This is a genomic window from Bacillus sp. EB600 (assembly GCF_024494385.1).
Classification (GTDB): domain Bacteria; phylum Bacillota; class Bacilli; order Bacillales; family Cytobacillaceae; genus JAEVLT01.
Map to the genome: position 1 here is coordinate 1 of NZ_JAEVLT010000015.1, position 56,753 is coordinate 56,753.

The following is a 56,753-nucleotide window of genomic DNA, read 5'->3' on the forward strand; positions in this document are numbered from 1 at the left end:
ATCTCTTTAAGTTACCCTTTGCTCTCTTTTTCTGCTTCTCGGTCACGTAGACGCTCTCTACGTTACCCTGTCCCCTCTTTTCAAGCTTCTTCGGTCACGTAGACGCCCTTTACTTTACCCTGTTCCCTCTTTTACCGCTTCTTCGGTCACGTAGACGCCCTTTACTTTACCCTGTCCCCTCTTTTCAAGCTTCTTCGGTCACGTAGACGCCCTTTACTTTACTTTACTTTGTTCCCTCTTTTCAAGCTTTTTCGGTCACGTAGACGTCCTTTACTTTACCCTGTTCCCTCTTTTCAAGCTTCTTCGGTCACGTAGACGCCCTTTACTTTACCCTGTTCCCTCTTTTTCTGCTTCTCGGTCACATAGACGCTCTCTACGTTACCCTGTCCCCTCTTTTCAAGCTTCTTCGGTCACGTAGACGCCCTTTACTTTACCCTGTTCCCTCTTTTGCCGCTTCTTCGGTCACTCAGACGTCCTTTACTTTACCCTGTTCCCTCTTTTCAAGCTTTTTCGGTCACGTAGACGCCCTTTACTTTACCCTGTTCCCTCTTTTCAAGCTCCTTCGGTCACATAGACGCCCTTTACTTTACTTTGTTCCCTCTTTTGCCGCTTCTTCGGTCACTCAGACGTCCTTTACTTTACCCTGTTCCCTCTTTTCAAGCTTCTTCGGTCACGTAGACGCCCTTTACTTTACTTTGTTCCCTCTTTTGCCGCTTCTTCGGTCACTCAGACGTCCTTTACTTTACCCTGTTCCCTCTTTTCAAGCTTCTTCGGTCACGTAGACGCCCTTTACTTTACCCTGTTCCCTCTTTTGCCGCTTCTTCGGTAACGTAGACGCCCTTTACTTTACCCTGTTCCCTCTTTTACCGCTTCTTCGGTCACGTAGACGCCCTTTACTTTACCCTGCCCCCTCTTTTCAAGCTCCTTCGGTCACATAGACGCCCTTTACTTTACCCTGCCCCCTCTTTTCAAGCTTCTTCGGTCACGTAGACGTCCTTTACTTTACCCTGCCCCCTCTTTTCAAGCTCCTTCGGTCACATAGACGCCCTTTACTTTACCCTGCCCCCTCTTTTCAAGCTTCTTCGGTCACGTAGACGCCCTTTACTTTACCCTGCCCCCTCTTTTCAAGCTTCTTCGGTCACGTAGTGAAGTAAATTTTATCCCCCAAAAAAGAAGCTGTTACGCTTGAACAGCTTCTTTGGAGAAATCATTTAATTTGAGATATTCTAAAACATGTTGGACTGCTGCCTCACCTTGGTCGATGCAATCGGGAACGCCAATCCCTTCATAGGAAGAACCCGCTAAAAATACACCGGGCAATTCTTCAGCAACATGTTTTTTGATCGTTTCAAGCCGTTGCTTATGGCCGACAATATATTGCGGCATTGCATTTTTCCATCTGGAAATAACAGCAAAGTCAGGCTCCATTGATATATCCATCGTTTTGCTTAAGTCATCAAGGACGATTTTTATAATTTGGTCATCGGACAGGTCAACGATCGTCTCGTCACCAGCACGGCCCACATAACAGCGAAGCAGTACCTTGCCTTCAGGAGCAGAGTGTTTCCACTTTTTGTGTGTCCATGTACACGCAGTAATTGTATAATCACTATTTCTTGAGACAACGAACCCTGTACCATTAATATCCTTCTTAATTGCTTCTTTAGGGAAAGCAAGCGCGACTGTCGCAACAGAAGTTGAAGGTACATTTTTAAAAGGATCAAAAAAGGAATACTGCTTAAAAATCAACTGGGTAATTTTGTGGGAGGTAGCAGCTATCACACTATCAGCCATCATGGTTTCCCCGTTGTTTAAAAAAATCTCGTATTGATCGTTCAATTTATAAATTTTGCTGACGCGATGTCCTTTTAAAATGGAATTAGGCTCCAATTTTGCTTCAATTGCCTCTGCAAACGACTGAAGACCCGTTTTAAATGTCAAAAAAGCACCTTTTGATTTATCGGCGGTTTCTTTCTTTTTCGGCTGAGAGGAACTAGATTTCCTCATTCCTATTATTAAGCTGCGATACTTTTGTTCAACCTCATAAAACTGTGGATATGTTGCCATTAAACTTAACTGATCAAGATCACCCGCGTAAATACCAGACAATAATGGCTCAATTAAATTCTCAACAACCTCATTTCCCAATCTTCTTCGGAAAAAATCTCCTAATGATTGGTCTTTGCCACTATCTGACTTTGGCAAAAACAGATCTGCTGCAGCCCTCAGCTTTCCCGGAATCGAAAATAAACCTGTTGTGATAAACGGCCCAACTTCTGTTGGGATCCCCATAACCGAACCGCCTGGCATAGAATATAATTTATTATTTACAAGAATATAAGACTTTCCTGTTGAGTTATGAACCAGCTGATCCTCCATGCCAACCTCTTTTGCAAGCCTTTTAATGCTCGTTTTACGCGCTAAAAATGAATCAGGACCCCGTTCAATTGTAAAACCGTCCCTTATAACCGTTTGCATTTTTCCACCCAGCCGATGAGAAGCTTCAATGAGCTTAACATCGAGTGGAAGATGTTTTTCTCGTGCAATTTTTTGAAGATAAAATGCTGAAGTCAATCCAGTAATCCCACCCCCAACAATTGCAACAACACGTCTGCCTTCCCTCACGGAAGTCACCTCTTTCACGAATTCTTGCTGTTTATTCAGATGATTTTACTATAGTCTTCAAAATGACAGTAGACAAAGCATCGATAAATGGTTCCTTTGCGTTTGGCATCTCTGGGCGATAATAGTTCGCCCCGACTTCATCTGTCACTGCTTTACATTCAATATCATTATCATAAAGCACCTCAAGGTGTTCACAAACAAAGCCTACAGGCGCGTAAACATACGATTTATACTGATGCTCTTTGGCTAATGCTCTTGTTAGTTCTTTAACATCAGGACCAAGCCAGGGTTCAGGCGTTCTCCCTGCACTCTGCCAGCCAACCGTGTAGGTTTTAATTCCAGCCTGTCGAGCAATTAAATCAGCAGTCTCCTGCAGTTGCTGTGGATACGGATCACCCGATCGCAGAATCTTCTCTGGCAGGCTGTGAGCAGAGACAATAAGCATCGATTGTTCCTTTTCATCCTTCGGCATTTGCTCATAAATTTGCTTTATTTTTTCAGCCCAAAAATCAACAAATTTAGGTTCATCGTACCAGCTTTCGACCGAGAAAAATCTTGGCCCTCCCAGTTTCTCTGCTTCTTCTTTTGCCCTGTCATTATACGACTTTACACTAAAGCTGGAGAAGTGCGGAGCAAGTACGATACTAACAGCCTCTTCGATCCCATCCTGATTCATTTGCTTAACAGCCTCTTCAATAAACGGATCAATGTGCTTTAGTCCAAGATACATTTTAAAATCAATTTCAGTTTGTAGTTGATTGAGTTGTCTTTCTAGTTTTTCCGCTTGTTCCATTGTAATTTTGGAAAGTGGGGAAATTCCGCCAATCGCCTCATAACGATTTCTCAAGTCCTCAATCATATCAGCTGATGGCTTGCGGCCGTGGCGAATGTGTGTATAGTAACGTTCAAGATCTTCTAATTTATATGGGGTTCCATATGCCATAACAAGCAAACCCATTTTCTTTTTTGTCAATTTGTCAGCACCTCGTTTCTAGTCCAAGTGGGTACACTTAAAAATGACCTTCTCTTTCAGCCGTCTTTAAGAATGGGCACTTGTGAAAAAGAGGGGTGTTTCGCATTTATCCCCTCTCGCAGACATTCTTCCTATATTGTGCCAAAAAATCCGATGGTTTGCCAACTTTAGCACTATTAAAATAAAAAATACTAATTGGGTTCAGTTTTACTTCGCAGCAGAATAGTCATGGATAAAAGCTGTTAATCTCTTTAAGATATCTGGATCAGCCTGAGGAAAAACCCCATGACCTAAGTTGAAAATATAACCGTTTTGCGCCATTCCCTGATCCAAAATTGCTTTTGCTTTCTCCTCAATAACTTCCCAAGGTGCTAAAAGAATGGCCGGATCGAGGTTTCCCTGCAAGGTTTTTTGAATTCCTAATTCCCTTGCCTGCTGAATTGGCATGCGCCAATCTAAACCAACCACATCTAGCGGCAGATCATTCCATTCTAAAGCTAGATGGCTAGCACCAACGCCAAACATGATAAGGGGGACGTTTTCTTCTCTAAGCGCAGAAAAGATTTTAGCCATTACCGGTTTGATAAAGTATCGATAGTCTTCTACATTCAATGCGCCGACCCATGAGTCAAAAATTTGAATAGCTTTTGCCCCAGCTTTAATCTGCGCTTTTACATATATAATAATCATCTCAGCGAGCTTATCCATTAAGGCAAACCATGCTTTAGGTTCCGTATACATGAACGCCTTTGTTTTATTGTAGTTCCGTGATGGACCGCCCTCGATCATATAACTGGCGAGTGTAAACGGTGCACCTGAAAAACCAATTAACGGGACAGACAATTGTTCTTCAGTCAAAAGCTTAATCGTTTCAAGTACATACGGGATATCTTCCTCAGGGGAAATTCCGCCTAGTTTTTCAACATCGGCTAAGGACTTGATTGGATTTGCGATGACAGGCCCTACCCCACTTTTTATCTCAACCTCTACTCCAATTGCCGGAAGCGGTGTCATAATATCTTTATACAGGATCGCGGCATCGACATCATAATTTTCAACCGGAAGTCTGGTAACATATGCACATAGCTCTGGTTGATGGGTAATTTCAAACAGAGAATATTTTTCTTTAATTACTCGATATTCCGGCTGGGATCGCCCTGCCTGCCTCATATACCAAACAGGTACATAATCTGTCTTTTCTCCTCGAGCTGCTTTTAAAAACGTATCGTTAATCGGTCTTACCATTTAAAATATCCACCTTTCGAGACATGTCTGCTTAACATTGTAATATATCTGATGATAAAGTAAAACTAGATTTCAAAAGGGATTCCACAGCTTCTCAAAAGAAGTTACAAGGATTTATTTTTATAAAAAAAAATATCTTAACAATATACAATGTCTTCACTATATCGATTTATTAAAATCTTGGGTAGATACCGTGCTTAACTGTCAAAAAAAAGTCGTTTTTAAGTTTACAAATTTGTTTAAATTAAAAGGTAAGAAAAGCAGAGTAAATTAAGTATGTATCAGATTTCCCCATGCGGGTAAATTACTCAAGTAAATATACCTTCCGCCCGCTAAATAAAAGATAAAAACTTTTTAAATGGGGATGATTACTATACAAAAACTAACGCCAGATTTCGTAAATAGAACCACTCTAATATCGTTGATGATATCCTCTCTAAAAGGTATTTCACAAGTAATACTGATTGAAAATGCAATAACAGGCTTCATTATTCTTGTCGCTATTATGATTTCATCTTTAGCTTTAGGCATCATTACCCTTTTATCGGCCATCATCGGAACCCTAATTGCTAAAATAGGTGGAGCAGATATAGATAGTGTTAATCAAGGATTATATGGATACAACTCTGTACTAACAGGGATGGCGCTTTCATTGTTTTTAAGCGGTGATGACCGCTGGGCAATTGCTTTAACTGGTGCTGCCATTGCAGCGGTATTTTCAGCAACGTTAATCCATGTTATGAAAAATACTGGACTGCCCGTCCTTACGTTTCCATTCATTACCCTTACATGGTTTTTACTGCTGACCTCTTATCGGTTGGTTACATTTCGGTTAAGCCCTAATCTTGTACCACAGTCTTTATCCAATTGGACACTGAATATTGAGGGTGAAACAAATTGGCTTGATGGAAGTGTAAATGGAATCGGGCAAGTCTTTTTTCTTGATTATAACTTATCTGGTATTTTACTTTTTGTCGCGATCTTTTGGGCAGGGTGGAAATTTGGTCTTTATGCCATCATCGGTAATGCTGCCGCTTTATTAACATCCTATCTTCTTGGGGGTGAACATAGTTTAATTTTTAATGGACTTTATGGTTACAATGCCATTTTAACCATTATCGCTGTATCGATTGTCTTTAAGGAAAACCAGCGTTTCTCACTGCTGACAGGGATTATTGCTGCTTGTTTGACGGTTCCCATTACGGCTAGTGTTGATACATGGCTATTGCCCTATGGCCTTCCCGCGCTAACAATGCCTTTTGTTTTATGTTCATGGCTGTTTCTAGGTGCAAGAAAGGTTCTCACATCTATTTGATAAAACGAAAAGCAACATCCCGGACGTGTACGGGATGTTGCTTTTTCGTTAATATTTAAAACTTTTTTGTAACAGCCATTAGAGCTAAATCCATTGCTTAAACAAACCTTCGTTAAAACCCAAATTATACATATAGTAAATTCCAAAAAGAATGCTTATGCAACCGGTAGTCATGATTAGCACCCTGCTTGTTACCATTTGTTTCATGCTTAAAACAAATGGAATTCCAATAATCGTTGTAAACAGCAACATGCCAGTTATGGTGCCAGCACCAAAGACTAAAATATATAAACCGCCCTGCCAAACGGAATTCACCGTACTCATCGTAAGCAAAACCATCGCCGCACTTCCTGCGAGTCCATGTATAAGCCCAATAATTAAAGATTTTAAATACGGTACATTTTTATTTACTTGAATTGTAGAGAGGCCGGATTCTTCTGAATGGTCAAGGTGAATATGATGTGAGTGCTTTCGATCCTTCTTAAAGGATAAAATACTGGTGGTCCCAAGATAAACGAGCATGATCCCTACTAAAAATTCTAATGACAGTGACCACTTTGCCGATATATCATTTTTCATCATAATTAAAATAATGCCAATAATAAAAAGAGTAGCTGTGTGCCCAATTCCCCAATAAATTCCGGCAAGTGATGCGTGCGATAATTTTTTGCTTTGGCTTGCAATGGTGGAAACAGCAATCACATGATCCGGTTCCATAGCATGCCTAATTCCTAATAAAAATCCCAAGGTCATAACTGAAAACAAGGTAATTTCCATTAAAATTCCTCCCCTATTATCCCTTTTCTCATTTAGAAAAACCCAGTAACCGTATAGATTACCAGGTATTATAACTTTTAATATTTTCTTAAAAAGCAAAGGCTGGTACTAAACCATTCTTTCCTAATTGTATGTAGACACTCCGCAAATATTCTCTCTATTACTTGAGTGGAATTTGCTAATACACGGATTGTAAACCCTGGTTTTGCTAAAAGCGAAATACCAGCCTTAAACGAGGCTGAATTATCATTTATTTCCTGAATTAACCGGTCAAGAAGAGCACTGCTCGTTTGTTCCCCTACGACAATCATCGAGCCTAAATGGGAAAATCCCTCCATTAACCCTAGTCCCCCTATATTTTGAACACCAGGTTTCAATTTAATATGGTCATAGGCTGCCAGTTCATTATCAATATAGACCTCATTCAGCAATTGCACACTTTCATAACTAAAACGAACTCCATCTGGTGACCAGCCTGGTGTAATAATATCGGTATAAATAAACGTCGCGTTTTTTTCCATTCGGATAACATTTTTTTGTTTATATCTAGCGTCTCGGTAAGCAATAAGCGGATCGGGTAAATATTCAAGAAAGCTGCCCTCTTTAAGAATGATCTCCGTTTCCTGATATACGTGATTATTTGGAGTTCTATAGACCTTCGTCGCTGATTGCGTGGTTAACGTAAGTTTGGCCTGTTTTTCCAAAGAGATTTGCAGTTTATAACGGTCGCCATCTAAATAGCCTCCACCGGGGTTCAATAGATAATAGCATGCTTGACCAGTATGATCATGATAAACCGGCCTCATGACCTTAAAAGCACCCTGGAAGTAAACGTTTTTCGCGACCGTTTTCCCTTTGCGTTCTTCGGCCGACAGTCTTAATTCACCAGTCCACCCCGCCATTTTAAGCTAATCCTTCTAAAAAAGCATTTTGTTTCAGCCAATCAACGACATCCCCTAGCCCATCGTTTTCTTTAAGGTTGGTAAACACAAAAGGTTTATCTCCGCGGAAAACTTTTGTATCTGATTCCATCACATCAAGGGATGCACCAACAAATGGGGCTAAATCAGTTTTATTAATAATAAACAAGTCAGATTTAATCATACCTTGTCCGCCCTTTCGGGGAATTTTTTCCCCTTGGGCTACATCGACTATATAGATCGAGAAATCAACTAATTCCGGACTAAATGTAGCTGCAAGATTATCCCCGCCGCTTTCGATAAAAATTAATTGAACGTCCGGGTGCTTTTCCTTTAGCTCATCAATTGCGGCGAAATTCATGGAAGCATCTTCGCGTATTGCCGTATGCGGACAACCACCAGTTTCAACACCAATGATTCGGTCTGCCGGCAATACACCATTTTGCATAAGGAATTTAGCATCCTCTTTTGTATAAATATCATTTGTGACAACCGCCATACTTAATTCGTCATTCAGATGTCTGGTTAATTTTTCCACCAGCATCGTTTTACCTGCCCCTACAGGTCCTCCAACACCAATTTTAATAACGCCCATAAAAAACACTCCCTTTCAATTATTTAAGACATAAAGATTCGTATAGTAACCCGTTCATGCATCATTTGTGATAGCTCTAATCCAGGAGAAACAATGCCGAAATCCTCTTCATCAAGTAGTTGAATTTTCTCTGCGGACAACACTAATTCACTTTGGAAGTCATGAATAATTTTCTGGCCAGCTGTCTGTCCTAATGGGATGGCCCTTACAGCATTTTGCACAAGATTTGAAACAACAGAGTACAAATAAAATAAAATCGCTTCGGTTTTCGATGCTTCAAGATTATGTGCAATCATGGTAAAAACGATTGCGGGGTGCCCAAAAGATTGCTTTGCCTTAATCCTCTTTCTGTAAATGGAGAGAATAGGAACATCATATAAATTTTCAACAAGACTTAACATTCTCTCCCCCATTCTTTGGGTGCCTTCTCTTGTTTCCCGTGGCAGATTTTGGACATTCAATATTCGGTCCAGCTTCCATACTTTTAGGTAATCTTCTTTTTCCAATGCTTGATAAATGAGATGACAAGCAAGCCCATCTGAATAGATGAGCTGTTCATTTAAATAAACATGGAGCCACTCTTTAAATGTATCCGGATTATGAACAATATTTTCTTGTATATAACTCTCAAGACCAAAGGAATGGCTAAAAGCCCCTGTTGGAAAATTCGAATCACATAACTGAAATAAGGAAAGGATTTTATTCATGGCTATGACCTATATGACGAAATGCCTGCTTTACCTTGCGTTCTTCACGGGTAAAAGGAATGTCCATCTCCCTTACTAACTCCTCCACAAGATAATCATATTGAACCATCATTTCATCATTCTCAAATTGGGCCGGAAGATGACGATTGCCCAGCTGATGGGCGATATTTCCCATTTCGTTTAGACTCCGCGGTCTAATCACCAATAAATCATCCGCCATCACATCAATGACAATCATATTTCGATCATCCATATACAAAACATCACCTGCAGCCAAGGCTCGCGACTCTTTCAAGCGAATGCCAATTTCCCGGCCGTGGTCTGTTTTCACCCGTTGAATCCGTTTCACCAAGTGAGCACTCTCAAGGTAAACCTTTTCAATATGACGGTTAATGATTTCTTCTTTTTCCATACTCTCAATATTTGCTTCAATTCTTTCAATGATCACTGTTCCCACCTCAAAATAGAAAATAGCGCTGTCCCATTGGTACCTTGTCCACCGGATCACAGGTGATGAGTTCACCATTTACTCTTACCTCATAGGTTTGCGGATCGACGGTAAGCTCAGGCGTTTCTGAGTTTAGCTTCATGTCTTTCTTCGTTAATTTCCGGATTCCATGTACAGGAAGAATCATCTTCTCCAATCCCAGTTTTTCGTGTACCTTATTTTCCACAGCTGCCTGGGAAAGAAAGGTAATCGAGCTCTTTGACAAAGCCTTTCCATAAGCGGCATACATTGGACGGCACACAACCGGCTGCGGTGTTGGAATGGATGCATTCGCATCACCCATCATGCCACATACAATGAATCCACTCTTTAACACCAATTCCGGCTTCACACCAAAAAATGCAGGATTCCAGATAACAAGGTCAGCAACTTTTCCTACCTCCACGGAGCCCACATAATCAGACACCCCATGGGTAATCGCAGGGTTTATTGTATATTTAGCTACATATCGCTTCACTCGATTATTATCGGAAAGTTTGCTGTCTCCTTGCATGGATCCTCTTTGCTTTTTCATTTTGTCTGCTACTTGCCATGATCGAATGATAACCTCTCCAATTCGTCCCATGGCCTGAGCATCTGAACTTGTCATACTGAAAACCCCCATATCCTGAAGGATATCTTCAGCAGCAATCGTTTCTTTTCGAATCCGGGAATCAGCGAAAGCAATATCTTCCGGTACTGAAGGGTTTAAATGATGACAGACCATCAGCATATCTAAATGTTCGTCTACTGTATTAACTGTATATGGCAGAGTTGGATTGGTTGATGAAGGGAGAACATTCATATAGCTCGCGGATTTGATTAAATCCGGGGCATGTCCTCCGCCTGCACCTTCTGTATGGTACATATGAATGACCCGATCCTTAATAGCTGCCATCGTATTTTCAACAAACCCGCCTTCATTTAGGGTGTCTGCATGAAGTGCTACTTGTACATCAAACTGATCTGCTACTCGAAGGGCATGGTCAATGGCAGAAGCCGTTGCGCCCCAATCTTCATGAACCTTTAATCCGATTGCTCCCGCGCGTATTTGTTCTGCTAAAGGCTCTTCAGCCGCTGCCTGTCCTTTTCCTGTGAACCCGACATTGATCGGCAGTCCCTCTGCCGCCTCAAGCATTCGATGAATATTCCATTCACCCGGAGCAACGGTTGTTGCTCTTGATCCTGCAGTAGGCCCAGTGCCTCCGCCTATGACAGTGGTGAGACCGGCAGAAAGAGCTGTATCAACCTGCTCAGGATTTATGAAATGAACATGGGTATCGAGACCGCCAGCCGTGACAATCATTCCTTCACCGGCAATGATTTCAGTTGAAGCCCCAATGATAATGTCTACCCCATCCATGACCAAAGGATTGCCGCTTTTTCCGATTCCGGAAATTTTTCCATCGCGGATCCCGATATCAGCTTTATAAATTCCTGTATAGTCTAGAATGACTGCATTTGTAATGACAACGTCTGGAATCCCATCCGCTCTGGTCACTAGAGGATGCTGTCCCATTCCATCACGTATAACTTTACCGCCTCCGAAGACAACTTCATCACCATAAGTCGTATAATCCTTTTCAATTTGAATAAATAAATCGGTATCCGCTAAGCGAATGGAATCACCTACAGTAGGTCCATACATTTCAGCGTATTGCTTCCTGGTCATTTTATAACTCATTGTTGACGCCCTCCTTTCACGGATCCATCTGTTTTATTATTAAAGCCGTACACCTTTTGTTCCCCGGCATAGTTAACTAATTCCACCTCTTTTTCATCACCCGGTTCAAATCGAACAGCGGAACCGGCAGGGATATTTAAACGTTTTCCAAAAGCTTCTTGACGATTAAATTGTAAGGCTTCGTTTACTTCAAAAAAGTGAAAGTGAGAACCAACTTGGACCGGCCGATCCCCGGTATTTGTTACATGAAGTTTTAAGGTTGATCTGCCTTCATTAATGATAATTGGTTCTTCTTTTAAAAATAATTGTCCTGGCTCCATTCCTGTCTCCATTTTTGTTTCCCTCCTGTTGCCTTATCGAATAGGATCATGTACAGTTACTAATTTTGTTCCATCCGGAAATGTTGCCTCTACTTGGATATCATCAATAATATCCGGTATACCTTCCATAACATCTTCTCTTGTCAAAATTGTTGCCCCATATTCCATCAATTCTGCCACGGTTTTTCCGTCCCGGGCCCCTTCTAACACCTCATATGTGATATATGCTACTGCTTCGGGATAATTCAATTTCAATCCCCTGTCTTTCCTTCTTTTAGCAAGATCCGCAGCCACCACAATCATGAGCTTGTCAATTTCACGAGGTAATAATTGCATCGTAAAGCCTCCTTTATCCAAGGTAATTTCTGGAAAATCAAAATAAACACACTTTAATAAAGTTACCTATCCAAATAAATTTAAACACTGTCTAAAAAATTTTCATAAAAAAAGACCTTCTTTACCGATCGCAAAAGGACACCATAAAAGAATAAGAGAATCGGATTTGGTTGAGGATTTGATGTACATGGCAATCGATGCAAACCTTCCGATTGTCCGCTAAAAGAACAGCCCCCTTGCTTCCTTACAGGAATAAAAGTTAAAATTGAAGAAAAGTAATGCATTTCATTGCAGTCATTGCAATGTTCCAAAAAGAACAAGTAATAAAGGAAATAAGGAAGGTTAAAAGATAGGATTAGAAAAGAGTTTTATTTTCTTTAAAAATAATTTAGAGGGGTTTTAATGATGTACGCTTACATAACGGCAGGAACATATGATTTTTTAAAAGCGATGAAAGAAAAGAATCCACAAGAAAAAATAGCTATGATGGAAAATGAAGACGGGGCATTATTGCTGCATGAATCAAATGGAGAAACCATTTTTAAAGAACCACGTGAATACGAAATACTCGATTCCGCAGGAACGATTGGGGAAACCGGCTTTGTTGTAATGAATAATATTCCTGTTACTGATGAAGGTCGGCCAATATTTGAATATCGATTCAAAGACCGGTCAAAACAGGTTGAAAATCAGCCGGGTTTCCTTGCTATTAGAGTCCTGCGGCCGCTTTCATCCAACACCTATATCGTTATCACAGTGTGGGAAACCGAAACAGCATTTACTCAATGGAAAAATTCAACTTCCTTCAAAGGAGCGCACAATAATCAACAGGAAGCAACAGTAGTCGAACCGCAGCCTAAAATATTCGCCAGTACTTCCTATACTAAAAAATACACATTGTCCGAATAACCAGAAGAATGAGGAAAGGATGGAGCAGTGCTCCATCCTTTTTTTCACTTTTTTCATCTGTCTTAGTAAGTTAAAATTACATACGCTCTCGAATGCTCTCTGCCATTTCCTGTAATTGCTGTGAAGAATAATCGCCTTGATTATCTTTCCAAACTGCACCAAAGCCATCGCCTTTTCCGTAGCGCGGGATTAAATGAAGGTGAAAATGGAAAACGGTTTGGCCGGCCTGTTCCCCATTATTATTAACCATATTTAATGCTACCGGTTCATACTCTGCTTTTAAAGCATTGGCAATGGACGGGACAGCCTCAAAAACGTTCCGTGCGATTTCAGGTGTTAGCTCAAACAAATTTTCTTTATGTACTTTAGGAATAACTAAGGTGTGCCCTTTCGTTACTTGACTGATATCTAAAAAAGCTACGACATGTTCATTTTCAAATACCTTGGCAGAAGGAATTTCCCCACTAACAATTTTACAAAAAATGCAATCGCTCATTTTGCACAACCTTTCCAAATAATGTTTATTATGTATTTTACCACATGGCATAAATGTAAGAAAGGCAGGATCCGCATGGAATCCTGCCTTCTTGAAGGGAAACGCTTCTAGTTTATCGTTCAATCAGGTCTCTTTCTTTGGTAAACACCTCATTTTAATGGTAGTGTTTTTATAAAGAGTGATCTCTGTTCAAGCTTACCATCCCCTACTCTTCTTCATATGTTTTCTCAACGTATAAAGTAATGAAACGGTCGATGGTCTTTGATAAACACCTCATTTAAGCTGTTTTCTCTAAAATAAGCTATTTGAACATCAAATGGTTACAAGGTACTTTGCCCAAAACAACCATCCCCTTATCTGAAACGTTCTAAAAGCTAATGAATTGAAAGGAACTTGTCTGCGACAGACACCTCATTTCAATTTTGGGATGAACTAAATCATCACTTTTGTTGTTCCCCTTCGAATATTATGATGTCCGATTAGGAAAAGAATATACAAAAGAAGTTCAATTTATTTCATTTTCTTTTGTACCTAAAAAGGATTTGCTAAAATGAAAGCATAAAGTATAGGAAGGACGTTGAAAATGTCTTTATTATCAATCGAAAATTTAACGGGGGGATATACAAGAAACCCCGTTCTAAAAGATATTTCATTTGAAATCAACAATAAAGAGATGGTCGGATTAATTGGCTTAAATGGTGCAGGTAAAAGCACCACGATCAAACATATTATTGGTCTCATGGAACCGCATCATGGAGAAATCAAAATTAATGGACTTTCATTTAACAAGGACAAAGAAGCTTATCGAAAATTGCTCACTTATATACCGGAAACACCTGTTTTATATGATGAACTTACCTTGGAAGAACACTTAAAGCTTACTGCTATGGCATACGGGTTGGATGAGGCAATATATCGGGGGAGAATTACATCCTTGCTAAAAGAATTTCGCATGGAAAAACGTTTGAATTGGTTTCCCGCTCATTTTTCAAAAGGGATGAAACAAAAAGTAATGATTATGTGTGCTTTCTTAGTTCAGCCGTCACTTTATATCATCGATGAACCTTTTGTTGGACTTGATCCTCTTGGCATTCAATCGCTGCTCGATTTAATGAACAAAATGAAAGACGCTGGGGCAGGCATCTTAATTTCGACTCATATTCTGGCTACAGCGGAAAAATATTGTGATCGGTTCGTCATCCTCCACGAAGGAAAAATTCGTTCAAAAGGGACATTGGGTGAGTTAAGAGAACAGTTTTCGATGCCCGCTGCCTCATTAGATGAATTATATATTCAACTGACAAAGGAAGATAATTATGTTTGATGATAATAAACTTTGGAGAGAGCGTTTCGGCCAACGTACAAAGGATTTAGGAAAATACCTTCGTTATATTTTTAATGGTCATTTAATGGTTGTTTTACTATTTTTGCTTGGTTCCGCAGCGTATTATTATCAAAATTGGGTAAAAGGGCTGCCAGATCACTTTCCATCAGAAATTATTATGGCAATTTGTATTGGTCTTTTTCTTACGTACAGTCCGGTTTATAATTTTTTGCTTGAGGCTGACCAAGTATTTTTACTGCCGCTTGAAAACAAAATGAAACGCTACTTTTATCGTTCAGGTATCATCAGCTTTATTTTTCAAGGATACATATTGTTACTTGTTCTTGCAGTGTTCATGCCGATGTTTGCTCGTGTAAGCAGCAGTGGCTTCCGCCCCTTTTTTCCATTTCTAATTGTTTTGTTAGTGTCTAAAGCTTGGAATTTAGCCAGCGGATGGCGAATACAGTATTTTATCCAGCCCTCTATTTACAGATGGGATGCGATTGTTCGTTACTTTATCAATACATCCTTTGCCTTTTTACTGTTTAAGCAAGCGAATCCACTGATTTTAGTTGCGATAGCTCTTGTAATGGTCCTTTATTTTCGATCTTTTTATATACGTACTAAAAATAGCAACTTGAAATGGGATTTATTAATCAACCAGGAAGAAAAACGAATGAATTCCTTTTATCGGCTGGCTAATCTTTTCACAGATGTACCGACATTAAAAGACACGGTAAAAAGAAGAAAATGGCTGGATTTTCTGCTTCAGTCGATACCCTTTTCTCAGGAGAAGACCTATCACTATTTATATACAAGGACGTTTCTTCGCTCTGGTGATTATCTTGGACTTTTTGTTAGATTAACGGTGATTGGCGGGATTGCGATTTATTTCCTATCCTTTGGTCTTGGACAGGTATTGCTTGCAGTTTTATTTTTATATTTAACTGGGTTTCAACTTTTGCCACTTTGGAACCATCATCAAAATAAGCTTTGGGTTGACTTGTACCCTGTACATGCAAACGATAAAAAGTCTGCCTTCTATTCCTTACTCATGGTTATTTTAATCGTCCAAACGATTATTTTTGCGATAATCCTGCTAATCAAAAGTCAATGGTCAAGTGCTTTATTAGAACTACTTGTTGGGGGTTCGTTCAGTTACTACTTTGTTTTTATTTATAGTAAAAAGCGCTTTAAAGCAGAATAGACCTCTTAAATTTGTATCACGAACAAAAATACAAGTAAAAGGTTGGGGAAATATGAATGATTATGAGGTAAAGGTTTATGAGGAAATTATTTTGTGGAAACATAAAATAAAAAAACGTTCCGGGATGATGGCGCGAATGTCCAAAAAAGCACAGAGTAAAATAACTGATTGGATTCCGGATAAGGTTCATCAGGCAGTTACAGAGAGCGTTAAAGCAATGGTCAAAGCAACATTAGTTGGCTCCCAAGTAACCACCCCGAGAAATCAGGCCCGTGGTTTTTCATTAGCTGAAAGAGATGATTTAGCAAGAAAAAAAATATCGGTTTATCAAAAAACAGCAATTGTGGAAGGTGCTGGAACAGGTGCAGGTGGAATTTTCCTTGGTCTGGCTGACTTTCCTTTATTGCTTACGATTAAAATGAAGTTTCTCTTTGAGATTGCCTCCATCTATGGCTTCGATACAAAGGAATACACTGAGAGGCAATTTATTCTTCATGTTTTTCAGCTTGCTTTTTCTAGTGATCAAACACGTGAGGATACCTTATACATGATTGAAAATTGGGAAAATCAGAAGAACGTCCAAGAAGATATGGATTGGCGCAAGTTTCAACAAGAATACAGGGATTATATCGATTTGGCTAAATTATTCCAGCTTGTTCCTGGAATCGGTGCGTTTGTCGGTGCATATGCAAATAACAACCTTCTTAATCATTTAGGTGAAACTGCGATGAATGCCTATCGTTTACGAATATTAAAATCACCCCCGGCAATCTCTGATTAAATAGACTGAATATTTTTATCTTTATTCTCTTATTTTACTATGCTATAATATTATCAAGTTTTTCGCTGCAGGCATTGAGCGCACTGCAGGAGAAACAAATTAGCTTAGTTAGCTGAGGAGAGATGAGAAATGAAAACGAAGAATTTAGTTGCTCTTGCACTTTTGGTGGGGATTGGGGCAGTGTTACATGCGGTAATTCCTGGAATTTTTCTTGGAATGAAACCAGATATGATGTTAGCAATGATGTTTTTAGGGATTATTCTTTTTCCAGATTTTAAAAGTGTTATGATTTTAGGGATTGTTACTGGCTTAATTTCTGGTATTACAACAACCTTCCCTGGAGGATTGATTCCAAACATTATTGATAAGATTGTCACATCCTTGTTATTTTTCGGTTTGTTTGTATCTTTAAAAAAATTCCGGGGTTCTATTATTAGCGTTGCTGTACTAACAGCGATTGGAACAATTATTTCTGGTGCAGCATTTTTAACATCTGCTTATTATATTGTCGGATTGCCAGGTCCTTTTGCTGGATTATTTGCTGCAGTCGTTTTACCAGCTGCAGTAATGAATACAATCACGATGATCATTCTTTACCCAATCGCCCTATCCGTTGTGAAAAGAACAAAATTGACTTCTCAATCACTTGCTCAAAAGTAGGTACAAAAGCGGAAGCGCCCGTTTAGCGATGTATGGACTGGAGCACATCGACTGAGATAAAGGATACACGAAGAGCACAAGCGATTCGATGTTGACTTATCGTAGGGGGAGGTGGGCGAAGTCCACTAGTCGCTGGGCGCTGGAGCTAGACGTTGCGGAAAAAGAACCTTTTTGAGGTTCTTTTTTTGTTTTTTTTTACATAGGTGGTAAAATTTATATAAAATAAAAAAAGATTGCTCCAATAAACAGTGAAAATCCTCCTGCACAGCCTAAAGTTAATGCCCTGCTTTTTAAAACTTTTTTCGGAGGATATACACCTGGCTTTATAAACGCCAGCAAAAAATACAGTGCTGCCGTTACTAATACTGCACTAATGAAAAACATACTGATTGCTGCAAGTACCATCAGCACACCCTCCCTTACTAAAAAGCTGCTCGTTCATTTATATGTATTTGTACGCATTCCTATGAGCCGCAGAGTATGAGAAACCAATCAAATAGGATGTGTTTTGATTTCTGAATATTGAATGTTAACAAAACTTTCAAATAAAGGTGGAAATATCGGAGAAAAGTATTTATTATTAAAGTGATAGCTATTTTAACATTAAATGTATCCACTCATTTAATAGATATTTAAAAATACATGGATGTTTTATAAGCTAAAATATTTTCTTAAAATTTTGTAAATTAACATCTTTATTAATCTTTGTTTTATTGGCATAATATTAATAGAGAAATTAAAAAGTAGGTGAGACGGGGATGGCGGAAAAACAGTATTCAATGAAAGAAGCGATGCTATTTAGCCAGCGAATTGCTCAATTAAGCAAGGCCTTGTGGAAATCAATTGAGAAGGATTGGCAGCAGTGGATAAAGCCATTTGACTTAAACATTAATGAGCATCATATCCTTTGGATTGCATACCATCTACATGGTGCTTCCATTTCGGACGTTGCTAAATTCGGGGTTATGCACGTATCCACAGCATTTAACTTTTCAAAAAAGTTAGAAGAGAGAGGCTTACTTAAGTTTTCCAAAAAGGAAAATGATAAGCGTAACACGTACATCGAACTCACTCCACAAGGAGAAGAGATCTTACTGCAGTTAATGGAAAACTTTAATCCAGACAACAATTCTGTGTTATCCGGAGCATTGCCGCTAAGAGAACTTTATGGAAAGTTCCCTGATATTATTGAAATGATGGCAATCGTCCGTAATATTTACGGAGATGATTTCATGGAGATTTTTGAAAGGTCGTTCAATAATGTTGACAGTGAGTTTACTGAAGAAAATAGTAAATTAGTAAAAACCCAGAAGTCAGAACAAGAATTCGTTTAGGAATTAAAGGTATTTCTTAAATTCCAGCATGAGAGACTCAAAAAGATTCTGGCGAAGGCAAGCTACTATTACTTCTTCTGTCTGGAGAGTAAGTGGCATGGAAGTAGAAAACTCATCGAAAAGCGGATAAAAATAGACAAACCCCTCCGCTTTTTGTTTAGCCATCTTATTGCACATTTCTTCACAAAGCTTAAAGAAGCTTTGTACTTCCTGCTCTGAAATCCCTTTTTCAATAATAAGTTTACTAAACTCAAGCTTCGGATTGTTTATTAACTTTAACAATAATTTTTGATGAAATTCAAGTAATTGAATTCGTTCTACAAGTTCACGTTCATTCATAAATGACAACCTCATTTCATACCTTTGCCGTTTCATATTTTCATTATTTACCAAAACTTAATCAAGGTAAATGATTTTTTCTTATCGAGACATTTTCTTCAGCGCTCTATTTACTGAGAATGATCTTTACCTTCAATTTTCTCACATTTCCACCTTATAATTCTACTAATTGGTATCGAAACCTAAGGCGGAAATCCTTTTGACTATCTTTTTTTATTTTTTTTTGTTATTGTAGAATTTATGAAGCAGTTGGCGAGGTCTTTCTGAGCAGTTTACAAGGTACTCTCCCCTATTTCTTCACCTTCAGGAAGAAATAGTGCTCTATAAAATATTCGTTCACAAGGGAGGGAATCTTTGATGATCTCCGTTTTTATTGTTATTGCTATTTTTATTCTATTTTATGTGAATAAATTGACCAATGCTCTTTGTATCCAAAAGGGCATACCTGAAGAGCGGCAAAATAAAGTATTTAGAACAATTAATGTCCTAGTTACTATACTACTTGTTTCCTCCTACATGGAAATCCTATTTACTTAAAATATGTATAGGAAAAAGCGGAGAGTCGATGCTCATCGCCTTTTCCTTTTTATCATTAGTAAACCCAAGAAGCTCCAATGATGATCAATAAGATAAAGAGGACTACAATCAAGGCAAATCCTCCACCGTAAGCACCAGACATATTTCCACCTCCTTTATCCTTTTTTTTATCATATGTAATTCGTAGTAAATTGGGATAGGCTAGTACCCATTTATGGCTAATACAATGAGTTTTCTTTAAAAAATCCGCTATAAATTTGGTTTAATTTTTTGAAGTCATTCTGGTTTATGTTATAGTAAAAATTGTATTGTACACGAATATTTACTTAGGAGAGATATGTTAATGAAAAAATGGATGTTGGCGCTAACTTTAACCAGCGGGGTTCTTGTGTTAGGTGCATGCAGTGGTGCTTCTGACAATGTAGCAAAAAGTAGCGCTGGAAATGTAACAAAGGACGAGCTTTATACGATGATGAAAGAAAAAATTGGAACTCAAGCCTTACAACAACTCCTCTATGAAAAGGTTCTTTCTAAAAAATATACTGTTACGGATAAAGAGTTAAACGATAAGGTTTCCCAGCTTAAGAAAGATCTTGGAGCAAATTTCCAAATGGCACTCGCACAGTATGGATACAAAAGCGAAGCTGATCTCAAAGAAACAATGAAGATTGGGATGCTTCAAGAAAAGGCTGCAATGAAGGATATCAAGGTAACGGATAAAGAGTTACATGATTACTACAATAACTATAAGCCAGACATTAGAGCCCGCCATATTCTAGTAGCCGATGAAGCTAAGGCAAATGAGGTCAAGCAAAAGCTTGATGCTGGCGCCAAATTTGAGGATCTAGCTAAACAGTACTCAACAGATACAGCAAGTGCACAAAATGGCGGTGACCTAGGCTGGTTTGGAACCGGAAAAATGGATCCTGAATTTGAAAAGGCCGCATTTGCCCTTAAAATTAATGAAATTAGCGCTCCAGTAAAGAGTCAATATGGATATCATATTATCCAAAAAACTGGCGAGAAGCCGAAGAAATCATTTGCAGCTATGAAAAAAGATATTATTTACGCTGTTAAATCTTCTAAGTTGACGAATGATATCATTAATAAAACCATGGAAAAGGAACTTAAAGCAGCAAACGTGAAAGTTGATGACAAAGACTTAAAAGATGCACTTAATCCTGCTTCTACTAGTGCTGGTGCTGGTGCTGGTGCTGGTGCTGGTGCTGGTGCTGGTGCTGCGCCTGCTGGACAATAAAAAAAGTGAAAACGCACGTTTACAATAAGCGTCACAAATAAAGGAGAGACTCAGGTTGATGAGTCTCTCCTTTTCATTCGGTTCCAGTCACTTTTTGTGTTTCTCGAATTTCTTTTTCTTCTTCCATCCGCTTCATATAGATTTCTCCTTCTCTTTCAATGTTCTCAAGCTCCATAACACGTTCTTCTCTGCCTGTTTTTAGCGCCATTACAGCACTTATAATAATCCCCGCTACAACTGCATAAATCCAAATTGGAATAACCATTCTAACCTCTCCCTTCAGCTTATATGGGTTGTCCTTTTTTATCAACATATTCCTAATCTAGTGAAAAATTACTTATTTTCTAAAAAACAAGTAAAAAAATAGCCCCAAGTTGGGGCTGGCTCCGTTATTTATGGAAAATAGGCTTGTAAAAGGAACGATTATCTAAAGCAAATATGCGTTCTGAAAACTCACCCGGCTTCACTCTTTCAAGGGCCCGGTCAAGCATATTCATCTTCGCATCAATATTATCAATATAGTGGAGCATTTCGGCTTCTTTAATTAGTGGGGGTTTAGGACTTCCCCATTCCGCTTTTCCATGATGGCTTAAAACAAGATGTTGGAGGATCATGACTTCTTCCCCGGAAATATCCAATTCATCAGCAACTTTACCGATTTCATTTACCATAATCGTGATATGACCAAGTAAGTTCCCTTCGATTGTATAAACGGTTGAAATTGGACCTGAAAGCTCAATCACTTTCCCTAGATCATGCAAAATAACACCTGCATAAAGCAAGTCCTTGTCAAGACTAGGGTAAAGTGAAGCAATGGCCTTTGCCAGATCAAGCATACTTATTACATGGAAGGCAAGGCCTGACACAAACTCATGATGATTTTTGGTTGCAGCTGGGTACTCTAAAAATGCACTCTGATACTTTTTGATTAGATGTCGAGTAATTCTTTGAATGTTTGGGTTCTTCATTTCAAATATATATTGTGTAAGCTTACCGGTCATCTCATCACGGCTTAGAGGGGCCGTCTCAAGAAAATCAGCCAATTTTACATTATCACTCTTAGATGACGGACGTATTTGCCGAATCTTCAGTTGACTTCTTCCCCGATAGTTTTGGATATCACCCAATACTTTAACGATGCTTTGAGCCGCATAGTTTTTTTCATCTTCATTACTGGCATCCCAAAGCTTTGCCTCAATATCACCACTCTTGTCTTGCAAAATAAGCGTTAAAAACGGCTTACCGTTACTTGCAGTTCCCTTAGTAGCACTTTTAATTAAGAGAAACAATTCTACCTGCTCCCCAACATCATACTGAAGAACTCCCTTATTCATCCTCTTTTGCCGCTCCCTTCCGTAATACAAGGTAGATCATGTTATCGAATGCTCGATCACACCATTATTTAAGTAAAGCAATTCATCTTTTTTAAAAAACTGCAGTAAATGCTGATGACATGTAAAAAATAAAATTTGATTTTGTTTTAAATGTCGAAGAAGGTCAATTACTTTTTGTGTCCGCTTTGCATCAAAGTTTACAAAGCTATCATCAATTATAATTGGAAAATGATATTTTTCATATAGTGTCGTTGCCAAGGCTAATCGAATCGCAACATAAACTTGTTCAGTTGTTGCTTGGCTTAGTTCATTTGCTTCAAATATCATTTGATCTTTTCGTACAATTAGGAAGCCAGGACCAGATTGCTGGAGTAGAATTTTTTGGTAATTTCCATCTGTAAGAAAGGACAAGAATTCCTCCGCTTTGGAAAGCATTCTCGGTAAATGGACATTTTTATACTTTTCAATGGTTTGCGTGAGAATATTCCTTGCTAAATTCAATACAGCCCATTCTTTTGCATCCTCTTCCAATTCATACTTTTTCTGTTTGAATTGGTGCAGCAATTCGGAATACAAACCGCCTTCTTCGATCCTTTGAATCTCATATTTTATTGAAGCCTGCTGTTCCTGAAGCTTTGTTAGCCGGAATTGAAGGCCTTCTACCTCGTGATTATGCTCACTGATTATTTCATCACAATCATGAATTAGCAGGTAGCTTTCTCTTTCCAATTTACTTAAAAAGGAATGATGAAGTTGTTTCTCTAAGTCTTCTAGTCTTTCGAGAAGCTTCGCTTTCCTTTCAGCTTTCGTACCCAGCTCGTAAAATGCATTTTCGTTTTCCACCTTGGCTTCATGTAAAAGCTGGCGAAGGTCTGACTCTATATGGCGGTGTTCCTGCTTTAATTGGTGGAGATCTGCTTCCAAATCAGCCAGTTTCGCCTGTTTTTCCTTCCATTGGACGCTTCTCTCTTGTTCCTCCTTTAATTTACTTCTCAATAAATAAGTTAATTCCTGTATTTCTACGTTCTTGTCTTTTAAAAATTTGCTTGCCAGATCATTCAACCTGCTGATAATTTCCATTTGATTACTTTTCATCGATGCCATGCTTATTAGCAATTGCTGTTTTTCTCTTATTTCTGTCTTAAATTGTTCAATGAGCTGAAACGCTTCAGCCAAATAAGCATCGGCCATATATTCAGGAATCTTTAACTCCTTGCTTATTTCTTTTATTCCCTGTTTATATTCGGAATCCTCTAACTCCCATTCTTCAAATCTTTTAATTACCTTTTCATACTGGTGCTGCTGCTGTTCCAGCTTTACTCGCAAAACCTGCAGTTGCTCCCGGTGGCTATTATCAATTGCTAACCTTTCTTGAAGAGCAGCCAGTTTCCTAAAATCACTAGTTTGGAAAGTTTGTAATAATTGTTGTTCTTCCTGCAAAAGCTTGGGCAGGGAATGTTCGTCCTGCTTCTTAATAGGCTGGCGAAGGTTACCGACAAAAAAGATTGCCGATATAATAAAACCAACTATACATAAAAGGAAAAGCAGAGCTTGACTAATTACCCAGCCATAAACAGCAATAGCGAACAAAAGAACCGCAAGCAGAAAGTACTGAATTTGTTTTTGTTTACGAAGACCTGCTGCTGTTACCTTTTCCTGCTCGGAAGCCATTTTATAGATCTCAATTTTATCCCGGACCGCCTGCAATTTCATTTCGATCCTATCTCTGTCAAGGCTCTCATTTACTTGTTTCTCAAATTGACTTCTCTCGGAGTCAGGAATAACCTTTGCTTTCTCTGATTCAATATTTTCCTCAATCGCCTCAAGGGCACTTTTTTCTTCGTTAAACCGGCTTTCAAGCTGTTGCTTCATCTCTTTGAGCGTCTGCCCTTTCCTTGAAAGCTTCTCAACCTTGTCCTTCATATAAATATTTGTATTAATCAATTCGATTTCCTCTGCTACTAATGGCAAATGAAGCTTTTCTTTTATGCCAGCAAGCCTCTCTTGGAAATGATTAAGCTTTATTTCAGTTTGTTTTTCTTGTAATTTTAATTGTTGGTAAAGTGGATATTGTTCTACAACTGCCAGAATTTCAGACTCACTTTCAAGTATTGACATATTCGGCTGTATAAGCTCGGTTTCCTTTTTTAGCTGTTCCATTCTATCGCTCAAGCTTAAAATTTGTGCCTCATATGAAGAGAGAAGCGGCTTAAGGCTTTCAAATCGTTCAATTCCCTTGACTGGAAAAGCTACTTCGCCGATCTTATCTAGCTCCGTTACCGTCCATTTCTCTTCTTTTACAAAGCCCTCTATTTTTTTCCACTCATTCAAGTTTTCCACTTTCTTTTGAAAATCCTTGATGGTTTCTTGAATCTCAGCCATTTCTTGTTGGATCAAGCTTTTCTTTTGAACCAACATTTCATATTCCTGATTTTTTGCTGCTGCCACCTTCCACTCATTGTTTAGGTGATGTAATTCCTGCAATTTTTCATTGATAAGCGGCTTTTTTCCACCAGGTTTAAAACGTGCATCCAATCCCTTCTGAAGCTCACTCTCAGCTAATGCTAAGCGGTCCGTTCCTAACGTCCCTGCCGAAAATAAAAATTTTCCAATCTCTTCTCCTTTCATTTGATGAATGTTCTGTAATCCGTGCAAATTAAATGAAAAAATAGCTTGAAACAATCCTCTATCGATATTGGACAAAAGTTCTTTAAGGAGGTCTTCACCGCCAATGACACCATTTTCAGCAATAACGGATACATCTCCCACAGCAGCTTTTCCTTTTACTCTTTCAATAACCGTATATCCTTTATCTTCAGTGAAAATTTTCATTTTCCCGCCATATTTACTGTTATGCCTTGGTTCATAACGCAATTCTGTTTGCTGCTTTGTTGGAAATCCAAACAAAATCGCATGAATAAACGCCATGATCGTTGATTTTCCCGCTTCATTTTCTCCATAGAAAACTTGAAAATCCGCTAAATTATCGATTTTAACGTCTGCTAACTGGCCAAAGCCATACACATACATACTAATGATCTTCAAGATAAAACCTCCTTTCTGTAGTTAGGATTGAATGAGAAGCTTGATTAACAGATTCTCTGCCTTCTCTAGTAATTGCTGCTGATCTTCAGTTGATAGTGGAGATAAATATTTTCTCCCTAAAGAATGCTCATATAAAGCTGCTAAGGCCTGTTCTGGATGAAGACCCTCTGCCGTTTCTAACAGCTCCTGATAAAATCCATTTTCATTCTTTAAACGGTCTTTATCGATAGAAAGCTCTTCCTGCACAGTAAGGTCTACAATCCATACGAACGACTCTTCATCTCTTTCCTCTTCCTGAAGAAGCTCTACTAGTTCCCCGTCTAAAACTCTTCTTTCACTGCTATCTTCTATATGGATATTATTCAAATGGAGGGTTAATAATGTACCAGCGTTATTTCTTCGATATTCATTGATTGCCACATGGCATAACTGCAGTACATCCTGAAAACTCTTTGCTCCTTTCGCATCAATTACGGCCTCATCCCAAATAACATCAGAGGATTCAACAAACTCGAGCTTATCGTCAAGCTCTGTGAGCGAAACGTGGTAAAAACCTTTCATTCCTGTTTCTTTCTTATTCCGCCCCTGTATATTGCCTGGATATACGATCAATGGATGTTCCGATAAAATGGTTCGTTTATGTATATGACCTAATGCCCAATAATTAAATTGTTTGTCCAGTAGTTCTTTCAAATAAAACGGAGCGTAATTTCCGTGCATTTTGTTCTGGCCCTCATTACCATGAAGAATCCCAATGTGAAAGTCTGCTCCCTCTTGCCTGAGATAGTGATCGATTTTCCGATCATAAACATGACGCTGCAAGTAACTAAAGCCATAGAAATTCACAGCGATGCCGCTTTTTGTTGTTAGTGTTTTTACTTCGACATCACTTGAAAAAACATGAACGTTTGCAGGCATATCAAGATTTACCCATGTGCCTCCTAAATGATCATGATTTCCATGGACAACATAGACGGGAATACCCTTAGCCTCCAGCCTCAGCATTTCCGTTCGAAGCCTGGACTGTGCCCTAAGGCTCCGATCCTCTCCATCAAATAAATCTCCTGCAAGGATAACGAAATCAACCTTTTTTTCGAGTGCTGATTGTGTAAGCTTTTTTAGTGCAACAAATGTGCTCTCCTTAATTCTTTTAAAAATAGGCTCTGGTAAATGCTTTAGACCAACCATTGGACTATCCAAATGCAAATCAGCTGCGTGTATAAACGTAACTTTTTTCATTCACTTATTCCTCTCAAGATCTTTTTCTTTATTTTAACATTTCAAAAAAGCGAATGCACGTTCTTTAAAAGTGGAAGCACGTCTGATATTTTGAAAATATAAATAGGTCTAATCCCGAAAACAGATTTACCATTAAAACAATGGTATCCTTCCTTCGTGAAATAGACCCTTTTTGATTCCATTTTCACTTGGTTTTTGTAAGCTGCAACGCCTTTTTAATATCTTTGTAGGAACTAGACTTTCCGTACATTAATACGCCGCCTCGATACACCCGTGCGCCAAATACCGCTAAGATTAGGATCGTTGCGATTAGCAAGCAAATTCTTAAAAGAACCTCCCAGGCTGGGATCGTTAACATTCCTACCCGCAAGAACATGATCATCGGTGTGAAGAAAGGAATGTACGAAGTAACCGTGATAACCGGAGAATCGGGTTTTCCCAGTCCAAACATGGCAATTATAAAGCCAGCAACAACAAGCATTGTCATCGGAGTGATCATTTGCTGGACATCCTCAATTCGGCTGACAAGCGATCCTAATAATGCGGCAAGCGTTGCATATAAGAAATAGCCAAGAATAAAAAAGATAACCGCATAGACGATGGTTGCTACAGGAATGTGTTCAAAGCCAAATGATTTAATGAATCCACCTTGCAATGTTGACATATTTTGTTTTAGTGAAAAATAACCAGACGATAATAGTACAGCCACCTGTAATTTGTAAATGAATCCCTTCGGCTGTTTCCTTTGCATGCGTTACACCGGGGAAGACTTTTAATGAATCCATCGAAAAATCTGCGTGAATGACGAGATTTTTTTTACCAAAATCACGTTTTATTTTTTTTAAGGAGCCATGAACAATTGTTTTTCCCTTTTGCAGAATACAAAGATGTTCACACATTTCCTCAACATGCTCCATCCTGTGACTTGAAAATACAATGGTTGTCACGTCTTCTGCAAACTACGATTAGCGAGGTCAACACTCGTTGTTTTTACAGCTCCGCCTAATGCTGCAAAAATAGAAAATGCCCCGGTATAAGAAAACGCATTTAATAAAGGGATTTATAAGTATTACGACTATGTACTTGCTTCACTAAAGAATCTAGTTGATTATAAAGCAGTTTACCAGAAGAAGCGCTTTAGTGCAGAGGGATAATATATTGAAGAAGATGGATTTGTTGATGGTGAAAGAGGACAGTTCCCGATTATAGTGAAAGAAAATGGGGTTAATTTCGCCGTATACTTAAATGAAGAGGCAATGGTCGGGGTTTTTCTCGATCAGCGCGATGTGAGGAGAACGATTCGTGATAAGTATGCCTAAGGAAAGACGGTCACCATTTATATTCCTCCTCTCGTTTTTTGCGGATATAAAAAATTAAAAATTCTAATTATTGAAAAATATTAGCAATTATGTAAAAATAGATAAAACATCATCTTACTAAAAGAAGGGTAACAAATGAAAACTTACAAATTAACTGCTTTTGAACCAAATGGAGAAAAAATTATCGATGAAGCATTTCAAGCTGAAAATGATGAAACTGCTAAAGAATTAGGAACAAAGATGTTAACTGAAAAAAGTTTAACAGAAAAAACACACCGCTGTACTTCCTCTAGTGGAAAACTAGTCCTTTTTCACTCATAAAAAAGAAGCTGGTTGCTTCTTTTTTTACTTTCTAGCACCAGCTAGTGAATTTTCTTATTTTCCTATAAACCTAGGAGGTCTTTTTTCAAGGAACGCTTGGATTCCTTCCTTATGGTCAAATGTTTCCCGCATTTTGAGTTGTCCATATTTCTCAAGTTCCAATACTTTTAATAACTGTGGTCGATTCTTTTCAGCAAGAATTTTTTTTGATCGAATCATGGCTTGAATTGGACGATGCAGCCAATCCTCTATCCGGGCATCCAATGCTGCTTGAAGTCCAGCTTCTGCAACCTCCTGAATGAAACCAATTTGCAGTGCTTCTTCAGCACTATATTGCTTTCCTTCCCAAATAAGCTGTTTAGCCCTCGTTTCACCAATTTTTTTTTCTAAAAAGAAATGACCCCCGCCATCCGGTATTAGACCGATACCAATAAAATTCATGGCCAATTTGCTGTCTTTGTCTGCAATAATATAATCTGTCGCTAACGCCAAACTCAGACCAAGTCCTGCAGCAGCTCCTGAAACAGTAGTTATAGTCAATTTTGACATTCCATAAAGGGTAATGATTACTTCATTAATGCAGTCCATAAACGAAATAAATTCATTTTCTGCTATTGGCGAACTCAACCACTTTATATCCCCGCCTGCTGAGAAAGCCCTTCCATTTCCATTTAACACGACAATATCAATATCATCTGATTCGCTAATTTCTTTTAGCTTGGAAACTAATCCCTTGAGCATTCCCATGTCTAGTGCATTAAGATTTTTCGGACTGTTCAATTCAACTACTGCAACGCGGTTACTCACCTTAACATTTACTTTATCAGTTACATAGTTAGTCAATATCGAACCCCCTCCTCCAGCTATCATACCCCCATTATAAATGGAATCTGACAGAATCAAAACAAGTTTTCGAAAAATATTGAAAATTTTTCACATAAGAAAAGTGCTATAGCCTAAATGACGGAAAAGTTTTCAATGCTTGCTATATAGAAAAAGATATCACAAGCAGAGGCCCGTGATATCACCGTTTTCACTTCTTAATTATTTTCATTTTTCGTAAAAACTCAATTGGCTGCTGTTTTCGGAAATGTTCCTTTACCATGTAGGCCACACCATGTTCATTTTCGGATCTTGTGATCCAATCTGCGGCTCTTTTAACTGGGAAATCGGCATTTCCCATTGCAACCCCAAGTCCGGTAGCCTCCAACATTGGAATATCATCGAGTCCATCTCCGATCACAACCATTTCATGCAAACCAATTCCAAGTTGTCTTCCTAAATAAGCTAATCCACTGAGTTTCGAACAACCATTTGGAACTATATCCAACCGCAATGGGTCCAATTCAATGATTTCTATTTCCGGAAACATTTTACTAAGAGCTAATTTGGTGTCCTGCAGATCCTTTTTCTCTTCAAAGTAAACTTCAATCTTTGGTGGAGTGATAGGCTGACCATGTAGATGTTCGCTCAAGGAACTTACAAATTGCTGAGAATATAATACAGGGTCGCCTGAGGTAAAGACGGTTCTTACTAATAGGTTGTTATTCAGTTTTAATTTATTTGCAAGGGAAAACTGCTCATGTACTAATCTAATTTGACACGGTAATACCTCTAAAAAGCAGACAACATCATATGTGATTTCTTCAGTTAATCTTTTTACATAAATAGGTGCATCTTGTAAGCTTGCAATATAGGCACCCTGATGAGTAACGAGCGGTGTTTTAATTTTTAATGCCCTTGCCACCTTTTTTGCTGAGGGAAAGCTTCGTGAGGTTACGATCGATACAACAATACCCTTTTGTTGGACATATTCAACCGCATCCTTTGTTGACTTGTGGAGCCTGCCATTTGATTGGAGTAGTGTTCCATCAATATTTAAAGCAAGTAAGCGATAAATCATCCTGTTGCCCCCTGTTCTTGGTGAAATATCCTTATATCACTTTTATGAACTTACCTGTCGTTATAGAACACGGCATTATATAAGGACAGATAACAGGGCTAACCAAATTTTTTATTAAAAAAAACAAAGCTCTCGGCCTTTTTCACCGAAAGCTTCATATAAGCTATAAACATTAATATTGAGGTGTTCCGTATAGCTCTTCTAGCGGCTTCATGATCAATTGATTTAATTCACCGATTACCGTACTCATTCGTTGTTCCGCTTGCATTAGATGGGAGATTTTCGGATTTTGCTGAACCAGTGCAACCGTTTTTTGTGCCTGTTCAACCTCTGCCTGAGTAATGTCTTGCCCCATCATCTGTTTCTGCTGTAGGTTCATTTGCATTTTCCTAAAACTATCAAACATTCTTTTTGCCGCTTCATCGGCATTTACTTCAGCATAGGCTTGTGTTAATTGTTTATATTCATCGCTTTGACGAATCACTTTCTCTAATTCACGGGCGGCATCATATAAGTTTACTGCCATTATTTCCACTCCTTTACAATTACAATACCATTAGACTATAACAAACTATGCATGGAATTGCGAGAAGGTTCACAACTTCATTTTTTAACCTTTGCAGCTTTCACATCCACACTGCCCATCACATACGATACTATATCAGCATATGCCCATTTTTCAAAAGATTTACATGCGAATGAGGAGTGATTATGTCAGTTTATTTAGCCCCCATTAAAATCGTTCCCATCAAGGCGGTAAACGATCATGATGAGCAAATTTATTTGTCTAGTAATTTAATCAATCGATTAGGTATCAATAAGAATCATGAATTGCACATCTATTTCGGAAAAAAAATGAAATTGGTAAAAGTCGAAGCAAGAAACATCCCGCGTGATGAAATTCACCTTTCAGAACCGATCTTACATGTGCTTTCAATGCCTTTTATAAACATTAACTTCCTAGCAAAGCATATTGTATCAAAACAAATTCTTTATCTAGGTCCAATCGTCGCATTAGTGACTGAATTTCAATCAAATCAAGCAGAAGAGCCAAATTTTCGTTCTATTCATACATTTTGCAAGGAGCTCCATCAAACAGCAACAAAGGTTGGCGGATTTTTTTATGTTTTTAACTATCATGATTTTTCAGACGAAGGTGTGGATGGATATTATTTTGAAAATGATAAATGGGTTTTTGCTAAGCTCCCTTTTCCGGATGTTATCTATAATCGCATCCATTCCCGAAAAAGTGAACAGACTGCATTATTTAAAAAGTTTCGCGGCAGTCTTGAACGGTTTGGTATCCCTTTGTTTAATGACCGCTTTCTATCCAAATGGGAGGTGTATCAGCACTTAATGCTTGAAAACCACATCCAACCATCTATCCCAGAAACCCGCCTCCTATCACAGGAAGCCCTTCATGAATTAATTGATCAATATGATTCTGTTTTTATTAAACCCGTACACGGCAGTCAAGGTCGGAACATTATTAAGTTAGTAAAAGAGGGTGAAAACATTATTTTTCAGACTTCAAAGGATCCCCTTCCAAATCAACCAACCAAGAAATATTTAACAAAAGAAGTATTTTATCAATTAAAACCGTTTCTTCATAATAGAATTTATATTATTCAACAAGGAATACCTCTTGTGAAATATCAGGATAAATCGATGGATTTTAGAGTACTCGTTCATAGAAATCAGGATAATTTATGGGAAGTTACCTCCCTAGTGGCCCGAATTTCCGCGGAACAGCAGCTTGTCTCCAATCTCGCAAAGGGTGGAAAGATCATGAAGCCTTTACTTGCTCTCACTACTTGTTTTAACCAGGAAACGTCCTTGCAAATACTTTCTGTCATGAGGGAACTTTCCATTGAGGCAGCATATATTATCAGCCGAAATACAAACGGGGTTACAGGTGAACTTGGAATTGACATTGGGGTTGACGACACTGGGAAGCCATGGATTATTGAAGTGAATTCTAAACCCTCCAAAAACTTCGAAGACACTCTGACAAAAATAAGACCTTCAGCAAAGGCCATTATTCAATTTTGCACGAAACTGGCCCTTGATGGGGTATTGGAAATGGAGGAATATTGACATGATCACATTTGGAATTATGTCGTTAAACTTGGAAAGTGAACATACTTATTTTACCGAAATGGCAAAGCGTGCTGGCACCTATGAGATGGAATGTTTTCGTTTTCTCCCAACAAGCATCGATCCGATCACACATATGGTGAAAGGAAAAAGGTTTAATCCTTTATCCTTGCTTTGGGAAGATAGTGAGAGTCCGCTCCCCGCACTCCTCTACGACCGTTGCTTTTATGGAGATGATGAGCATTCAAAGCAGTGCATGCCGATTGTATCTTGGCTAAAAAGCAGAAATGATATTACTTTCTTAGGGTATGGATTGCCTAATAAACTAGAACTCTACGAATCGCTAAAAAATTCGATATTATCCCCTTATTTACCCTACTCCCAATTTGTTTCTGATGAGGAGATAGTCTTAACAGAATTGCTTAAACACAAAAAGCTGATTTTAAAACCCTTTAATGGTTCCCAAGGCTATGGTATTTATTATGTAAAGAAGCAGACAAAAAATTATCACGTCAAAACAGAAAAACAAAAAAAGATTATTTCACGGATTTTTCCAAATGAAAAAAAATTGCTGCAATGGTTAAAGCCGCTCATTCAACAGCGAAAGTATTTAGTTCAACCTTATCTTGAATTATCAAATAATGAATTGCAGCCCTTTGATATCAGAATACTCCTGCAAAAGGATGAAAACGGGCATTGGGCGGAACGTGGAAAAGGAATTCGTACAGGTATTACCGGGGGACTTCTATCCAATTTAAGTGCCGGAGGTACAGTTAGTGACATTGACTCGTGGGTGTCCACATTTCCCCCAGCAACAAAAGATTATATTTATCAGGAACTCGAATACATTATTACAAACCTGACCAAGGTATTGGAAAAAATGTTTATGCCACTATTTGAGATCGGACTTGATATCGGGTATGCAAAAAATGGTTCCCTTTGGATTCTTGATGCAAATTCAAAGCCTGGTAGAAAAGTGGTCTTAAGCAATACACCAGATTTAAAAGAAAGCTTATACTTGGCCCCTCTTCTTTATGGGAAGCTCCTAACTAAATCCGATCATAAGGAAAGGAAGAACTTTTATGCGAAAACGCTATCTCATTGAAATTAGTAAAGATGATCAAGCGGTTGTAGCTTGCCCGTCACATCTCATTGAAGGGCGTTCATTAAAAAGAATTGCTTTTGGCTCTAAATCGATGGAAGTGGAGTTTATCCCCCTAACAGAAAAAAAAACGCGAATTATCTTAAGTGAAAAAGTTTCCGATGCCCTCCATTTTCCTGATTTCAGCTTTCCCTTACATTTATTTTTTGAAAATCAAACTATGTATATCGGTCCTTTAATTGGGATTTTTACAGCAGGGTTTACTCCTTTTCCCTATCGTCCAATCGGAGAACGCTCGGTCTTTTTCTCAAAGCTTCTTTCAGTAAACAAAACAGTTGGTGTACTCTCCTTTGTGTTTGGTGAACAGCATATTGATTGGGAACATGGACTTATAAAAGGATATTTCTTTCATGAACATGAATGGAGGGCATTTGATGTCCCATTTCCAAATGTTATTTATGATCGTCTTCCAAATCGAAAAAGCGAAAGAAACCCTTTGCAAAAATCAGTTAAAGAACAGTTGCAAAAGGATTATCTAATCCCATGGTATAACCCAGGCTTTTTCAATAAGTTGGATATTCATGAACGATTGCAGCAGGAGTCCTCGGTGGCGAGGTATTTGCCCGAGACCCACTCTTTTTCCTCTTTCTCCATGATTGAAAGAATGCTTTCCGATTATGGCCATATCTTTGTAAAACCAATAAACGGCAGCCTTGGCCTTGGTGTTCATCAGGTTATTTATGACAAACACAAGAATGATTATTTTTGCCGTTATCAGGAGTATAAAGGAGTAAATCGCCTTCGGAAATTCTCAAGTCTTGAGACCCTGTTCAAATCAGTTTTTGCCCACCAAAACCTTGAGAAGGTTTTGGTTCAACAAGGGATCCATTTACTTCGATATGAACAGCGTATTATCGACTTTAGGGTTCATACCAATAAAGATGATAACGGTGAATGGAAAGTAACCGCAATCGCTGCAAAAATTGCCGGAGCCGGCAGTGTGACGACACATGTCCGCAGCGGAGGTGAAATTAAAACCCTTGAAGAGATTTTTGCAAAAGATGAGAGCCAGCAATATAAAGAAAAGCTTACCACCGTGTCACTCCAGCTCAGCAAAGCATTAGAAAGAAATATAGAAGGAATTATTGGTGAGATTGGGTTTGATTTAGGTATCGATCGGAACGGTGATGTCTGGCTGTTTGAGGCAAACTCTAAACCGGGCAGATCTATTTTTAAACACCCCGAATTAAAGGATTTTGACCTATTAACTCGAAAGTTATCGATGGCCTTTGCGATTTTTTTGACAGAACAGTCGATCATGTATCCTGAGGACATTTATAAATGAAAATATTCTATGACAGGGTTGCTTCCAAATGGTATCAAACAAGTGTTAAGACCGCTGTCACTTTTGGAGGGGATAAACTCCCTCTCCCATATTATAAAGCACTACTAAACAATGATTTGAGCTTTTCTTTACAATTGGAAAAAGGCCATGCGGGTCCGGTCATTGGAATCATGACAGCAAGAAAAGCAGATGGGACCATAACAGGGAACAGTGCTCTGTTTATCAAGATTCAAAAATCGATCCTTTTACATGGCGGCTTAAGCTACATCTTCACGCCTGAAGATGTAATGGATGACTATATTAATGGGTACATTCTTTTACCGAATCATAATCATTGGAAAAAGATAAAGGCTCCCTTTCCTGATCTGGTCTACAACCGGATACCGTTTCGAAAAGTAGAACAAGAAGACCGATGCCAAGCTTTCTTTTCAATTTTAAAATTGAAAAATATTCCTTTTTTCAACCCCTGTTTTATCGATAAATTCGATCTTTATTGTCTTTTGCAAAACCACGCGACCTTACTGAACTATCTTCCTAAAACTGAACTTGCCGCCAATAGACAGACCCTCTTTTCTTTTTTAGAAAAACATAAATGTGTGTACTTAAAGCCTTCCCATTCGGCTCAAGGAAAAGGTATTTTCCGCCTAGCGTATACCGACTCACTAACGCTAAGCTTGGAAGGCCTAAAAAGAAAGAAAATTTATCCTTCCTTTTCGGATTTTTGGAACGACTGGGAAACAGAACTTATCCAGAAACAATATCTTGTTCAAGAAGAAGTAGATTCAGCCAGGTATGAGGGTAAAAAATTTGATTTTCGGATCTTAGCACACGCAAAAGCGGATGGCTATATGGTTACCGGGGTGGGGATTAGGCAAGCACAAGGACAAAATATTACTACCCATGTTCCCAATGGGGGAAAGCTCCTCCCTTATGATATGTTCCATTCGGATGAACTTGATCAATTCATTACCTTTGCTGTTAACCAAATTGGTGAAGCTTTAACAGAAAATTATGGTTTTTTCGGAGAGTTTTCAATCGATGCTGGGATCAGTATGAGTGGCGACTACTATCTCTATGAAGTAAATTCAAAACCAATGAGCTTTGACGAAATTGAAATAGAGGGAAAGAAAATTGAACAGCTGTGCCGGTTGTTTTTTCAACTTACCAACTTTTCTTTCATACATGAAAATTCAAATAGTGCGGAATAATAAACAAGAAAAGCGAAAGCGTCCGTTCAGCGGCGTATGGAATGGAGCACACCGACTGAGATAAGGAAAAGAAAAGCGGAAGCGCCTTGGTCAGGGGAGACAAGCGCTGGAGGGCCTGACGGTGAAGTCTGCTCCTTGACTTCATCGGCAGGACCGAAGCGACCTCGAGCCCCCTAGGCGCTGGAGCTAGACAACACGAAGAGCGTAAGCGATTCGATGTTGACTTATCGTAGGGAAGGTGGGCGAAGTCCACTAGACGCTGGGCGCTGGAGCTAGACAGTTATCCATGTTCAAACTTTTAAACTTATCTTTTCAAAAAAAGGGAGTGGCTGTATGAAAAAGGACAATGAGACAAAAGGCTTGCCCGATTCATTATACGAAGGAAAGGACAAAGCCTTTTTGGACATTGACAGAATGATTAATGAAGGCTTATCCGGAGGTTCAGTGCATAATCGTGATGATTCAGCAAATATTGAGGAAGCCCATGACTTATATGAAGAATTACCACCAAATAAGTGGGATTAAGAACCACACTTTTTAAGGCTGAAGCAGTAGGAGAAATACCTTTAATGCTTCAGCCTTACTTTGTGATTGGAACTTTTCCCTATTTCTAATCATTGTTATAATAGAGGGAATTATGCTTATATGGAGATATGTTCATGTTTACAAAATTGCTTGCTTTATTTCCAAATGCTGTTTTAGTTCAAGACAAACCAGCCCAATCGTTATCATCCGGACATTTTTATTTTTTCTTTGATCGTTCAAAAAATGAATGGATTGGTATCCCTCGAACTGATTTAAGTGAAAAGGAATTTACTTTACTTAAAACACTATACGATTTTTATGAGCCGATCCCCCTCATGTCTGAGTCTAATTCCCTGTCACCCCAAGCAATACTCTGGCATGATTTTTTATTTTTAAATGGAAAACCGCCTGCCAATAAATCAGGCTTTTACATACGGATAGTCCAATTTCATTTAAACAAAAATGAAATAGAAAAAATGGAAATTGAATCCGGATTAAGAGGCTTCTTTTCAGATGAAGTTCTTATTATTTGGGAAAATGGAAACACAGGTATTATCATTGAATGCCACCATTATAAATCAACATCCCTGTCTGAAAAAGAATTAATCGCAATGATTGAAACAGTAGAAAGTGACTTTTTTATCAAAATTTTATTTTATTATGGAAAGCAGCACCTTTTTACAAATCAATTAGCTGAGATTTTCCAAGAGGAAAAGGAATTTTTCACGTTTGCACAAAATACGCTTCAAAAAGAACAGGTATTTTCTTTTGAACGAGTTTTTCCAATCTACGTTGCCTACCATTTGCCCAAATTGCTAAAACAGAAGCTCAACAAAGCATTCGTTGACGTATTTCAAGAAGACTCGGAAATGTTCTCTACGATAAAGGCATTTCTTGAAAATAATTTAAATGCGAGCTTAACAGCAAAAAAACTTTATGTTCATCGGAATACATTGCAATACCGCGTTGATAAATTTACGGAGAAAACTGGAATCCAATTAAAAGATTTTTATAGTGCTTTTACTGTTTTTTTAGCTTGCCTTGTTTTCGAATCAAAAGAATAGAAAAGCGGAAGCGTTCATTATAGAATAACCTCGTTGCGATAGGAGGTTATTCTTTTATGAAAACAATTTCATCATTTAAACAGTTTTGGCAGCTGTATAAGTGGGGACACTTATGTTGTGCATGGGTATCAGGATATCCATCCTCCATTTTCATTAATTCTATATCCATGTAAGGACTATAATCATCGTAATAATCCATTACTTTTCCCCGATCAAGCATTTCATTTCCACAATGTTTACATCTAATATTGATTGTTCGTAATCCATTACATATTGGACAAATCGGCATATACTCACACCCTTTATCATTTAACTATTTCTTATAGTTTGTGTTATTAGCTAATCGGTATGTAAAAGGCTTTTGGCGGTATAAATTACCAATAATAAAAAAGAATAGGTCCATTTGTTTTAAACATAATAAACAGTACAAAGCAAATTTAAGCTTTAGCACCAAAAATCAAGTGAGTTAAGAATTATGGCCATATTAAACGATTGTTTCTCCTGATAATTAATGATTTATCAAAGTTATTTTTAAACATTGATAATATGGGTTAGGCCGTGGTGGCAATGGATTTATTTTTCCATAAGTGGTTCAATTCCATACTAACCCCAAAATTATAAAGAGGAGTGTTATTCATTTATGGCAAACAATAGCAACTCTAATCAACTTCTTGTCCCAGGCGTACAACAAGCACTTGATCAAATGAAGTATGAAATTGCTTCAGAGTTTGGAGTTCAATTAGGAGCAGATACTACATCTCGTGCCAATGGTTCTGTTGGAGGAGAAATTACAAAACGCCTTGTTTCAATGGCTGAATCACAACTTGGCGGATTCCAACGTTAATTTATTAAATTAAATTGAATAAAATGGCTGAGCCCCTTCCGTTTTGGAAGGGGCTCCATTAATTCAAAAAAAATGCAGACATTTGTCTGCAACTTAAGGTTTAGCAATCATATATACGATATAATAAGCAAGAATCATAACACTTCCAATGGCTAGAACAACCGAGAAATCCATTTTTCCCCACCCCATTAAGAATATTTATGTAAATTTATTTTCAATTTAACATAATTCAGACCTTTTTAAAGTAGAGAAAGCTTCTGTTTTGTGACAATGGAGTGAATATTTTATGAATTTTTGTCTTTTAGGTGCCACAGGGCGAGTAGGTTCCGTCATCTTGGAAAGTGCTTTGTCCCAACACCATTTCGTTCATGTCGTTGTAAGGGACAGAAATAAACTAACGATCGACCATCCTAACCTTCAGGTTATTGAAGGAAATGCTTTAAATGAAAAAGATTTAGCTGAAGCGTTAAAGGGGACCAATGCGGTGATCAGCGCTCTGAATACCGATGGCAGCACCACTCTTTCCAATGCCACGCCAATCATTGTAAACCAAATGAAAATGCAGGGTATTCAGAGGATTATTACGATTGGCACTGCCGGTATCCTTCAGGCCCGTTCGAATCCCCGCATTTATCGGTTTCAGGCAGCTGAATCAAAACGAAAAACAACAAAGGATGCTGAAGAACATTTAAAAGCTTACATAACTTTAAAAGATTCCGGACTAGATTGGACCATTGTCTGCCCGACGTATTTACCTACAGGTGAAAGAATGGGGGTCTATCGATACGAGAAAAATTATCTCCCGCTAAACCCATCATCTATTTCTATTTATGACACAGCTGATTTTGCTTATAAGCAGCTTGAGAGTCGAGAATTTATCAGGGAGCGCGTTGGGTTAACCTATTAATTCCGATTTGGGAGTCCTGTTTTGATCCAGATCTTTATTCAAATGAGCCCTTGACGGTCACCACACCTTTTTCAACCATAACCTTGCACAGGGCAATGACAGTATGAATGGTAAAATCAGCTTTAAACATTTGTACAAAAAGAAAAAAAGGCGCGGAATCATCCTCGCCTACTTCTCACTTTTCTTCTTAGTTTTATTTTTAGCACTTGTTAATTCCTTGAAGCGCAACCGCGAATACGATTCATCAAAACTGCTAAAGATTCGATAGCTTTTTTCATCTATAATTCGAAAGTGTTTACTAAGAATGTTTTGCTGCAGGATATAATCATTTTTCTTTGCAAGCTGTTTCCACCACACCCTAGGACTGAACGTTTTTCTTTTGCGAAAATCAATCCCCTCCCGAGCCACTGTTTCCAATACCTCAAGCGGCTCACTTCCAAACAAAAAAAGAACCGTTTCCGTTTCCCGAAACAAAGCACAAATGGATACCACAGTCGACCAGTTGGCATGGACTCGGCCCTTTTCAATTTGTACAAGGGTCTTCTTAGAAATACCAACTATTTCAGCCATTTTATCCTGTGTATAGCCGGCTTCTGTCCGGATCAGCCGAAGTTTATCCGACACCTGGATAATAATTTCTTCCCTGTTCACTTAAGGCCCTTCCCTTCGTTTCTCTAAGTGTAATTTTAAACAAATATATTTATTTTTTAAAGTGTCCTGCTGCAAAAAAACTGCTGTCGGACTGACAGCAGTTTTTGATTACTTACTTATAGGTACTTCACAATTGCTTGAACATGATTCATTAATTGAACATGCCGCACATTTTCCTTTTTTCGACTTTTTGATAAATCGTGTAAAGGCCCAGCCTGCATAACCAAAAATAGCTGTGCCAATCACAATGCTGGCAATCATATGTCCCACCTCTTTTTATTTTTACGCCAATCCAAGTAATCTACCGCCTTGATAAATGACAATGGATAAAATATAGGCAATGGCAAGTGCATAGATGATGGAAAAGGCTGTCCATTTTTTTGAAGCTGTTTCTTTATAGATTGTAGCTGTTGTTGCTAAGCATGGAATATATAACAAGATAAAGACCATAAAGCTAAATGCGGCAAGTGGTGTATAATAGCCCGTAAGAATTCCTTGCAAGCTTCCACCCTTTGGCACAAAGTAAATAATATTCATCGTCGAAATAATCGATTCTTTTGCTAAAAAACCTGTTATTAGAGAAGCCGATGCCTGCCATGTTCCAAATCCAATCGGTGTGAAAAGTGGAGCAATCACATTGCCGACTGCTGCAAGATAGCTATCGTCCATGTTAACCTTTAAGCCGCCAGGTCCAGCATAGGACAAAAGCCAGATGAACACGGACCCCGCAAAAATAAAGGTACCCGCTTTTCGAATAAACCCTTTTCCTTTATCCCAGGTACTTCTCCATAATGATTGGAACTGCGGCAGCCGATATGGCGGCAGTTCAATCACAAACAAAGAGGTTTCCGACTTTAATATTGTCGAAGAAAAAATCTTTGCTAAAATTAACGCAACAACAATTCCTAACACATAAAGACTCAAAACAATCATGGCCTTATGTCCAGCAAAAAAGCCGCCAACAAATAGTGCATAAACAGGCAGTCGTGCAGAACAGGACATTAATGGTGTTAGTAGAACAGTTAGGAGCCTTTCCCGTGGCGTTTCAATTGTTCGGGCTGCCATAATTCCAGGAACGTTGCAGCCAAATCCAATAATCATCGGTATAAAGGCCTTACCGTTTAGTCCAACTGATTCCATTACTCGGTCCATGACTAGTGCAACACGGGCCATATAGCCGGAATCCTCTAATAGTGAAATAAAGAAAAATAGAATAAAAATTTGCGGAACAAAAACAAGCACACCGCCAACACCTGCTATTAATCCATTGATAATAAGATCATGGATAAAGGTCGAAGCATGAATCATACTTAAGACTTTCTCCATGCCAACTGTTAGCGGGCCAGTAAAAAATGAATCCAGGACATCCGAAAGCGGTGTTCCAAGCCAATCAAAGGTTAGCATAAACATAAAATACATAAGCAATAAAAAGATGGGCATCCCTAGGTATCGGTTCGTCACAATCGCGTCAATTTTTTCAGTTAAAGGTATTTTAGCATTACTTTTACTGACAGCTTCAGAAACGATTTGATCAATCGCTTCCTTTCTTTTTAAGTAAATATAATGAGCAAGTGTTTTGCCTTTCAACTGCGGACTTAGCTTTCCTTCCAAATTTGAAAAAATAACTTCTAGTTTTTCAGCTTCTAAGATTTGAACCAGGTAGTCTTTAACATATTTATTTCCTTCAAACCATTGGAGGGCAAGCCATCTTAATGAATGTTTTGTTTTTCCGCTGATTTGACTTGATAGGAGGTCAATTGCTTCTTCGACTTCCGCTCCATAATAGACAAGACCTTTGCTAGTTGCTTGTCCCTTTTTAGTGGAAATAACTTGTATTAACTGGTCACAACCCTGGCCACTTCGGGCCACAACAGGGACCACAGGGACCCCCAGAGTCTTTGAAAGTCTGTCTACATCAATATCAATACCGCGTTTGCGTGCAACGTCAACCATATTAAGACCAATAAGCACAGGTCTTTGGAATTCAAACAGCTGCAATGTTAAATGTAAATTACGCTCCAGCTGCGAAGCGTCCAAAATATTAAGTAATTGATCGATTGGATCATTCAGAAAGAAAGATGTTACAACCCCTTCATCCTTTGACAACGGATTCAGCGTATAAACACCTGGCAAGTCAATTAATCTTCCAATATTATTTTTAACTACTCCAACCTTTTTCTCGACAGTAACGCCACTCCAATTTCCTACATATTCATAGGAACCCGTTAAATTATTGAACAATGAAGTTTTCCCAGTATTGGGGTTACCAATTAGAGCAATCTCCATTATAACCTCTCCACTTCAATTTGATTTGCCTCTTTCCGACGAATTCCGATACATTGTCCGCACGACTCAATCATTATTGGACCGCCAAATGGCATAGCAGATTTTAAAGAAACTTCGGAGCCCTCTGTAAAGCCCAGGTCAAGTAAGCGTCTTTGCACAAGATGACTAACATGGGACAAATTAATTATTTTTGCTTTTTCTCCTGCTTTTAATCCAGCAATCATCTATCTATCACCCTTTAAATTTGTTAATTGAGAATGATTATCTTTTATATCGTTATTTTACCATTAAATCATACCTATCGTCACTTCTATATTGTGACAAAAATTTGAATTCGCTTCTTTGTTGATGTAGAAATATAAGGAATTCTGTTGCAAATACACTCATTTGCACTGTTTCTGTATGAATTTAGTCCTATTTTTTCAATAAATAGATATAATCCTATGTCATTAGTGTTATTTTTTCTTATAATAAAAGGGATATGTGGGCTTGTCAGCGAATAATTTGTCCATGAAGGTTTGCCATTATTAGTAGGAGGAAAACAAATGCAGGCAGATACAAAGACACATTTATTGTTTTTTTTACAAAAATATAGAGAAGAATTGTTAAAAGAATGGGGTAAATCAGTGATCATCTCTGAAATAGACCCATATAAAGAAGAAATAAGAAAAAATGGGGAAAAATTTTTTGATTTAGTTATTGATTGTTTTACATTATCCAACACAGATCTAATGAAAAGGATTCATAAACTTGCCATTCATATTGCTGAAGAAAGAGTAAAAGCGGACGTTAATATGGGGGAATTTGTTTACAACGTTAATCTTGGCAGGACCATTTTTTTCAGTTACTTAAGTAAAGTTGGCTTGGATTGGGACATTTTGCAAGGGGCTATCAACAAAATCAACTGCATTTTTGATAAGTTCCTGTACTATGCCATTTCACATTTTGCAGAAGCCCAAAATAAAATCATCAAAGAAAAGACGCAATTTATTGATTCAACCCATCAGGATAGATTAACACTTCTTGGACAAATGACATCTAGTTTTATCCACGAATTCCGCAATCCACTTACATCAATAAATGGCTTTATTCAATTACTTAAAGCTGACCATCCCGACATGAAATATTTAGACATCATTTCCAGCGAATTAGATCAATTAAATTTCCGAATCTCCCAATTCCTGCTCTTGTCTAAAAAAGATTTAATTGGAAAGGAAAAAGCAGTCTTCAGTCTCAATCAGTTAATTGAAGAAGTTTTAAACTTTCTTTATCCAAGCATCCTCGATGGTAAAGTAAAAATCATCAAAGATTTATGTGACGATACTTCTCTCTATGGATATGCTGATGAAATAAGACAGGTTTTTATTAATATAATTTTTAACGCAATCGATGTTTTTGGACACCAACCAAATTTAAATCCTCTAGTTGAAATCAAGAGTTATCATGATAATAAAGCATATATATATATAGATATTTCCAATAATGGGCCAATGATTCCTGAAGAATTACGAAAAACAATTTTTGAGCCTTTCTTTACAACTAAAAAGCTTGGAACAGGACTTGGTTTATTTGTCTGTAAAGAAATTATTGAAAAGCATAAAGGTGAACTGAGCTGTGATTCTAACCCCAAAAAGACAACTTTCACCATAAAGCTGCCAGTAGCTGCCCAACTTGAAGAATTACATGGAAGATAAAACCGAACTCTTTAGTTACGTTTGGTTTTATCTTTTTTTGTTTGACCAATCTTCCAAGTTAGCAAGTTTCTACATAGATTAAATTAGGCAGTTAAATTCATGTTTGGGAGAGTAAGCTATGTTTACATTAAAGGTAGATCAGGAAATTGAACTTCAATTATTCCAACCACAGGATTCAACAAAGCTTTATCAGCTAGTTGAAGAAAATCGTGAACATTTGCGTGAATGGCTTCCTTGGGTAGAAAATATGACAACTCCCTTTCACTACGATTCCATTATTTCCATTTGGCTTCGACAATTCGCTGAAAACAATGGATTTAATGTTGGGATTATTTATAGAGGAGAACTCGTCGGATCAATTGGTTTACACCAAATTGATTGGCACAATAAGCTAACAAGTGTTGGTTATTTTCTTGCCAAAAAGGCAGAGGGACGAGGGATTATGACGAGAACTGTTCAATCGATCCTAAATTACGCGTTTATGGATTTAGGTTTAAATCGAGTTGAAATCCGCTGTGGAGAAAATAATAATAAAAGTCGGGCTATTCCTGAAAGACTAGGTTTTGTTAAGGAAGGAAAAATTAGAGAGGGAGAAAATTTGTTAGGGCATTACCATGATCTATATATATACAGCATGCTTGCTCGAGATTGGCTCAGGTTTTCACATCAATGATATTTTTGATTTTTCAAATGAACAGCGATAAAATTAATTTGTAATGAGCACTATTCACCACTTGCTAGCCAAATTGGCGGCTTTTTTCATTTCTTCCCTTAGCTTAAAAATTACATAGTTAAGTAGGAAATGGAAAGTAAGGTCATAATACAAAATAGAGAAAACTGTACGTGGAGGTGACAGCCTTACATCTGTAAGGTGTCAAATGGTCCTAATGAATTTACTAATAATCGGAATACTTATCGCTTTTACCGCGTTTTTCGTTACATCTGAATTTGCCATGATCAAAGTTCGTACGACTAGAATTGATCAATTACTTTCTGAAGGTAATGCGAAAGCGGAATCGGCCAAAAAGGTAATATCTAATTTAGACGGATATTTATCAGCCACTCAGGTAGGGATTACCATTACTTCTTTAATTCTTGGCTGGCTTGGTGAGCCAACGATTCGAAAAATATTAGATCCAATTTTTGCGAAAATTGATATGCCATTATCAGTTGAGCAAGTTCTTTCTTTTATCCTGGCCTTTTTACTGATTACTTTTTTTAATGTTGTCCTTGGAGAATTGGCCCCAAAAACATTTGCTATTCAAAAATCGGAAAGTATCATCTTGAGTTTCGCACCACCCCTAATCTTATTTCATCGAATTATGTACCCATTTATTTGGATACTTAATCGATCAGCAAGATTCGTAACGGGACTGTTTGGATTACATCCGATCTCAGGACAAGAAGTCGTTCTTTCGGAGGAAGAACTCCGAATGATCCTCTCTGAAAGCTATAAAAGCGGGGAGATCAATCAGTCAGAATATCGATATGTCAATAAAATTTTTGAATTTGACAATCGAATTGCGAAGGAAATAATGGTGCCGCGGACAGAAATGATTACCTTTGCAAAAGATTCAACCATGAAAGAAATTCTCGATACTATTAAGGAGGAAGGATACACTAGATATCCAGTGATTGATGGTGATAAAGACAATATTTTAGGGATTGTAAATATTAAAGAGGTATTAACGGATTGTATTGAACAAAAGTGTGTGGAAGATAATCCATTGGTTCCTTATATAAAACCCGTCATGCACGTGATTGAAACCATTCCCATTCAGGAGCTATTAGTCAAGCTGCAAAAAAGCCGCTCTCATATGGCAGTTTTGTCTGATGAATACGGAGGTACTGCTGGTCTCGTTACGGTTGAAGATATTCTCGAGGAGATTGTCGGCGAAATCCGTGATGAATTTGATGTAGACGAGCTTCCACTTATCCAGAAAAAAGGAGAAGGCCATTACATACTAGATGGGAAAGTACTCATTGAAGAGGTAAATGATCTTTTAGGTACAACCATTGAGGAGGATGAACTCGATACAATCGGTGGATGGTTTTTAGGACAGAAATTTGACATCCAAAAAGGCGACACGATTGAACAAGAAGGGTATTCCTTTGAAATTAAAGAAAACGAAGGACACCATATCATGTATATTGAAGTAAAAATTATAAAAGCGGAAGAGAAGTAAAAAACGCCGACTAAAAAACTGGCACGTCTTCGCCAACTGAAATTGTTTCCTTAGCCAAAATAACTGCTTCACCGCGTCTCCTCCCAAGGGGACGCTATTTATTGAAAAATTAGGCATATTACTTATTGTTCCCCATAAAATGTTGGTAATAACCCATAACTAAACTATAACGTTTGACTGTATGCTTTATATTCTTTATAATTATTGTTAATTTTATATTGTTGAGGTGGTATAATGGGGCAGTTTATCGCATCGGGGAACTAGCAGACATGGCACTGGTTTCAAAAAGAACGATCGACTATTATACATCGATAGGATTATTAAAAGCAGAACGTTCGAAAGCGAATTATCGAATATATACCGATGATTCACTTAAAGATTTGAAATTTATTGAAGAATGCAAAAGACTTCATTACCCATTAGAAGAGATTAAAAGAAAACTAGAATTGAAAAAAGCAAAAAAAATTCGCGATTCAGAAGTGGAAGAACAAATAAGTGTAGTGACGCAACAAATGAAACAATTATACAATGATTTATCTGTTCTCCTACCTTTAATTCAAGCACTGGATGAGCAGCAGAAAGAAAAGTGTTCAAACACTCTTACTTTACAAGGCACAGCACTAATGAAATCCCTTTTGAATTTAACGAGTTAGTTATTGCTTTACTGGGAGGTGGACTCCTTACTCGTGCAAACACGAGCTAAGGGACTTATTTGGACATATTTAACTTGGTTATTATAGCCATTTTAATTGCTTTGACAGCCTTTTTTGTCGCATCTGAATTTGCGATTATTAGGATTAGAAGTTCAAGAATTGACCAATTAATCGAAGAAGGAAACACAAAAGCTTTATCAGCCAAAAAAGTCATATCAAATTTGGATGAGTACCTATCTGCTTGTCAGCTGGGAATTACAATAACGGCTCTTGGATTAGGGTGGTTGGGAGAATCAACAATCGAGCAGCTCCTTCGCCCGCTTTTTGAAGGAATCCATATTCCTGCAAGCATGACACATATATTAGCGATTGGAATTGCCTTTGCGGCTATTACATTTATTCATGTGGTGATAGGAGAATTAGCTCCTAAGACATTAGCTATTCAAAAAGCGGAAAGCATCACCCTGATTGTTGTCCGGCCGCTCATCCTCTTTTATAAGATCATGTATCCGTTTATTTGGATTCTGAACGGGTCTGCACGGATTACTACTAGTATTTTCGGTTTAAAGCCTGTTTCCGAAAATGAACTTGCTCATACAGAAGAAGAACTTCGAATTATCCTATCTGAAAGCTTTAAAAGTGGCGAAATTAACCAATCCGAGTTTAAGTATGTGAATAAAATATTTGAATTTGACAACCGTATTGCCAAAGAAATTATGGTACCGAGAACAGAAATCATCTCTCTCTCAAAGAATGATACGCTTGAAACATTTCTACAAGTGTTACAGGAGGAAAAGTTTACAAGGTATCCTATTATTGATGGTGACAAGGACCATATTATCGGGCTTGTCAATATTAAAGAAATCATGACTGCTCTAATTGGGAATGAGAAGTTATCTTCACAAACATTAGAAAAGTTCACCCGCCCGATCATTAGAGTAATTGAAACCATACCGATTCATGATTTACTTGTAAAAATGCAAAAGGATCGAGTCCATATGGCCGTATTAATGGACGAATATGGCGGAACATCAGGTCTTGTCACTGTAGAAGACATTCTTGAAGAAATTGTCGGAGAAATCCGGGATGAATTCGATATGGACGAAATTCCAATGATCCAGAAAGTAAAAGAAAATCATTACATCGTAGACTCAAAAGTGCTTGTTAGTGAAGTGAATGATTTACTTGGGACCGAAATTGATGATGAAGACATTGATACAATTGGCGGTTGGATCTTGACTGAAGATTACGAAGCAAAAGAAGGAAACACGATCTCGCATGATTCTTACACATTTAAAATCATCGAGATGGATGAACATCATATTAAGTACATCGAAATTCGTAAAGCTATGAAGCCTGGTGAGGAAGGCATTCAAAACGTTCCTATCCCGGGGCCAGAGGGAAAAGCAGAAGCGCCCGTCTAAGTGACCACTGAACAGCCCTATTCTAGCAGCAGTTAGTAAAGCTTTTTCGGTTATGATAAAGCAAAGACCACTTCCTTAAGGAAATGGTCTTTGCTTTTGCTGTAAAGATAAAAACTAGCAGTTTAAACTTTGTCTTCTGTCTAGCTGCGCTTCCGCTTTTCTATTTTGTTTTTAACATAATAATTTCTTCTTCTGCTTTTGCTAGTTTAACCAGATGTGAATCAAGTCGGCGATTGATATATTTGATTTCCTCTTTATTTTCTTGCTGGTTTATTCCTTGTACTTCTTTTTCAATTGCAGATTGAACACCTTCAATCCTGACAAGTGCTTCTTTTATATCTGATAAATCAATTTGATTAACAGCGACACGGTGTTCGATGCTATCAACTTTCTCTAATCGATCAAGTCTATGTTCAATATTTTCTAGAGTACGGTTAAATGTATGAATTAAATTTTTTATATCAGTAACGTTATCAGATAATTCCTCAAGCTTTGCGTCCATTTTCAAAACTCCTTTAGACATATTCATTTAATCATAACACCGTTTATAACTTTAATATGTTACAAATAAAGAACACTTATGAAAACAGAAAAAGTTCTAGTAAATATTTGAACTTTTTTTAACAAGTCCATAAAGCAAGGTTTAATGTGAAGATTGTTACATGCAAATCATTTGAAAACCTTTACACTGTATGTACAGGGGCATTTTTTTTAAGAAATTATAATTTCCGTTCCTATTTTTGGCATTATAAACCATTTGAAAAGGTTGGTGTAAATATGAAAATTTCAATTGATGAAAGAGCTTTTGCATGGTTTACAAAAGAGTTTGAGTTTAGCAAACCATTCAGCATTCGAATGTTTCCACAGTACGCTGGTTTTGGACAGAAGCATCAAGGATACAGCATTGGATTTTCAGCTGAAACGCCGACAAATGCAGAATATAAACAAGAGGTCAATGGCGTTACCTTCTATTTCGAAGAAACGGATGCATGGTTTTTTAGCGATACTGAAACCTGTTTATCTATTAATGCTACAGATGAATTACAAATTACCTTTAAAGAGCCTATGATGATTTAAGATACCCAAAAGCATCCATTTTAGTTTTATGATGGATGCCTTTTTTATCGCTATCAACTTTCTGAATATTGCAAGTAATAAATTAAATATGCTATAATAATATAATACTTCTATGTTCCGGCACAACTTCATTGATCGATTGCTTAGTTTATATGAGAATGGAGGTTTGACCGTTTATTTATGAAGATACTTCATTATTTTAAGCAGAAAAAAGTTTCCAAATCAGCAAAGTCAAAAAGCTATCCTATTATCGATATATCAATAGATCAAGTTCGAAATGCAATAAGAACCTTTACAGAACGATTGCCAAAAGGTGTTTATCGGACAATTCTTGTCAACGAAGAAAATGAGATTGATTTTAATCAACTTGCTCATATCCTTGGCGGTCTGCCGTCAGAAAAATATTATATGTCAAAAGAAACATATGATTTATTTACAGAAAATGAAAAAATCATCGCATTTGAAATGGATCTCGTTCAGAAGGCTGTTGATCAATATCTGAAGGAATATAATGAGTTCCCTATTCTCTCATTTGACCCGCTGCGAAGAATTAATTATTTCGAATTAAATCAAAAGCAACTTCTTAAAATTCAGCCGCAAACTCAATTTTATTTGACTGATTTAGATGGAATGGTGACACATGTCAACCCAAGTTCAAAGGCTACTAAAAGATAAGTGTCCAAACTTTGAAATAGCCTATAAATTTTATAGTACACTCCTCTTTTACCGGTCACAATTCTATCGCTACTTAAGGGACCGGTCCCCCTTTTTCTCCTTCAACTGACACGACTTGCACCCTTAATTCCGATTAACCCCAACGTCAAAAAATATAGACCTTTTTTATGAAATTATCTATAATAATTATTTGTTCTATTTAAGAAAAATTGCATTTCTTAACCAAATTGAGATAATAGATATAGACTATAATAAAGGATGAGGAACAAACATGTTAAAGCGCTCCAATAATTCGCAGTACTTAGCTACCATTTCTCTTGCTATCATGGCATTCGGATTTGTCGGCACTATGCCAATTCAGGATTCACTTTGGGGAATCATTCTGCAAGGTGGATTTGAAGCAGGATTAGTCGGTGGTTTAGCCGATTGGTTTGCGGTGACCGCTCTCTTTCGGCATCCCTTAGGTATTCCAATTCCGCATACTGCCCTTTTACCAAAGAATCGGACCAAAATTACAAAGAAAATCACCTCGATGTTAGAGAATGATTGGCTGACAAAGGAAAGCATAAAAGAAAAAATAAGTACTGTTCAATTTACACAGGTGTTGCTTCCTCTAATCGAAAAGGAAGTACACTCAGAAGCAGTTAAGAATACCAGCATTAGATTGATTCAAAGAGCCATTCAATCCATTAATCTAAATCAACTTGTTCCTCTGATTGAACAAGAATTAAAAAAACAATTACAAGCACTTGATCTAAAATCAGTTTTGTCAAAGGCTGTTGATCAAATTTCAGAGCGAAGATACGATGAAAAAGCGTTAGACTATCTTTTAGATGAAATTGATCAATGGGCTAATCAAGATAGCACCAAGAATAGACTTGGTAAAATGGCTGTTGATGCCATTGAAAACATTAAGGCTGATGGTATTATGCAGTTTGCATTAAAATCATTTAGCAGCCTTGTAAACGAAGAAAAACTAGGGAATATTATTCAGTCGCTTATCCAAAAAGGGGTAAGCAGCTTCCGTGAACCTTCCAATCAAAATAGACTTACATTACTTTGGAACATTCAAACAAAACTGCAAAGTTTAAAAACAGACGAAAAGTTCATTGGAGAATTAAATGGGTGGATAACAGAGCTTGTAAATGAGTGGCAGCCAGAGAACAAAATACTTGAATTTCTTACCAACTTAAAGCAAAAGGCTTTAGACTTTGTCTTACTGCCTGGTTTTTATGATAATTATATTCTTCCTTTCCTAATTAATTCATTGAGTCATCTTAAAAATGATTCAGACAAACTGAATCAAATCGAAAATTGGCTGCAAATGCAGTCTTATAAGCTAGTTGAAAAGAACCATTCAAAAATCGGAACATTGGTCGAAGAAAATCTTGACAAACTGGATGACAAAACACTAATTGAAATGCTTGAAACAAGTATTGGGAAAGACCTTCAGTGGATTCGCGTAAATGGAGCGATCTGCGGGTTTTTTATTGGACTTGTCTTAGTCGGAATAAGAACATTGTTTTAGAACAAGGCTGACTTGATCAAATCAAGTCAGCTTTTATATTTAATAAATCACTGCTTGTCCCTTTAAAAGGCTGTTCTTTTTTTATAGACATCCACATATTTAGTACTGTAGTAATTTTTTTTTAAAAAAAGGAGGTAGTATGATGGGTGTTAAGTTGATTAAGATTTCGGTTGTTTATTTCGTCATTGGGGTATTAATTGGCATGTATATGTCGATGGCAGAAAAGTTCACATTAACCTCGGTCCATGTCCACATTAATCTTTTGGGCTGGATGTCATTGGCGCTTGCTGGTTTAATTTATGTTGCATTTCCAAGTGCTGCAGAAACGACATTGGCTAAGCTTCACTTCTGGCTGCACAATATTGGACTCCCTATAATGATGATTGCCCTTGCCTTATTGATATTCGGAGTTGCGTGGGCACACATATTTGTAGCAATCGGTGGTGTTTTAGTTGTTCTTGCTATCATCCTTTTCGCAATTAATATTTTCAAAAATGTAAAATCCGCTTAATGACCTAATTTTACCTTATCCTACTAGAAAAGACTGTCTTGTATTTTCAAGACAGTCTTTTCTATCCCACAATGAGCTCGGTCATTATCTATGTGATTATTACAAACTGTTTCTGTAAACATAAGGGTCTTTCGGTTTGCTAATGATTTTGTAGCTTGTCACTTTTAATACAGGAATTTTTGTTTTCATCTGTGGATAATAGACTGTATCCATTGTTCCTGTTACCTGATACCACTGATCATTTGGGATATGAATATTATTTGGGAATTGAATCATTAATCCAAAGGCTCCAGAGTCTGCAACACAGTGAATGATCCCAAATCGAAGTAAAAATAGTTGGTTGGCTTGTAATCCAGGGCCATTGTAAGAAAATCCTTGCATGGTAAGAGTTTTCCCTGCAAAATCCCCTGAATAATTATACATAACTTCTAACCCTACTAAAAAGTCTTGATCTGTTAAAGTAATATTTTTTTTAACATAAGATTTAGACTCTTTATTGACTAAATCATGAAAATCAGCTTGGTTCATAAATTTACTCATATCAGGATTTAGAACTTGGTGCGTCCCGTACTGATCATTTCCGTCTTCTAATGTGGGAAATGAAAACCCCTTCGCATCCACTAACTGGGAGTCAAGAGTAGCAACGGGTAAAACAACACCTGATATAGCAGGTATTAACACTACCGTGTAAGCCAAGTATTTCTTTATCTTTTTTCCAGTTGATAGTTTGTTTTTTCCGTGCTCATGGTCCTGATTGTGGTTACAATCACAATCATGTTGTTTCTCTTTTTTTTCACCAGAAAAGTATAATTTAATTCCTTCCACAATTGTTAGAAAGAATAAAATGTAGATCATACTGTACGATAGGAATGAGTATTTTACGTTTATATATTTTGCAATGTTTCCTGTGGTGTGCAGCATAAAAAACAAGTTTGTAGTAAGTATCAAAATAAGGACTCTGTACATCATCCCACATCCTTTACAATAAAAGTGAGCCAATGAATACAAATGATGAAATTAACGAAACTAATAGAACAACAAATTTTGGTTTAAAGGAGCCAAACATCATTAGTAAGTTTTTAATATCTACCATAGCACCAAACACTAAGAAAGAAACGATTGAAGTTTGGGGGGAAAAATTACGAAAAGAAGACGCTACAAAAGCATCAGCTTCCGAACAAATCGATAAGATAAAAGCCAAAGCCATCATAACCAAAACAGCCGTTACATGGGTACCGCCTAGTGTTGTCAGAATCCTTGTTGGAACATAAACCTGCATAGCAGAAGCAATTAATGAACCCATCACCACAAACTTACCCATATTAAAAAATTCGTCAATGGTATGGGTAATAACACTAATTAATTTTTGCTTGGTATTTTGATGAGAATGGCTGTGAACATGCTCATCATTATTTATTTTTAATTGATTGTCTTTAATAACAAAAGAAAGTACAATCCCCGTTGCCACTGAGACACCAATAGCCAAACCTGCACGGTACCAAACCATCGTCCAGCTCTCACCAAAAGCGATAAATGTTGCGAATAATACAATCGGATTGATAATAGGACCCGAAAGCATGAAAGAAATAGCGGAAGATAAAGGCATCCCCTTTTTCACTAAACGAGCCGTAATCGGAACAATCCCACATTCACAACCTGGAAATAATACACCTATTAAACTAGCAGTAATAACAGATAAAAATCGATTTTTAGGCATAATTCGAAGCAGTGTATTTTCAGAAACGAAAACTTCAATTAGTGCCGAAACAAAAGCCCCGATGACAATAAAAGGGATAGCTTCTATGATAATACTTATAAAAATCGTATTTAATTGTAATAAACGATCCATGGAAGTTCCTCCTGTGATAAAACACAATAGGTTTATTTAAAAAACAAACTCTATCCTATCAGATTTAACAGGAAATAGATATGTTTTCATTTTCCTTAAGTGGTAGATAACTAAAATAGTAGAAGTATTCCCCTTTTTCCTCTTAAATACATAATACACAATTGTTGTGACAAAAGTATTAACAAATCTCAAAAAATATCATATTTATTATGTTGAAAGAGGAAAAAAGCGGCCCCTTTACAACAGGAGCTGCGTTTACTTGCTTAGAAAAAACCACCGCAGATATTTGCACCAGTTCGAGTTCTTTCTTTATGGCCGAAATGGCCGCAGGCTTTTATTTCTTAATTTTGCTTTTTCTAAATCTGTCTTACTGTAATCATGGTTATAAATGGCTGCTTCCCAATCACCGTACATTGGATTTGGAAAAACAATTAGCTTCTTACCAAATTCATTTTTGTGTCTTTCTGCATTAGTGATTCGTTCCGATGCAGATAATTCATCAAAACCATTGAAATCTCCAAGGTTATCCCCAAATAATAAAACGATATCATGCGTTCTAGCTACTAGCTTCCGTCGTGATTCTTTTCCATTTTCGCCTTTTTGCTGTAATAAAACATGGTCTTCATCTGCCATAGGTGCTCCAACTTGTTTTAAGTTCCGGATTGTCGCTGCCTTTTGACCCTCATTCCGATTCGATATGTAATAGATCTCTGCACCCTTCAAATTAGCATATTTTAAAAATTCAACTGCACCTGGAAGCGCCTTTGCACTTGCTTGATTGACCCATTCATCCCAATTCTCAGGGAAGGCTTTTCCTGTTTGAACATTTAATGCAAAACATGGACTATTATCTAGGATTGTTTCATCAATGTCGAGGACGATTGCGGGTTGCAAAACTTTATTTTTTGGATCCTTTGCTAAAATCTGATTCAATCTCATTTTTCCAATCGTATATCCTTGGTAATACAACGCCCTCACTTCACCTGATGTTTGAAACCAAAGCACTGACATCGTATTTGGATCCTGACGTTGAGCTGATGGGGCGACAGACTGCTCTGCCTGAGCATTCACACTAGATAGTAAAAATGAAAGAGTGGAGATAAATAGAAATCCTGATATTTTTTTCATAACATACAAACCTCCTTCATGGATTCAAGGTTAGTATGCAACAAAGATAATATTTTTATCTAAATGATACTATCAGTTAACGTATCTGTAATGCTTTGTTTACATCGGATCCTTACGTGATTTTTTCAAATTCCCCATTATTATTATTGACAATTTTATGCAAGGTGCTAGTATTAACTTTGTAATCAATTTAACTAAATACGCTTATCCGCTAGGGGTGCCTTTTTAAAGGGCTGAGATTGAAGTATTACTTCGGGACTCTATGAACCTGACCTGGATCATACCAGCGTAGGGAAGTGGAAGACAGATTTTAATGTTATTTGACCTTAAATCTCCAGCCACCTTCTCTACACAAGAGTAGGTGGCTTTTTGTTTCCTCCCTTTCCGGATAAGTTGAACCAAAAAGAGGTGAAACTCATCAAGCATAGCTCAAAAGAACTTCATGTAGTTTCAAACGGAAAAATGTCAATGGAGCAACTTGCGGACATTTTAGCTGATATCCATCCTTTTGTTACGGCAATTCATTTAAGGGAGAAACAAAAATCGGCACGGGAATTGTATCAAGCCATCCAATTACTATCAAAAAGAAATATTCCTTTATCAAAAATAATCATTAATGACCGTGTTGATGTTGCCCTGGTTACAGGTGTGGCCGGTGTTCAATTGGCTTATCACAGTTTAGAAACGACGACCGTCAAAAAGTGTTTTCCACAATTAACTGTGGGCTATTCGATCCACTCTCTAGAAGAAGGCCAGCAATCTGAACAGGATAGAGCAGAATATGTGATCTATGGTCACATATTTCCTTCTAAGTCAAAGCCGGGTTTGACCCCAAGAGGACTAGATGAATTAAAAAGGATTACTAGCTTACTAGACATACCCGTCATTGCGATTGGCGGTATTACTCCTAAAAATACCTTTCAGACAATGCAGGCTGGTGCCAGCGGGATTGCCGTTATGTCGGGGATTTTAGAGGCACTAGACCCGTTATCTGCAGTAAAGGCTTATAAACAAGCTTTAGAAAATGGAGATGAATAAAGTGGGAAACTCTTATGATGTTGTTATTGTAGGCGGAGGAGTAAATGGTTCCTCAATTGCCTACCAACTTTCCAAAATGGGAAGAAGAGTCCTTATGCTTGAAAAAGGCACCCTGGCTTGTCAGGCTTCCAGTGCTGCAGCGGGCATGTTGGCGGCTCAGGCAGAGATTGAACAGGATGGTCCGTTTTTTCAATTAGCGTTAAAAAGCCAGGCCATGTTTCCTTCGATTGCAGCCGAACTATTTGAATATACGGGAATTGATATTGAGTTAATTAAAAAAGGAATGTTAAAAATCGCTGAAAGCGAAGACATTGCCGAGGAATTAAAAAAACAGGTTCCGTTCCAACGTAATTGGGATCCAGACATTCATTGGCTGGATTCTAAGCAGGTTCTGGAAATGGAACCGGCTCTTACTCCAACTGTTCTGGGGGCCATGTACCTTCCTCATGACGGGAATGTGATGCCAGCTAAATTATCGCTTGCCTTTGCTAAAGCAGCTGAACATTTCGGAACAGAAATCCGTGAGCATACAGAGGTCGTTTCGTTTATTTGTGAAAATGGCCGGGTAACAGGAGTAAAAACAACAGATGAGGTGTTCTCTTGTGATCAAGTCGTTGTGGCAACAGGCGCCTGGGCATCTGAGTTGATGCGTGAAACCGGCATAGACATTACTGTTTACCCTGTTAAAGGGGAATGCTTTTCTGTTAAACCTGAACAGCCGATTATTGGGAGGACCATATTTTCCGGTAAACGCGGGTATTTGGTACCAAAACGAAATGGTGAAATTTATATTGGGGCTACTGTGGTTGAAAATCCAATTGAAAATAGAGTAACGGCTGGTGGAATTGCTGAAATAGTCGATAGAGCGATTAAGATCGTTCCTCAGATAAAAGATGCACCATGGGAGCGGGTTTGGTCAGGAATAAGACCGCAAACAGGTGATGGATATCCATATATTGGTGAACATCCGC

The 56,753-nt window shown here is 37.8% G+C and carries 60 protein-coding genes, 4 pseudogenes and 1 riboswitch (1 of these 65 running past the window's edge); of the genes and pseudogenes, 30 read left to right on the forward strand and 34 right to left on the reverse strand.

The annotated features are described in order from the left end of the window. Positions 1-1,179: 1,179 nt before the first annotated feature. The 3 genes from hemY to hemE all read right to left on the reverse strand — a co-directional run bounded on the left by hemY (position 1,180) and on the right by hemE (position 4,843). Positions 1,180-2,625: a protoporphyrinogen oxidase gene (gene hemY / locus JN080_RS15670; RefSeq protein WP_256236940.1), complete on the reverse strand. Its 1,446-nt coding sequence runs from the start codon at positions 2,623-2,625 to the stop codon at positions 1,180-1,182. A gap of 31 nt (positions 2,626-2,656) precedes the next feature. Then, complete coding sequence (gene hemH / locus JN080_RS15675; protein ID WP_256236941.1) at positions 2,657-3,598, reverse strand: ferrochelatase; 942 nt, start codon at positions 3,596-3,598, stop codon at positions 2,657-2,659. A gap of 207 nt (positions 3,599-3,805) precedes the next feature. Next, a complete protein-coding gene (gene hemE, locus JN080_RS15680) occupies positions 3,806-4,843 on the reverse strand; it encodes a uroporphyrinogen decarboxylase (protein WP_256236942.1) in 1,038 nt (345 codons plus the stop codon). A gap of 364 nt (positions 4,844-5,207) precedes the next feature. Here hemE and JN080_RS15685 point away from each other — a divergent pair, with 364 nt between their 5' ends. Further along, the gene (locus tag JN080_RS15685; protein WP_256236943.1) at positions 5,208-6,158 is read left to right on the forward strand and encodes an urea transporter; all 951 of its coding nucleotides are present in this window, start codon (positions 5,208-5,210) and stop codon (positions 6,156-6,158) included. Between the two features lie 84 nt (positions 6,159-6,242). Here JN080_RS15685 and JN080_RS15690 read toward each other — a convergent pair whose 3' ends face one another. The 8 genes from JN080_RS15690 to JN080_RS15725 form a co-directional block, all read right to left on the reverse strand. Further along, positions 6,243-6,935 (reverse strand): urease accessory protein UreH domain-containing protein, encoded by a 693-nt coding sequence (locus JN080_RS15690; RefSeq protein ID WP_256236944.1) that lies wholly within the window; start codon positions 6,933-6,935, stop codon positions 6,243-6,245. A 77-nt stretch (positions 6,936-7,012) separates the two neighbouring features. Further along, positions 7,013-7,837, reverse strand: coding sequence for an urease accessory protein UreD (locus JN080_RS15695; protein WP_256236945.1), 825 nt, complete (start codon positions 7,835-7,837; stop codon positions 7,013-7,015). A 1-nt stretch (position 7,838) separates the two neighbouring features. After that, positions 7,839-8,450, reverse strand: a complete 612-nt coding sequence (gene ureG, locus JN080_RS15700) for an urease accessory protein UreG (RefSeq protein WP_256236946.1) — start codon at positions 8,448-8,450, stop codon at positions 7,839-7,841. A gap of 23 nt (positions 8,451-8,473) precedes the next feature. Further along, positions 8,474-9,157 carry an urease accessory protein UreF gene (locus JN080_RS15705; protein ID WP_256236947.1) on the reverse strand — a complete coding sequence of 228 codons (684 nt, stop codon included), beginning with the start codon at positions 9,155-9,157 and terminating at the stop codon, positions 8,474-8,476. Beyond that, on the reverse strand, positions 9,150-9,605 hold the full coding sequence (gene ureE, locus JN080_RS15710) for an urease accessory protein UreE (RefSeq protein WP_256236948.1): 456 nt from the start codon (positions 9,603-9,605) through the stop codon (positions 9,150-9,152). Before ureE ends, JN080_RS15705 begins: the two co-directional genes overlap by 8 nt. Positions 9,606-9,615: 10 nt before the next feature. Continuing rightward, on the reverse strand, positions 9,616-11,328 hold the full coding sequence (gene ureC / locus JN080_RS15715) for an urease subunit alpha (RefSeq protein ID WP_256236949.1): 1,713 nt from the start codon (positions 11,326-11,328) through the stop codon (positions 9,616-9,618). Beyond that, positions 11,325-11,648 (reverse strand): urease subunit beta, encoded by a 324-nt coding sequence (ureB, locus tag JN080_RS15720; protein WP_256237045.1) that lies wholly within the window; start codon positions 11,646-11,648, stop codon positions 11,325-11,327. The genes ureC and ureB overlap by 4 nt, the downstream gene beginning before the upstream one ends. A gap of 33 nt (positions 11,649-11,681) precedes the next feature. After that, on the reverse strand, positions 11,682-11,984 hold the full coding sequence (locus JN080_RS15725; RefSeq protein WP_256236950.1) for an urease subunit gamma: 303 nt from the start codon (positions 11,982-11,984) through the stop codon (positions 11,682-11,684). Positions 11,985-12,389: 405 nt separating this feature from the next. On the opposite strand from JN080_RS15725, the gene JN080_RS15730 reads away from it, so the two are divergent. Continuing rightward, positions 12,390-12,893, forward strand: coding sequence for an antibiotic biosynthesis monooxygenase family protein (locus JN080_RS15730; RefSeq protein WP_256236951.1), 504 nt, complete (start codon positions 12,390-12,392; stop codon positions 12,891-12,893). Between the two features lie 76 nt (positions 12,894-12,969). On the opposite strand, the gene JN080_RS15735 is transcribed toward JN080_RS15730, so the two are convergent. Continuing rightward, on the reverse strand, positions 12,970-13,389 hold the full coding sequence (locus JN080_RS15735; RefSeq protein WP_256236952.1) for an HIT family protein: 420 nt from the start codon (positions 13,387-13,389) through the stop codon (positions 12,970-12,972). 583 nt (positions 13,390-13,972) lie between these two features. Between JN080_RS15735 and JN080_RS15740 the strand changes: the two genes are divergently transcribed. From JN080_RS15740 to JN080_RS15755, 4 genes are all read left to right on the forward strand, one after another. Beyond that, positions 13,973-14,713 carry an ABC transporter ATP-binding protein gene (locus tag JN080_RS15740; RefSeq protein ID WP_256236953.1) on the forward strand — a complete coding sequence of 247 codons (741 nt, stop codon included), beginning with the start codon at positions 13,973-13,975 and terminating at the stop codon, positions 14,711-14,713. Then, positions 14,706-15,920: an ABC transporter permease gene (locus JN080_RS15745; protein WP_256236954.1), complete on the forward strand. Its 1,215-nt coding sequence runs from the start codon at positions 14,706-14,708 to the stop codon at positions 15,918-15,920. Before JN080_RS15740 ends, JN080_RS15745 begins: the two co-directional genes overlap by 8 nt. Before the next feature lie 52 nt (positions 15,921-15,972). Further along, positions 15,973-16,701 (forward strand): EcsC family protein, encoded by a 729-nt coding sequence (locus JN080_RS15750; RefSeq protein WP_256236955.1) that lies wholly within the window; start codon positions 15,973-15,975, stop codon positions 16,699-16,701. Between the two features lie 129 nt (positions 16,702-16,830). After that, complete coding sequence (locus tag JN080_RS15755; RefSeq protein ID WP_256236956.1) at positions 16,831-17,361, forward strand: tryptophan transporter; 531 nt, start codon at positions 16,831-16,833, stop codon at positions 17,359-17,361. Between the two features lie 213 nt (positions 17,362-17,574). On the opposite strand, the gene yhzF is transcribed toward JN080_RS15755, so the two are convergent. After that, positions 17,575-17,766, reverse strand: a complete 192-nt coding sequence (yhzF, locus tag JN080_RS15760; RefSeq protein WP_256236957.1) for a membrane protein YhzF — start codon at positions 17,764-17,766, stop codon at positions 17,575-17,577. 353 nt (positions 17,767-18,119) lie between these two features. Between yhzF and JN080_RS15765 the strand changes: the two genes are divergently transcribed. After that, a complete protein-coding gene (locus JN080_RS15765; RefSeq protein ID WP_256236958.1) occupies positions 18,120-18,695 on the forward strand; it encodes an HTH-type transcriptional regulator Hpr in 576 nt (191 codons plus the stop codon). A 3-nt stretch (positions 18,696-18,698) separates the two neighbouring features. Here JN080_RS15765 and JN080_RS15770 read toward each other — a convergent pair whose 3' ends face one another. Then, the gene (locus JN080_RS15770) at positions 18,699-19,034 is read right to left on the reverse strand and encodes a DUF1878 family protein (protein ID WP_256236959.1); all 336 of its coding nucleotides are present in this window, start codon (positions 19,032-19,034) and stop codon (positions 18,699-18,701) included. 357 nt (positions 19,035-19,391) lie between these two features. Between JN080_RS15770 and JN080_RS15775 the strand changes: the two genes are divergently transcribed. Next, positions 19,392-19,571: a hypothetical protein gene (locus JN080_RS15775; protein ID WP_256236960.1), complete on the forward strand. Its 180-nt coding sequence runs from the start codon at positions 19,392-19,394 to the stop codon at positions 19,569-19,571. Positions 19,572-19,626: 55 nt separating this feature from the next. Here the strand turns inward: JN080_RS15775 and JN080_RS15780 are convergent, their stop codons facing one another. Further along, positions 19,627-19,713 carry a YjcZ family sporulation protein gene (locus JN080_RS15780; protein WP_205174231.1) on the reverse strand — a complete coding sequence of 29 codons (87 nt, stop codon included), beginning with the start codon at positions 19,711-19,713 and terminating at the stop codon, positions 19,627-19,629. 201 nt (positions 19,714-19,914) lie between these two features. On the opposite strand from JN080_RS15780, the gene JN080_RS15785 reads away from it, so the two are divergent. Continuing rightward, a complete protein-coding gene (locus JN080_RS15785; protein WP_256236961.1) occupies positions 19,915-20,829 on the forward strand; it encodes a peptidylprolyl isomerase in 915 nt (304 codons plus the stop codon). 73 nt (positions 20,830-20,902) lie between these two features. Here JN080_RS15785 and JN080_RS15790 read toward each other — a convergent pair whose 3' ends face one another. The 7 genes and pseudogenes from JN080_RS15790 to JN080_RS15820 all read right to left on the reverse strand — a co-directional run. Further along, positions 20,903-21,094 carry a sporulation YhaL family protein gene (locus JN080_RS15790; protein WP_256236962.1) on the reverse strand — a complete coding sequence of 64 codons (192 nt, stop codon included), beginning with the start codon at positions 21,092-21,094 and terminating at the stop codon, positions 20,903-20,905. Positions 21,095-21,218: 124 nt separating this feature from the next. Next, positions 21,219-22,163, reverse strand: coding sequence for a 3'-5' exoribonuclease YhaM (gene yhaM / locus JN080_RS15795; protein ID WP_256236963.1), 945 nt, complete (start codon positions 22,161-22,163; stop codon positions 21,219-21,221). A gap of 36 nt (positions 22,164-22,199) precedes the next feature. Beyond that, positions 22,200-25,208 carry an ATP-binding protein gene (locus tag JN080_RS15800; RefSeq protein WP_256236964.1) on the reverse strand — a complete coding sequence of 1,003 codons (3,009 nt, stop codon included), beginning with the start codon at positions 25,206-25,208 and terminating at the stop codon, positions 22,200-22,202. Positions 25,209-25,229: 21 nt separating this feature from the next. Continuing rightward, positions 25,230-26,447 (reverse strand): metallophosphoesterase family protein, encoded by a 1,218-nt coding sequence (locus tag JN080_RS15805; protein ID WP_256236965.1) that lies wholly within the window; start codon positions 26,445-26,447, stop codon positions 25,230-25,232. Positions 26,448-26,631: 184 nt separating this feature from the next. Beyond that, positions 26,632-27,159 (reverse strand): annotated as a pseudogene (locus JN080_RS15810) (ABC transporter permease); the annotation flags it as partial. After that, positions 27,155-27,391 (reverse strand): annotated as a pseudogene (locus tag JN080_RS15815) (sodium ABC transporter ATP-binding protein); the annotation flags it as partial. The pseudogenes JN080_RS15815 and JN080_RS15810, both read right to left, overlap by 5 nt. Before the next feature lie 2 nt (positions 27,392-27,393). Further along, positions 27,394-27,501 (reverse strand): annotated as a pseudogene (locus JN080_RS15820) (hypothetical protein); the annotation flags it as partial. Between JN080_RS15820 and JN080_RS15825 the strand changes: the two are divergent. Both JN080_RS15825 and JN080_RS15830 read left to right on the forward strand, forming a co-directional pair. Continuing rightward, a pseudogene (locus JN080_RS15825) lies at positions 27,494-27,763 on the forward strand (RlmI/RlmK family 23S rRNA methyltransferase); the annotation flags it as partial. The pseudogenes JN080_RS15820 and JN080_RS15825 sit on opposite strands and share 8 nt — an antisense overlap. 138 nt (positions 27,764-27,901) lie before the next feature. Continuing rightward, positions 27,902-28,087, forward strand: coding sequence for a YhzD family protein (locus JN080_RS15830; protein WP_256236966.1), 186 nt, complete (start codon positions 27,902-27,904; stop codon positions 28,085-28,087). A gap of 54 nt (positions 28,088-28,141) precedes the next feature. On the opposite strand, the gene JN080_RS15835 is transcribed toward JN080_RS15830, so the two are convergent. The 3 genes from JN080_RS15835 to JN080_RS15845 form a co-directional block, all read right to left on the reverse strand. Then, on the reverse strand, positions 28,142-28,957 hold the full coding sequence (locus JN080_RS15835) for an enoyl-CoA hydratase (protein ID WP_305474003.1): 816 nt from the start codon (positions 28,955-28,957) through the stop codon (positions 28,142-28,144). 163 nt (positions 28,958-29,120) lie between these two features. Continuing rightward, entirely contained in the window at positions 29,121-29,990 is an 870-nt protein-coding gene (locus tag JN080_RS15840; protein WP_256236967.1) for a Cof-type HAD-IIB family hydrolase, read from the reverse strand. A 172-nt stretch (positions 29,991-30,162) separates the two neighbouring features. Next, complete coding sequence (locus JN080_RS15845) at positions 30,163-30,516, reverse strand: YlbF/YmcA family competence regulator (RefSeq protein ID WP_256236968.1); 354 nt, start codon at positions 30,514-30,516, stop codon at positions 30,163-30,165. A gap of 185 nt (positions 30,517-30,701) precedes the next feature. Here JN080_RS15845 and JN080_RS15850 point away from each other — a divergent pair, with 185 nt between their 5' ends. The 6 genes from JN080_RS15850 to JN080_RS15875 all read left to right on the forward strand — a co-directional run bounded on the left by JN080_RS15850 (position 30,702) and on the right by JN080_RS15875 (position 37,331). Further along, complete coding sequence (locus JN080_RS15850) at positions 30,702-32,087, forward strand: YheC/YheD family endospore coat-associated protein (protein WP_256236969.1); 1,386 nt, start codon at positions 30,702-30,704, stop codon at positions 32,085-32,087. Between the two features lies 1 nt (position 32,088). Further along, positions 32,089-33,192, forward strand: a complete 1,104-nt coding sequence (locus tag JN080_RS15855; RefSeq protein WP_256236970.1) for a YheC/YheD family endospore coat-associated protein — start codon at positions 32,089-32,091, stop codon at positions 33,190-33,192. Beyond that, the gene (locus JN080_RS15860; RefSeq protein WP_256236971.1) at positions 33,170-34,534 is read left to right on the forward strand and encodes a YheC/YheD family endospore coat-associated protein; all 1,365 of its coding nucleotides are present in this window, start codon (positions 33,170-33,172) and stop codon (positions 34,532-34,534) included. Before JN080_RS15855 ends, JN080_RS15860 begins: the two co-directional genes overlap by 23 nt. Continuing rightward, on the forward strand, positions 34,531-35,742 hold the full coding sequence (locus tag JN080_RS15865; protein ID WP_256236972.1) for a YheC/YheD family endospore coat-associated protein: 1,212 nt from the start codon (positions 34,531-34,533) through the stop codon (positions 35,740-35,742). Before JN080_RS15860 ends, JN080_RS15865 begins: the two co-directional genes overlap by 4 nt. Before the next feature lie 333 nt (positions 35,743-36,075). Further along, positions 36,076-36,267 (forward strand): hypothetical protein, encoded by a 192-nt coding sequence (locus JN080_RS15870; protein WP_256236973.1) that lies wholly within the window; start codon positions 36,076-36,078, stop codon positions 36,265-36,267. Between the two features lie 134 nt (positions 36,268-36,401). Next, a complete protein-coding gene (locus JN080_RS15875) occupies positions 36,402-37,331 on the forward strand; it encodes a PucR family transcriptional regulator (RefSeq protein WP_256236974.1) in 930 nt (309 codons plus the stop codon). A 46-nt stretch (positions 37,332-37,377) separates the two neighbouring features. Here JN080_RS15875 and JN080_RS15880 read toward each other — a convergent pair whose 3' ends face one another. Continuing rightward, positions 37,378-37,620: a hypothetical protein gene (locus tag JN080_RS15880; RefSeq protein ID WP_256236975.1), complete on the reverse strand. Its 243-nt coding sequence runs from the start codon at positions 37,618-37,620 to the stop codon at positions 37,378-37,380. A gap of 351 nt (positions 37,621-37,971) precedes the next feature. On the opposite strand from JN080_RS15880, the gene JN080_RS15885 reads away from it, so the two are divergent. Together JN080_RS15885 and JN080_RS15890 are read left to right on the forward strand one after the other, a co-directional pair. Further along, entirely contained in the window at positions 37,972-38,175 is a 204-nt protein-coding gene (locus tag JN080_RS15885) for an alpha/beta-type small acid-soluble spore protein (protein WP_256236976.1), read from the forward strand. Positions 38,176-38,461: 286 nt separating this feature from the next. Then, positions 38,462-39,082 carry an NAD(P)-dependent oxidoreductase gene (locus tag JN080_RS15890; protein ID WP_256236977.1) on the forward strand — a complete coding sequence of 207 codons (621 nt, stop codon included), beginning with the start codon at positions 38,462-38,464 and terminating at the stop codon, positions 39,080-39,082. 168 nt (positions 39,083-39,250) lie between these two features. Here the strand turns inward: JN080_RS15890 and JN080_RS15895 are convergent, their stop codons facing one another. The 4 genes from JN080_RS15895 to JN080_RS15910 all read right to left on the reverse strand — a co-directional run bounded on the left by JN080_RS15895 (position 39,251) and on the right by JN080_RS15910 (position 42,243). Continuing rightward, the gene (locus JN080_RS15895; RefSeq protein ID WP_256236978.1) at positions 39,251-39,733 is read right to left on the reverse strand and encodes a helix-turn-helix transcriptional regulator; all 483 of its coding nucleotides are present in this window, start codon (positions 39,731-39,733) and stop codon (positions 39,251-39,253) included. Between the two features lie 108 nt (positions 39,734-39,841). Beyond that, positions 39,842-39,994, reverse strand: a complete 153-nt coding sequence (locus JN080_RS15900; RefSeq protein ID WP_256236979.1) for a FeoB-associated Cys-rich membrane protein — start codon at positions 39,992-39,994, stop codon at positions 39,842-39,844. 21 nt (positions 39,995-40,015) lie between these two features. After that, a complete protein-coding gene (gene feoB / locus JN080_RS15905) occupies positions 40,016-42,019 on the reverse strand; it encodes a ferrous iron transport protein B (protein WP_256236980.1) in 2,004 nt (667 codons plus the stop codon). Continuing rightward, positions 42,019-42,243: a FeoA family protein gene (locus JN080_RS15910; protein WP_256236981.1), complete on the reverse strand. Its 225-nt coding sequence runs from the start codon at positions 42,241-42,243 to the stop codon at positions 42,019-42,021. Before JN080_RS15910 ends, feoB begins: the two co-directional genes overlap by 1 nt. A gap of 321 nt (positions 42,244-42,564) precedes the next feature. On the opposite strand from JN080_RS15910, the gene JN080_RS15915 reads away from it, so the two are divergent. From JN080_RS15915 to JN080_RS15935, 5 genes are all read left to right on the forward strand, one after another. Then, positions 42,565-43,713, forward strand: coding sequence for a histidine kinase N-terminal domain-containing protein (locus JN080_RS15915; protein WP_256236982.1), 1,149 nt, complete (start codon positions 42,565-42,567; stop codon positions 43,711-43,713). A 118-nt stretch (positions 43,714-43,831) separates the two neighbouring features. Next, entirely contained in the window at positions 43,832-44,386 is a 555-nt protein-coding gene (locus tag JN080_RS15920) for a GNAT family N-acetyltransferase (protein ID WP_256236983.1), read from the forward strand. Positions 44,387-44,591: 205 nt separating this feature from the next. Then, entirely contained in the window at positions 44,592-45,899 is a 1,308-nt protein-coding gene (locus JN080_RS15925; protein ID WP_256236984.1) for a hemolysin family protein, read from the forward strand. 221 nt (positions 45,900-46,120) lie between these two features. After that, on the forward strand, positions 46,121-46,552 hold the full coding sequence (locus JN080_RS15930) for a MerR family transcriptional regulator (protein ID WP_256237047.1): 432 nt from the start codon (positions 46,121-46,123) through the stop codon (positions 46,550-46,552). 59 nt (positions 46,553-46,611) lie between these two features. Further along, a complete protein-coding gene (locus JN080_RS15935; RefSeq protein ID WP_256236985.1) occupies positions 46,612-47,976 on the forward strand; it encodes a hemolysin family protein in 1,365 nt (454 codons plus the stop codon). 160 nt (positions 47,977-48,136) lie between these two features. On the opposite strand, the gene JN080_RS15940 is transcribed toward JN080_RS15935, so the two are convergent. Further along, positions 48,137-48,478, reverse strand: coding sequence for a hypothetical protein (locus JN080_RS15940; RefSeq protein ID WP_256236986.1), 342 nt, complete (start codon positions 48,476-48,478; stop codon positions 48,137-48,139). A gap of 146 nt (positions 48,479-48,624) precedes the next feature. On the opposite strand from JN080_RS15940, the gene JN080_RS15945 reads away from it, so the two are divergent. From JN080_RS15945 to JN080_RS15960, 4 genes are all read left to right on the forward strand, one after another. Further along, on the forward strand, positions 48,625-49,053 hold the full coding sequence (locus tag JN080_RS15945; RefSeq protein ID WP_256236987.1) for a HesB/YadR/YfhF family protein: 429 nt from the start codon (positions 48,625-48,627) through the stop codon (positions 49,051-49,053). A gap of 180 nt (positions 49,054-49,233) precedes the next feature. Then, positions 49,234-49,728: a DUF3939 domain-containing protein gene (locus tag JN080_RS15950; RefSeq protein WP_256236988.1), complete on the forward strand. Its 495-nt coding sequence runs from the start codon at positions 49,234-49,236 to the stop codon at positions 49,726-49,728. 271 nt (positions 49,729-49,999) lie between these two features. After that, positions 50,000-51,256: a DUF445 domain-containing protein gene (locus JN080_RS15955; RefSeq protein WP_256236989.1), complete on the forward strand. Its 1,257-nt coding sequence runs from the start codon at positions 50,000-50,002 to the stop codon at positions 51,254-51,256. Positions 51,257-51,398: 142 nt separating this feature from the next. Then, positions 51,399-51,767, forward strand: coding sequence for a cytochrome-c oxidase (locus tag JN080_RS15960; RefSeq protein WP_256236990.1), 369 nt, complete (start codon positions 51,399-51,401; stop codon positions 51,765-51,767). A gap of 99 nt (positions 51,768-51,866) precedes the next feature. On the opposite strand, the gene JN080_RS15965 is transcribed toward JN080_RS15960, so the two are convergent. The 3 genes from JN080_RS15965 to JN080_RS15975 all read right to left on the reverse strand — a co-directional run bounded on the left by JN080_RS15965 (position 51,867) and on the right by JN080_RS15975 (position 54,753). Further along, on the reverse strand, positions 51,867-52,733 hold the full coding sequence (locus tag JN080_RS15965) for a TIGR03943 family putative permease subunit (protein WP_256236991.1): 867 nt from the start codon (positions 52,731-52,733) through the stop codon (positions 51,867-51,869). A gap of 13 nt (positions 52,734-52,746) precedes the next feature. Continuing rightward, positions 52,747-53,634, reverse strand: coding sequence for a permease (locus JN080_RS15970; protein WP_375141673.1), 888 nt, complete (start codon positions 53,632-53,634; stop codon positions 52,747-52,749). Between the two features lie 291 nt (positions 53,635-53,925). Continuing rightward, complete coding sequence (locus JN080_RS15975) at positions 53,926-54,753, reverse strand: 5'-nucleotidase, lipoprotein e(P4) family (protein WP_375141670.1); 828 nt, start codon at positions 54,751-54,753, stop codon at positions 53,926-53,928. A gap of 194 nt (positions 54,754-54,947) precedes the next feature. Continuing rightward, positions 54,948-55,056, forward strand: a riboswitch (TPP riboswitch). A gap of 57 nt (positions 55,057-55,113) precedes the next feature. On the opposite strand from JN080_RS15975, the gene tenI reads away from it, so the two are divergent. Beyond that, positions 55,114-55,782 carry a thiazole tautomerase TenI gene (gene tenI, locus JN080_RS15980; RefSeq protein WP_256236994.1) on the forward strand — a complete coding sequence of 223 codons (669 nt, stop codon included), beginning with the start codon at positions 55,114-55,116 and terminating at the stop codon, positions 55,780-55,782. Continuing rightward, positions 55,775-56,753 carry the 5' portion of a glycine oxidase ThiO gene (gene thiO, locus JN080_RS15985; RefSeq protein WP_256237048.1) on the forward strand. Its footprint extends 161 nt past the window's final position, so the window shows 979 of its 1,140 coding nt (coding positions 1-979); the start codon lies at positions 55,775-55,777; the stop codon falls past the right edge of the window. Before tenI ends, thiO begins: the two co-directional genes overlap by 8 nt.

What these genes read in the sequence shown, in the direction of transcription:
- hemE (WP_256236942.1), bottom strand. Translation starts at nt 4,843, where the DNA reads ATGGTAAGACCGATTAACGATACGTTTTTAAAAGCAGCTCGAGGAGAA.
- JN080_RS15685 (WP_256236943.1), top strand. Translation starts at nt 5,208, where the DNA reads ATGATTACTATACAAAAACTAACGCCAGATTTCGTAAATAGAACCACT.
- JN080_RS15690 (WP_256236944.1), bottom strand. Translation starts at nt 6,935, where the DNA reads ATGGAAATTACCTTGTTTTCAGTTATGACCTTGGGATTTTTATTAGGA.
- JN080_RS15695 (WP_256236945.1), bottom strand. Translation starts at nt 7,837, where the DNA reads ATGGCGGGGTGGACTGGTGAATTAAGACTGTCGGCCGAAGAACGCAAA.
- ureG (WP_256236946.1), bottom strand. Translation starts at nt 8,450, where the DNA reads ATGGGCGTTATTAAAATTGGTGTTGGAGGACCTGTAGGGGCAGGTAAA.
- JN080_RS15705 (WP_256236947.1), bottom strand. Translation starts at nt 9,157, where the DNA reads ATGAATAAAATCCTTTCCTTATTTCAGTTATGTGATTCGAATTTTCCA.
- ureC (WP_256236949.1), bottom strand. Translation starts at nt 11,328, where the DNA reads ATGAGTTATAAAATGACCAGGAAGCAATACGCTGAAATGTATGGACCT.
- ureB (WP_256237045.1), bottom strand. Translation starts at nt 11,648, where the DNA reads ATGGAGCCAGGACAATTATTTTTAAAAGAAGAACCAATTATCATTAAT.
- JN080_RS15725 (WP_256236950.1), bottom strand. Translation starts at nt 11,984, where the DNA reads ATGCAATTATTACCTCGTGAAATTGACAAGCTCATGATTGTGGTGGCT.
- JN080_RS15730 (WP_256236951.1), top strand. Translation starts at nt 12,390, where the DNA reads ATGTACGCTTACATAACGGCAGGAACATATGATTTTTTAAAAGCGATG.
- JN080_RS15735 (WP_256236952.1), bottom strand. Translation starts at nt 13,389, where the DNA reads ATGAGCGATTGCATTTTTTGTAAAATTGTTAGTGGGGAAATTCCTTCT.
- JN080_RS15740 (WP_256236953.1), top strand. Translation starts at nt 13,973, where the DNA reads ATGTCTTTATTATCAATCGAAAATTTAACGGGGGGATATACAAGAAAC.
- JN080_RS15745 (WP_256236954.1), top strand. Translation starts at nt 14,706, where the DNA reads ATGTTTGATGATAATAAACTTTGGAGAGAGCGTTTCGGCCAACGTACA.
- JN080_RS15750 (WP_256236955.1), top strand. Translation starts at nt 15,973, where the DNA reads ATGAATGATTATGAGGTAAAGGTTTATGAGGAAATTATTTTGTGGAAA.
- JN080_RS15755 (WP_256236956.1), top strand. Translation starts at nt 16,831, where the DNA reads ATGAAAACGAAGAATTTAGTTGCTCTTGCACTTTTGGTGGGGATTGGG.
- yhzF (WP_256236957.1), bottom strand. Translation starts at nt 17,766, where the DNA reads ATGGTACTTGCAGCAATCAGTATGTTTTTCATTAGTGCAGTATTAGTA.
- JN080_RS15765 (WP_256236958.1), top strand. Translation starts at nt 18,120, where the DNA reads ATGGCGGAAAAACAGTATTCAATGAAAGAAGCGATGCTATTTAGCCAG.
- JN080_RS15770 (WP_256236959.1), bottom strand. Translation starts at nt 19,034, where the DNA reads ATGAATGAACGTGAACTTGTAGAACGAATTCAATTACTTGAATTTCAT.
- JN080_RS15775 (WP_256236960.1), top strand. Translation starts at nt 19,392, where the DNA reads ATGATCTCCGTTTTTATTGTTATTGCTATTTTTATTCTATTTTATGTG.
- JN080_RS15780 (WP_205174231.1), bottom strand. Translation starts at nt 19,713, where the DNA reads ATGTCTGGTGCTTACGGTGGAGGATTTGCCTTGATTGTAGTCCTCTTT.
- JN080_RS15785 (WP_256236961.1), top strand. Translation starts at nt 19,915, where the DNA reads ATGAAAAAATGGATGTTGGCGCTAACTTTAACCAGCGGGGTTCTTGTG.
- JN080_RS15790 (WP_256236962.1), bottom strand. Translation starts at nt 21,094, where the DNA reads ATGGTTATTCCAATTTGGATTTATGCAGTTGTAGCGGGGATTATTATA.
- yhaM (WP_256236963.1), bottom strand. Translation starts at nt 22,163, where the DNA reads ATGAATAAGGGAGTTCTTCAGTATGATGTTGGGGAGCAGGTAGAATTG.
- JN080_RS15805 (WP_256236965.1), bottom strand. Translation starts at nt 26,447, where the DNA reads ATGAAAAAAGTTACGTTTATACACGCAGCTGATTTGCATTTGGATAGT.
- JN080_RS15830 (WP_256236966.1), top strand. Translation starts at nt 27,902, where the DNA reads ATGAAAACTTACAAATTAACTGCTTTTGAACCAAATGGAGAAAAAATT.
- JN080_RS15835 (WP_305474003.1), bottom strand. Translation starts at nt 28,957, where the DNA reads ATGATAGCTGGAGGAGGGGGTTCGATATTGACTAACTATGTAACTGAT.
- JN080_RS15840 (WP_256236967.1), bottom strand. Translation starts at nt 29,990, where the DNA reads ATGATTTATCGCTTACTTGCTTTAAATATTGATGGAACACTACTCCAA.
- JN080_RS15845 (WP_256236968.1), bottom strand. Translation starts at nt 30,516, where the DNA reads ATGGCAGTAAACTTATATGATGCCGCCCGTGAATTAGAGAAAGTGATT.
- JN080_RS15850 (WP_256236969.1), top strand. Translation starts at nt 30,702, where the DNA reads ATGTCAGTTTATTTAGCCCCCATTAAAATCGTTCCCATCAAGGCGGTA.
- JN080_RS15855 (WP_256236970.1), top strand. Translation starts at nt 32,089, where the DNA reads ATGATCACATTTGGAATTATGTCGTTAAACTTGGAAAGTGAACATACT.
- JN080_RS15860 (WP_256236971.1), top strand. Translation starts at nt 33,170, where the DNA reads ATGCGAAAACGCTATCTCATTGAAATTAGTAAAGATGATCAAGCGGTT.
- JN080_RS15865 (WP_256236972.1), top strand. Translation starts at nt 34,531, where the DNA reads ATGAAAATATTCTATGACAGGGTTGCTTCCAAATGGTATCAAACAAGT.
- JN080_RS15870 (WP_256236973.1), top strand. Translation starts at nt 36,076, where the DNA reads ATGAAAAAGGACAATGAGACAAAAGGCTTGCCCGATTCATTATACGAA.
- JN080_RS15875 (WP_256236974.1), top strand. Translation starts at nt 36,402, where the DNA reads ATGTTTACAAAATTGCTTGCTTTATTTCCAAATGCTGTTTTAGTTCAA.
- JN080_RS15880 (WP_256236975.1), bottom strand. Translation starts at nt 37,620, where the DNA reads ATGCCGATTTGTCCAATATGTAATGGATTACGAACAATCAATATTAGA.
- JN080_RS15885 (WP_256236976.1), top strand. Translation starts at nt 37,972, where the DNA reads ATGGCAAACAATAGCAACTCTAATCAACTTCTTGTCCCAGGCGTACAA.
- JN080_RS15890 (WP_256236977.1), top strand. Translation starts at nt 38,462, where the DNA reads ATGAATTTTTGTCTTTTAGGTGCCACAGGGCGAGTAGGTTCCGTCATC.
- JN080_RS15900 (WP_256236979.1), bottom strand. Translation starts at nt 39,994, where the DNA reads ATGATTGCCAGCATTGTGATTGGCACAGCTATTTTTGGTTATGCAGGC.
- feoB (WP_256236980.1), bottom strand. Translation starts at nt 42,019, where the DNA reads ATGGAGATTGCTCTAATTGGTAACCCCAATACTGGGAAAACTTCATTG.
- JN080_RS15910 (WP_256236981.1), bottom strand. Translation starts at nt 42,243, where the DNA reads ATGATTGCTGGATTAAAAGCAGGAGAAAAAGCAAAAATAATTAATTTG.
- JN080_RS15915 (WP_256236982.1), top strand. Translation starts at nt 42,565, where the DNA reads ATGCAGGCAGATACAAAGACACATTTATTGTTTTTTTTACAAAAATAT.
- JN080_RS15920 (WP_256236983.1), top strand. Translation starts at nt 43,832, where the DNA reads ATGTTTACATTAAAGGTAGATCAGGAAATTGAACTTCAATTATTCCAA.
- JN080_RS15925 (WP_256236984.1), top strand. Translation starts at nt 44,592, where the DNA reads ATGGTCCTAATGAATTTACTAATAATCGGAATACTTATCGCTTTTACC.
- JN080_RS15940 (WP_256236986.1), bottom strand. Translation starts at nt 48,478, where the DNA reads ATGGACGCAAAGCTTGAGGAATTATCTGATAACGTTACTGATATAAAA.
- JN080_RS15950 (WP_256236988.1), top strand. Translation starts at nt 49,234, where the DNA reads ATGAAGATACTTCATTATTTTAAGCAGAAAAAAGTTTCCAAATCAGCA.
- JN080_RS15955 (WP_256236989.1), top strand. Translation starts at nt 50,000, where the DNA reads ATGTTAAAGCGCTCCAATAATTCGCAGTACTTAGCTACCATTTCTCTT.
- JN080_RS15960 (WP_256236990.1), top strand. Translation starts at nt 51,399, where the DNA reads ATGGGTGTTAAGTTGATTAAGATTTCGGTTGTTTATTTCGTCATTGGG.
- JN080_RS15965 (WP_256236991.1), bottom strand. Translation starts at nt 52,733, where the DNA reads ATGTACAGAGTCCTTATTTTGATACTTACTACAAACTTGTTTTTTATG.